Source organism: Alteromonas alvinellae (assembly GCF_902705805.1).
Map to the genome: position 1 here is coordinate 57,672 of NZ_CACSIH010000037.1, position 52,852 is coordinate 110,523.

A 52,852-nucleotide genomic window follows, 5' to 3' on the forward strand; every position below is an offset into this window, starting at 1 on the left:
TGTTAAGGAAGTCTAGGACAAAGGTAGGTTCTTACGATTACCAGTCCGCGAATTAACTATTTCGGAGTCTTAAATTGGAAACTACTAGTATCTTTAGTCCTTCGTCTGTTGATTGCCTAGTAGAAAAAGTGTCTAACATTTTCAATGAATCTGACCCTAGTAGCTTTTTTCTTGGTAAACAATGGATAACTTCTTGGCTTAGTGTTCTGGATGAACTTCCTGATATTTACATTTTCAAAAATGACGATGAAATTATTGGATTTGCCCTTCTTTCCAGAAAAAAAGCGCTAACGTTTCCACCGCTGTATGAAGGCTTTTTAAATCAAAAAGGTCAATCCCATTTTGACCAAGTATGGATCGAATATAATGGGATAATATGCAGGAAGGAAAAGACCTACGAATGCATTTCTGCACTGTTGACAGCTTTTTTCAAAAATAAGCGTAATCAACGCTTAACTGTTTCGATGACTACAGATTTCGAGTGTTGGCAAAATGCGATTTCAGAAGCAGGCTATACTTCTGAGAATACTGAAGTTTTAGGCTACAAATCTGATTTAACACTCTGGCAAAATGAGCTCGAAAAGTTTGAGTTTATTTCAAAGAACACTCATTCTCAATTAAAGCGTTCTATCAACACCATAGAGAAAAATTTAGGGAAAATTTCTTTTGCTTTTGCTTCAAAAGATAATATTTTGAATTACTTTTTCGAACTGGGGGCGCTTCACAAAAAACGTTGGAATGACTCTGAAGAGGGAAGCGGATTTGATAACCAGTTTTTTGTTCAACATCATGTAAACTTTTTGACAAGAAATAGCCAGAACATTGATCTTGTAAAAGTAAGCGCAGGCAAAGAAACTCTGGGCTATGTTTATAATATAAAGTTTGAGAAGACGGTATACTTCTACTGTTCAGGCCTTAACTATGACATCACTCATAAACACATTAAGCCAGGGTATACAATCCATCACGAATTAATGAAACACTATCGAAAATTGGGCTATCTCTGGTATGACTTTTTAGGAGGTTACGCACGCTATAAGGATAGTTTGAGTAGCGCCAAGTATCAGTTCAAAACACTTACCATTTATCGCTCTAGCAGGCAGTTAAAACTGACTAGAATTGCGAAAAAACTTATATCTTTTTTAACACTTTAGCAGGGTTCCCACCTACTATAACCCCCGCAGGCACATCATCAATAACTACAGAACCTGCTGCTACCACACTTCCTCTGCCAATATTGGCCATAACCAGTGCACCGTTGCCCAACCAACAGTTCTCTCCTACAGAGACTTTGGTAAAAACGCCGCCCTGATCTTTTATCGGCTTTTCTGGGTCAGAAAAATTATGTTGTCCTTTGCCACTCATAATGTGCACACCGCTTCCCAACAAAGTATTTTTCCCAATTGCGCATTTACCAATGTTACATTGCGGCCCTATGTACACCCCCTCGTCAATCTCAGTATCTTGTTGTGAAAACAACGTGGCAAAACCGATGAGAACGTTTGGCGCACACGAGGTCATGACAAACCGATAAAAGCCCGAACGTAAATAACACCCTAGTTTACCGGGTATAAGCGATAGCAGCTGGCTAAAAGAGGAAAGCAGCGAGTCTTTGTTTACCACAATAGACAGCATTAAATACATAAGCGTGAAAGGAAACATTACAAGTGCACAAAGGGCAAAAAAACTCTTCTTAATTATTGATTTCATATTCGTGCCATTGCCACTTTCAACGGGCTCAGTTGTTGTTCCCAGCTATATTCGCTAACTATTGCTTGATAGCTACGTTGTGCTTTATGTTGTGATAGCTCTAAGTTCTCAATACTTTCCACGCATGCAGCTACAAAGCTGTCTACATCATTTACTATCCACATGTTGTCAGCATTGGCAAACGAGATCCCTTCAGCTCCCATAGACGTGGTTATTATCGGTAGTTTACATGCTGCCGCTTGAAGGACTTTGTTCTGCACGCCCCTTGCCAACCTAAATGGCGCAACAAACGCATGAGCTTGGTGAAAATAAGGCAATATATCATCGACAAAGCCCGTGACATCTATACCATCGCGGCCTGACAACGCTTTTATTTCTTCAACAGGGTTCATACCACCGACAGTAAACTTTGCATTGGGCGCTTTTTCACGAATGAGTGGCCAGCAATTTTTAACAAACCAAAGTACCGCGTCTACATTAGGTTTGTAGTCCATCACGCCCGTGAACAAGAAATGCGGCGCAGTGCTTATTGTCGCCGCGCAAGGCTGTGCTTTCGCTGGATAAAACGCATCGAAGTCTAATCCGTTTCCAAGCACGGTTATCGCTTTCGATGCGTCTACTGAAGAATTAAATAGCTGCGCCTCTTCCCTTGCAATCAAAAAGCACTCATCAAACCGTTGGTTTGTTTTAGCCTCAAGCTTTTTTATACCCTTGCTTTCACGCCGGTATACGCAGCGCATTAAGAAGGAAGAAGAATCTGCGTATTGCGCCCACTTGTCTGAATCAACGTCCATGAAGTCCATAAACAAGCGACAATGGGTAGTGTTGTAATAAGGCGAGTTGAAGATGTAATAGCTTAAACTCGACGCGGTCAACAGCAGCGCATCCTTACCCTCTTTCAGTTTTTCATCAATAACATGTTGAAGTGCTTTTGAGTAAAACGCCCCAACACTTATGGGCAAACCTTGCAGTAAGGCCGAAGCATAACGCGTGAATTTACTACCTAACTGATAAGAGTTAACCGAAATTCCAAGATGCTTGGCTAACGCTTCGGCATTTTTCTTATCTTCTGCTGTTTCTATGAGAGAAAAAACTTCGACTTCGTACCCTAAGCGATTTAGAAATTCAATTTGATGATATGTTCTAAGTTTTTCGCCCTTATTTGGGGGATACGGTACTCGTTGCGACAACACGCAAACTTTCGACATCAGCGCCTTCCAAGCTATATTTAGTGTTTTTATTTGTCCTGTAGTCATACTACTTCGAAGCAAATATAAGGTCAAAGTAACAAATTAGTGATGAAGGCTACACAAGTGGCAATTCCATTGGCATACTAGAGTCATTATGCATATGTTCATCGAGAACATTGCTCACGGAAGAAATAAAGAAAGCAGTAATGACACAAACGGTTGGAACTATCCAGGTTGCCTCTTTAGCCAAAGAGACGTGCGGACATTTTAAAACAGGGTTGCCCTGCCCTAAGGGAATGTGGCCCGCCGTCACTCAATTTCGGCTTGCCGCAAACGGAATACTTCTAACTGATGCTTTTATCAAAACCTCGCAGCTATGGCCAGATGGTTCAATAAAGTGGTTGTTATGTGAAGGTTTGATTGATTTACAGCGCCATTCGGTAAGCGATGAAATAGTTCTGACGCTAGAAGTGGTGGAGAGCGACTCACCATCGATCAAGCTTATCTCACCTGTAAACAATAACGATGAGGCGCTTTCACTGTCTCTGGGCAGTGGCAAAACATTCACAATTAACAAAGCCAAGCCTTTTCAGTTTGTAACCGACAAGCACTTATCCAGCTCTTTCGATATTGTTGATATTACTCCTCAATCGATAACACCCATTGCGTTCTCTTATGCTCTTCATTGCAACAACAACGAATACAGCGCAATAACCGTTGAACAAAAATACGAGATTAGTCTTGGCAGCGATAAAAAGCTGATTGTTGAAGCAGAAGCGTCAATCTTCCTTAGTACCGGAACGGTTTGTGCTCACTTAACAATGCGAAATCCAAGCGCTGCGTTGCACCCTAATGGTAAGTGGGACTTGGGAGATCCAAACAGTCTTTATTTAAAAGAATGCTGTATCTCGTTCAAAGGTAGATCGCTAGAGCCTACGCTGAAGCTAGATTCTGATGTTTTTAGTTCATCTGAACATGAAGAGCTGACACTTCATCAGGCTTCCAGTGGTTTTGAAAACTGGCAAAGCCCTGTTCATGTAAATAAAGACAACGTTAATTCGCTTGCGTTTCGCGGTTTTAGGCTCTACGAACCAGAACAAATATTACTTTCAGGTGACCAAGCTCAGCCGCAAATTACCATCTCAGACAGCAGTAGCACTTTTAGAATTCATGTTTATAAGTTTTGGCAAAATTTTCCTTCTTCAGCACATTTAACAGCAGACAGTTTAAGCGTTAGCTTGTTAGGTTCAAGGCATAGTGAATGTACTGAACTTCAGCCTGGTGAACAAAAAACACGATGCATCTCAATCGCACCTTTTGACATACAATCACTGCAAGTAGTCATTGATAGCGCTTGGTTAAACAACGCATCTGTTTTGCCTTTTCTCCCTTCTAAATCATGCAAGTTTGACTCTCTTATAAAAAGTGGCATTGAAGGTCCGTCTTCTTTTTATGAAAAGCGGCTCGATATCGACGAATTTGGCTGGCGACATTTTGGTGAGCTGTATGCGGATCACGAAAAGGCACTCGCACCTGACGAGCCCTTTTTCGTGTCACATTACAACAATCAATACGACCCTATATTTGGAATGCTGATGCAGTGGTTATTAAGCGGCGATCCTCGTTGGTTTGAACTAGCCGATGATCTTGCCAAGCACGTTGCAGATATTGATGTTTATCACACCAGTGACGATAAGCCCGAGTATAGCGGCGGACTGTTTTGGCATACCGACCATTATGTTCAGGCATATACCGCTTCTCATAGAACGTACTCTAAACATCAGCCGTCTGGTGTTTACGATGATCATGCTGGAGGCGGCGGTCCGGGTGGGCAACATTGTTATACCAATGGTCTCACTTTGCATCATTTGCTTACTGGCTACACACCGTCTCGAGACGCCGCATTATCCATAACGCAATGGGTAACCAATTATTATGAAGGCGACGGTACGTTTGTAGGCGCCCTGCTTGCGTTTAAAAATAGCGATATTCCTGGTGTTAAAAATGTAAAAACAGGAAAATATCCTCTAGACAGAGGTACGGGTAACTACCTGCAAGCAAGGCTAGATAGATACGAACTACAAGGTTGTGATAGTGACATTGAAGCAGCGTCCTATATTATAGCGAATACGGTCTCCCCCACCGATGACTTCGACCAATTGCAATTGGATAATGTCGAAGCAACGTGGTTTTATACTGTATTCCTACAAGCAGTTTGCCGATTTATATCACTTAAAGAACAGCGCTGTGAATATGACTCGAGCTATCAATACGCAGTAGACTCACTTACTCACTATGCCAATTGGATGGCTGTGAACGAATATGCTTATCTGGACAAGCCTGACATTCTTGAGTTTCCGAATCAAACGTGGAGTGGGCAAGACCTAAGAAAACTATGCGTACTGCATTTTGCATCTAACTATTTAACTGAAGCCCAACGTACACTTGCTGAGCAAAAAGCCGAGCAACTAGCAGATACAATTTTTCAACGCCTTAGTACGAGTACAGAAACGAGTACCACGCGCGTACTTTGTTTAATGATGCAAAACGGTCATTACTCCGGTTTTAAGCAGGCTGCCCGCCCTCTTTCATCGACTTCTACACAAAAAGGTCAGGCATTAACAGAAAAATCCAATCCATTGAGTTTTCTTTTGTCCAACCTTATCGATTTATCTCCGTCAAGAGAGAGAAAACAGCTAGTGAAACGTTTTCCACAACTTCAAAAATGGTTAGGTAAACCATGAGTATTAATACGTCTTTTATCATTCCTCATAAGGGGCGTGAAGACATGCTCATTGAAACACTAACAAGTATTGCGGGCCTAACAACACCTAAAGAACAATACGAAGTTGTTTTGGTAAGTCAGAATAAAGAAATTTCAAATACGCTCAGCGCATTTATCGAAACAGTAAATTTGCGAGTTGTATATAACGACGAAAATAACACGATTTCACATTCTAGGAATCTGGGCGCCGGCTTGGCGACAGGTGAATACTTGGCATTTTTAGACGCAGATGTTGCACTTGCTTCGAATTGGCTAGACGTGATGATTGATACTCTCAAAACACGAGACAATACGGCTCTAGTCAGCGCCATGCAGGTAAACAGCCCTAACGCGCCGCCTTTAGAGATAATAAGAACGGCGTTAAGCAATGCTGAACTTGATGTGCCTGTCAGTTTTCTACCTGGCCGCAACTTATTTCTTTTAAAGGAAACATTTGAAGCGGCAGGTAAGTTTCCTGAACACCTTCTTACTTGTGAAGATTATTTCTTTACCGATAAGGTTAGTAAATTAGGTGAGTTGTTTTATACCTCACAAACCCAGTATATTCACATTGGCGAAGACAAAGCTTACGCACCGATGTATAAAAAAGAAATATGGCGAGGCCAGTCCAATATTGCATCTTTAAAAGGAAGGCGCATTCCGCTGAGAGAATGGCCAAGTTTTGTTGTTCCTTTTGCATTTACAGGTGGTCTTTTACTGGCTTTTCTCGCGATAATATTCTCGCAACCTATTGTCGCTATGGTTATGTTAGTAGGCGCTTTACTGCCTTTTACAGCGTATACGTGGCGACTAAAAAGGCTTGTTAAGCAGCAAGTAACTTGGTGGCATTGTTCACTTTTTTATCTGCTTTATTTTCCGGCTAGAGCACTTGGAACATTAATAGGAGTACGCGGCGCTGTTAGTACCAGCTCGCATAAATAACAATGAAAGTTTTACAGTTTATTTGTTCAACCGGTTTTTACGGTGCAGAAAGATGGGTTTTAGCTTTATCAAAGCATTTGCCAGATAGTGTTTCGAGTGAGCTTGTTGTTACCTTAGAGCCGGGTACAGAAGAGCTAGAGCTAGTAAAACAGTTCAAAGCGATAGGAAAAACTCACCACATTCCTATGCAGGGTCGTTTTGACCTGCGTGCCGTTTCGAAATTGGCGGATTTAATTCAGGAACAAGATATCGATATTATCCATACTCACGGCTATAAGTCAGATATTTTGGGCGTAATGGCGGCTAGAAAAGCAGGTATTCCATGTGTTGTAACACCCCACGGCTTTGAAAATGCTGCCGACTTGAAACTCCGTCTCTTTATTTGGTTAGGATGTCAGTCGATGCGCTTTGCCGACAAAGTTGTTCCACTTTCTAAACAACTAATGAGTGATGTGGAGAAGTTTAATATATCGCCTGACAAGCTTGAGTATATCCAAAATGGCGTAGACTTGTCTGAAGTAGAAGCCGTTAGACAAACAAAAAAAGACAAGCCGAAAGAAAAGAAGACCATTGGCTTTGTGGGCCAAATGATCAGCCGGAAAAATATAAAAGCCATTTTAGACTGCTTCGAGTCTTTATATAAAAAGCGTCAAGATATTGAATTAGTACTGCTGGGTGACGGCGAAGACCGCCCCAGTTTAGAGGCGTATTCAAAAACACTGGCTAGTGCCAGCGACATTCATTTTTTAGGCTTTAGAAATGACAGGCTACAGCTGCTGCGCGACTTTGACTTGTTCGTAATGACGTCGACGCTTGAAGGCATCCCTCGCTGCTTAATGGAAGCATGCGCCATGGAAATTCCGGTGTCTGCTTATGACATTGCGGGTATCGACCAGCTAATAACACACAACGAGTCTGGTTTATTGGCTCCTCTTCACAACAGCAAGCAGCTTGAGAAAGATTGGGAGAGACTGCTAGATGACAAAGCGCTCGCCACCTCACTAGCTCAAAACTCAAAGTCGTTTGTAGAAGCCAATTTCTCTGCTAAGAGAATGGCTGATGAATACCTTGAATTATTCGAAGGAATCCTGAAAGAGAGTGTAAATGCATAAACAGGACGTGTTATTTGTTTTAACTATTGATACTGAAGAAGAATGGCATTGGGACGAAGAATTTCCGCAGCATAACTGTTCAGTTGAAAACGTTGAAAAGCTTCCTACATTTCAAACTTTCTGTGAAAGTCTTGGTATCCGTCCTACGTATTTTGTTGATTACGCCGTTGCAAGCAATAATCTTGGCAGTCAAACTCTGCGAACCTTTGCTAAGTCTAACAGCGCGGAAATTGGAGCACACCTACACCCTTGGTGTAACCCTCCCTATTTCGGTAAGACAACCGAAGCGGAATCTCACGTAATAAACCTTCCTTTAGAGCAAGTAGAGCAAAAACTCGATGCACTAAACGCCCTTTTACACGACGAAATAGGCGTTCTCCCACAGTCCTTTAGAAGCGGGCGATGGGGCGTAAGTGCCAAAATGCTTAGATTACTTGCATCAAGAGGCTATGTAGTAGATTCAAGCGTTTATCCTTTTTACAGGAACGACTATTTTAGCTGCCTAGGTGCACCAGAATCGCCTTATTGGCCTTCGTTTGACAACGCACTGGCTCCTGGAGAGCAGCGTCAACTGCTTGAGGTCCCTGTTACCGCAGGGTTTAATATTCAAAACTTCTCTCTTGGTGAACGCATTCATAATCGACTATCTAAACCGCCCTTTAATTGGGTTAAATCTGTCGGTTTGCTTTGGCACAGTAAACTTTTAAGAAAGATTTATTTGAGTCCAGAGCTTACCGAAATCGAAGACATGCTTGCGTTAGTCGATCAAAGCATTCAGAAAAAACAACCCGTTATTCATATGTACTTACACAGCTCTAGTTTAATCGACGGAGCAACGGGCCTTTTAGATGGGCCAAATGCATTTGAAACAATATGCCAGCGCATTGAGGTTGTAACTCAACACTTAGCGGAAAACGCCAATGTGAAATTTTGCACTATCTCAGAAGCCAAGGTGCATTTAAGTAACCGCAGCGCTTTAACCGGTGTTCTCAAGGGTGAGCAACATTAATGACGGCACAACAAAATACAAAGTTACGAATAGCGTCAGCCAACGACAAACCTTTGTGGGATGCCTATGTATCACAACACAAAAATGCGTCCGCTTATCATAAGTTTGCGTGGCTTGAAGCGGTAGAGGCCGCTTACGGTCATTCAATGCTTGGCGTAATTGCCACATGTGATAGCACGAGGCAAGTTGTTGGTGTGTTCCCTGCTGTTTTAATGAATATACCTTTACTGGGAAAACGTATATGTTCTTTACCCTATTGCGATGTAGGCTATGGCTTAGCCGACAACGACAAGGTACTAAATGACATGCAGGCACTTCTTGCTGCGCAGATGCGAAAGGTTACAGGAAAAAAACTAGAAATTAGGGGTGTAGAGCAAACACCGTTAGACAAAAGGCAGTTTGAGAACAAAAAAGTGCGTATGCTTTTGCCTCTGCCTGAGTCTAGTGAAGCACTGTTATCAAGTTTCAAATCTAAATTACGTAGCCAAATAAGAAAGGCGGAAAAAAATGGGCTTACCTTTGAATTAGGCACATCGAACGTCCTGGTAAGCGACTTCTACAACGTATATGCTCAAAACATGAGAGATCTCGGCTCTCCTGTTCACGCTGAAAAATGGTTTAAGGCAATTGTAAAAAGTTACGGCCAAAGTAGTTTAATTAGCGTGGTTTATCACGATGGCCAGCCAATTGGTGGTGGCATTATCATTAAGTCAGGTGACAACGCTTCTATTCCATGGGCCTCAACACTTCGCGACTTCAATCGTCTTGCTCCCAATATGTTATTGTATTGGTCTTTACTTTCTCATTGCGCCGACAATGGCGTAAAAGTTTTTGACTTTGGCCGCTCAACCTTTGAAGAAGGCACATATAAATTTAAAAAACAATGGGGCGCAGAACCTCAACTGCTTAACTGGCAGAGTTTTGATAAAAATAATGAGTTGATAGACGCTAAAAGCGACGCTGAGTCAGGCTCAAGCAGGGTAAGAGAAATAGCCGAAAGCATTTGGCGTGAACTTCCCTTAAAATTTACCATTGTAACTGGGTCAATTCTTCGACCTTATATCAGTTTGTAGGGATAACCATTCATGTGTGGCATTGCAGGATTTAGCCTTTTTAATTTCAACGAAGGCGGTGAAACTTCATTAGAAGCTATGCACAAGGCTATTCATCACAGAGGCCCAGATGCCAGCGGCATGTATATCGATGAACATATCGGCCTTTGTCATAGGCGGCTGAGTATTCTTGATCTCTCAGAAGCAGGCAATCAGCCTATGTACTCGAAAGAGGGTGACTTGGTTATTGTTTTTAATGGCGAGATCTACAACTTCCTTGAATTGCGAGCCGAACTTGAAAACGACGGTGTTACATTTAAAAGTCATACAGATACCGAAGTTATATTAGAGCTATACGCACGCGAGGGCACCAAGTGTTTAGATAAACTAAACGGAATGTTTGCCTTTGCTCTGTGGGACAAAAACAAGCAAGAACTGTTTATTGCACGAGATCGATTGGGAAAAAAACCCCTCTATTACTTCAGTGATAATGGAAGATTTGCGTTTGGCTCTGAGATTAAAGCTATATTGGCATTGGAAAACATTCCAAGAGAAATTCGCTTAGACGCCGTATATGACTTCTTTGCATATCAATACGTTCCCGATCCGAAGAGTATTTTTAAGCACATTCACAAGTTACCACCTGCCCATTATTTAATTCTTAATAAAGACGGTTTCAGCATTCATGAATATTGGGATTTGAGCTTTAAAAACACCACAAGTGCCAGTGAAGATGCCAATAAAGCGCAGTTAAAGACCTTACTTGAAAAAGTCACTAAACAAAGAATGATCAGTGATGTTCCGCTTGGCGCTTTCTTAAGCGGCGGTGTGGATAGTTCGGGTGTTGTCGCTATGATGGCACAAGCCAGCGAAACTCCAGTAAAAACCTGTACCATAGGATTTGATGATAAAGCATTTAACGAAGCGGATTTCGCTCGTGAAATAGCTGAAAAATACGAAACAGAGCACCATGAATTTACCGTTCACCAAAACGTTAGCGACAGACTAGAACATATTGTCAGTTTTTTTGATGAGCCTTTTGCAGACCCTTCACTTGTGCCAACTTTCTTCGTTTCAGAATTGGCAAGAAAGGCTGTAACCGTTGCTCTCGCGGGAGACGGCGGCGATGAGATGTTTGCTGGCTACGAAAAGTACACAATAGATGATGTTGAGAACAAGCTAAGAAGCAAATTTCCCGAAGCGGTACGAAAATCCGTTTTTCCACATTTAGCCAAGTTAGCTGGGAAAGTGCCAGGCACAGTCGGGAAAAAAGCCAAATCTTTGCTTACGAGCTTGTCTCACGAACCGGCGATGGGCTTTTATATCACTAACAGCATGATGACAGATGAAATATGGCAAAGCCTAGTCAAAGCCGATGTAGCAAAAGAACTGGCTGGTTACCATCCCAGTCAATATACCCTAGACATGTATAACAAAGCCGACGGTCCAGACCATTTAAGCAAAATTCTTTACACTGATATTAAGACCTACATGACAGGCGATATCTTAGTAAAGGTTGACCGCATGAGTATGGCAAATTCGTTAGAGGTACGAGCGCCTATTCTGGATTACCAAGTTGCAGAGTTTGCCGCTACCCTACCCTCTTCACAGAAATATCGCGACGGTGAGAAAAAATACTTACTTAAAGAAGTCTTTAAGCCTTTTATCCCCGACTCACTGCTGTATAGAAAGAAAATGGGCTTCAGCACGCCGCTGGATGATTGGTTTAGAGGTGAATTGAAATCACTCTCTGAATCTCAAATCATTGATTCACAGCGTGGGCTTAACGACATATTCGATAGCGGTGTTATAAAGAAACTTTGGGAAGAACATCAAACGCGTAAAGCTGATCATGGCATAGTACTGTGGAGCATGTTGATGTATCAAATGTGGTTTAGACGTTACGCCCTAGCACAAGAGGTTACGCAGCAATGAGAGTTATGCACGTGACTTTTGACATGCGCATTGGTGGTACTGAAATGGTAATTAAAAACATCATTGAGGGAAATACTGATGCGAATATCGAAATGTCTATTTTTTGTATTGAAGCGCCTTTGGGACCATGGGGCGAGCAACTCAAAGACGAGGGCGTAGCTATTTCAACGAAAGCCCGCAAGCCCGGCTTTGACGTGAGTATTATTAAGGCATTAAGAGCGCACATTAAATACAAAAAAATAGATGTTATTCATTGTCACCAATACACGCCCTGGGTTTACGGAACGCTGGCAGCGTTATTTACGCCAGCTAAGGTCATCTTTACTGAACATGGCCGCTTTTACCCTGACTCCACCACTTGGAAACGCAAGCTTGTTAATCCCCTATTATCTCGTTTCACCCATGCCGTGACAGCCATCTCTGAGGCAACAAAACAGGCTGTCGCCACCTTTGAGCATATACCATCAAACAAAATCAAAACGATATATAACGGTATTAAACCTCTAAATTCGGATTCAGTTAACTCAGCAGCATTAAAATTAGAACTCAAACTCCCCCGTGCAGCGAAGGTATTGGGCACAGTAGCGCGCTTGGACCCTATTAAAAATCACGTCATGTTGATACGAGCATTTTCGATAATATGCAACCAAGTTCCAGAAACCTATTTAGTTATTGTCGGCGATGGAGAAATGCGCCAAACACTAGAATTGCTTAGTGAAGAATTGAATTTATGTGATCGCATTAGATTTACAGGGTACAAAACTAATCCTACGGACTACATCAACCTTTTCGATGTGTTTGTGCTATCTTCATTAAGTGAAGGGACATCCATGACACTGTTAGAGGCCATGTCATTATCAAAACCATGTGTGGTAACTGACGCGGGCGGAAACCCAGAAATAGTCAAACACAAGGTATCGGGCTTGGTGGTGGAAAATGACAACGCAAAAGCCTTTGCCGACGATACTATTCGCCTGCTTAATGCCCCCCACCAGCAAGCAATAATGGCAGCACACGCCAAGGAAATTTTTGACAAAGATTTTGATGTAAAATGCATGAACGCGGCATACAAGGAGCTCTATGAAAATGTTAGCCAGACTTAGTTTTTACGCCGCTCTTTTATTGATGTTTGTACCTGCAGTGGCTGCGGTTGATAGCGACAGTTCACCTTCGTTATATTGCCAAGACATGCTGTCAAAAGCATCCTTAGCCAGATTTAAGTCAGCTTTGAAGCGGCATGCCGCAAATGAAGAGCAACAATGTGATTGGGCTTTTACGCTCGATACTTTGATTAACTTACCACGAGTAACAACTGATGTTTTGTCTTATGAGGGCGGCTTTCGAATATCATTGGGCCAGTTTGGGGATTCACAGTACGCTTCGTTTAACTATTCATACGGTGTGTTTACCTATGATCCAAAGCGAAATTCCGTTTATGTTATCGGCAACCAGAAAACTAGTCCCATCGCCGAATTCCCCGTCCCTGAAATCGTAAGAACCTCGGATATCCGTAAATTTGTATTAGCTGAAAAGCCGCTCCAGTTATTTACTGAGTTTTATAAAACCAATCGAGTAGACACTGGAATTAGTAATAACTTCAGACCCACAGGACTGGCTAAAATTGACAACGCGCTAATGCTTAATTATATTAACTGGTATGATGCAAGTGGTAGTGAGACAGATACCACTATCATATTTTGGAATTCTAAAGATCTCTCTAATAGTAAAGCTTATGGTCCTTATCAGCTTCAAGGCGCAGCTCATGCAGCAGGCTGGATAAGTGAAATCCCCACGGAATTACAGTCGCTATTAGGGGGTACGCATATTGCTGGTTCTCAGCCGTTTGCATCTATCATCTCTCGTCTTTCTGTGGGCCCATCAGCATTCTCTTTTGATGCGAGAGAAAACGTAATTTATGCGCCTTCGGGTAAGATCCCCACTTCGCCACTCTTAGACTTCTCATTAAAACAAATATTACGGGATAAAAGCACATATCCAATCGTAACGGACGTAAATAGTATTTTATACAACCGCGATGGAAGAAATAAATTGTGGACTATTCTATCAAACGCTGCTTATGGCTTTATCATACCTAATACTCGTACCTACTTAACGATTGGCTTTTCAGGCGGCCATGAATCGGGCATTGGTTATAAAATTACGCAGAATAATGGCAACCAATGTGGAGGGCAATGTGCTAAGGACGCCAATGATACCTATCCATATTATTGGGCATGGGACGTAAGTGACCTTGTAAAAGTAAAACTAGGGCTGATGGCGCCCCATGACGTTGAACCATATGACTACGGTTTATTTCCATTGCCCGAAAGTATTAAAAGCATAGCGATTACAAGCGGTTCTTTTGACAAATACAATGATCGTCTTTTCATCTCAATAAGAAATGGAGATAACTTGCACGCGTATAACCGTGCCCCGCTGTTTTTGGTTTACAAAGTACACCAGTAATAGATTAGGCCAATAGGAAACGAGTACCTAGGGGCTATTTCCCTCGGACGACATTTTTAATCAAAAAAGTAAAATAGCTAAATAAAGCAAACTAGAAGTATAAAACATGCACGCCAAAATATATGAAATAAAAAGCAAGTTAACAGAGTTTGTTAAATATGATATTCCACTACTCCAATTTCCCATCGTTCTATTGCTGTCAGCTCAAATAGTTTTCCTTTCTCGAAGGAAAAAAATATTAGGTTCAATTGAGCTAGCTTCAAAAGTTCATAGAAGTGGGTGGTGGGGATCGGAAAAAACCATCCTAAATATTGTTCAAAATATCTTATTTAGAGGTAAAAATGCGATTAAAAATAGGGAACTATTTATTGAGCAATTGGTGGATTCATTAGAACCTAAGCCTAATACAACGAAATTCTTTAATAACCCGGAACTGCTTTTCGATGGCGTCTGTTTATTTTTGAAAAGCTATCAAAATGGTCAAAAAGGTGTGCTGCTTATAAAATACAGCTACTATTTCCCTCTTCTTTTCAAGTTTTATGACATGAAAGCAATGTCGGAGCGCTATCATATTGTACTGGAACCAAGTTGGGCTGGTACCTGTGAACCTGGAATTCTTGCGTATTCGACGCTCGATGCGCCTGTATTTGTTATGGCGTATGAAGCACGAGATACTAAGTTTCTAAACGATCTCAAAACAAATCTCAAACCTGTGCCGCTGAGCTCAAACTGGTGGGTCGACCATCGTAATTTCAAACCGGCAATAGAAAGTAAGAAAGACATAGATATCATAGTTATCTCTAGCTGGACTTACTTCAAACGCCACTATCGTATTTTTGATGCGCTTCGTAAGTTGAAGCAAAGCAACCCTCGTTTAAAAGTTGCACTTGTTGGCTATAGCGTTGATATGACGCTGGAGGATATCAAGGCATTGGCCAGCTATTATAACGTGGATGATTTGCTAGAATATCACGAAAAAATCCCCCCAAGCGAAGTTGGCGCACTCTTAAAGCGTTCAAAAATCAACTTGCTATGGTCACGTTTTGAAGGTTTAAATAGAAGTATTATAGAAGGGATGTTTAGTGACGTGCCTTGTATTATACGCAAAGGCTTTAACTATGGAATGAAGTACCCCTATATAAATGAAAAAACTGGGATATGGAGCGAAGAAAAAGCACTTGCGAGCAATATTAAATCAATGCTCGAAAATTACCATAATTACACACCCCGTGAGTATGTCATGCGGCATCATACATGTTTTATTGCTACTCAATTACTAACAGATACGATAAATGCGTTCTGCACGAATGAGAATGAGAGGATTGACAAATTGGCGGTAAAAGTAAACCTGCTTGATTGTATGACATATTTTGATGCTTCGCAGAATGATACTTTTAAGCATGATATTGATAATACCCGCAGTATGAGATTACCAATATGAGAAAAGTTGCATTTGGCCCAATGGTACATCTCCCTTCCACAGACTGGGTTGGAAAAGATGTAGCCGAATTCTTAAGGGACGCATACGATGATATACACGTAGAACTTTTCGACAATTTTGACGCCATCCCTGATGCAGAGGTCATTTTCATAATCAAGTTGATGCCCCCACTAAACTGGCTGCTGAATGCCCAAAAAAGAGGAATTAACGTACTCTATTTTCCTATCGATTACTTCCATCACCCAGCGTTGTTTGCTAAAGAAAGAGTAAAGCTAGCGCAGTTTGACTGTGTCTTACTGCACAATGAACGCTTGCGGCCTCATTTACCAAACGATGTGAAAAATGTTGTATGTGTAGATCACTATCTCAAATATCGTCTACCTGAAGCGAAAACATTTCAAGATGAAGGCTTTATTTTATGGATAGGGCATATTGAATACCTCCCCCCTCTTTTCAAAGCGTTATCTAAGCATAAACTACCTCACCCATTGAAGGTGTTGACGGATTTAGAAAATCTACCGGCCAAAGTAAATTTTCTCAGAGAAAAACTGCAACAAGCAGGAGTTAGTTATTCGCTTCAAGAAAGTGACCATCAAATGGTATTGAATGGGGTAGGACTTGAGCAATGGAGCGCGAATAAACAAGAAGAATATATGCTGTCCTGCAAAGCCGCATTTGATACCAAAAATGATGGCTTTGCACATAATTTAAAGCCACCAACGAAGGCCCAGAAGTATGTGTTTAATGGTATACCTTTCGCTATAAGCAAACATTCTTATGGATATGACTATTTTCTTAATAAAGGCTTTGAGTTGGCAACGTTAGAAAACCATGAGCGATGGTTATCAAAAGACTACTTCGATGAAATTAATGCCTTTAAGAATAAATATGCGCATACGCAAACGCTAGAATACATAAGTAGCCAATATCTCAGCGCAGCAGAAAGTACTCTCAACAAGTCAACACAAGGTCAACTAAACCACTATTTATGGCTATACCTGTTAGTCAAAGACTGTCTCAATAACGCTTTTTATATCGTACATAGAGTATCAGAAAAGATAAGAACCAAGGTAATGGGACGTGAACAATAAAAAATTAGCAATTATTGGCGCGGGTGGCCATGGTAGTGTTGTCTACGACTGTGCAAAAAATTCCTGCGAATATGAAAGCGTGTTTTTTTTAGATTCAAATTACCCGCGAAAAAAAAAGCACAAAGGTTTACCTGTTGTAGATACATTTGAAAACTTCATAAGTGCTCCTCCACCGGGAATTGATTATTTCGTTGCAATTGGCGATAACCAAGCAAGAAAGAAGTTGTGTGAAACAATTATCGCCCTACAATACCCGCTTGTTACATTAATCCACCCGCAGGCTGTTGTCAGCGGGGATGTAAAAATTGGTGCCGGCGCGCTAATCATGCCCGGCTCAGTTATAAATACAGGGTCAACATTAGGCACAGGTGTAATTGTTAATACCTGCGCTAGCGTTGATCACGATAACGAAATTAGTGACTTCGTGCACCTTGCTCCCGGCGCCAGACTCGCTGGAGGTGTGGTAGTTGATGACTGCAGCATGGTAGGTATTGGCGCGATTGTTGTGCAGAATATTCGTATTGGCAGTAACGCAATTGTGGGTGCAGGCGCAACTGTTATCCATGACGTGGAAGCGTCAGCAAAAGTTGTTGGCACGCCGGCTAAGAAAATAAAAAGTTAGACAATTAAGGAGCGGTAGTTGTCATTAGGTAAGAAAACCATTAACGGATCCTTGCTTCTATTATTTGGCAAAGTAATCCAAAAGTCGCTGGGCATAATAAGTATGTTGGTCTTAGCCCGTTTTCTGACCCCCGAAGATTTCGGCATAGTTGCAATGGCAACGATTACAGCGTTTTTTTTTGATGTTATCGGCGAAACAGGAACCCCACAATATATAGCGCAAAAAGACACGATAACCTCTGAAGACGTCAATACTGCTTGGACGCTAAACCTCATCTTTAAAGCTGCTTGTTTTGTTTGCTTTATCTTGGCTATTCCGCTTATTTCTGCTTACTCCGAGAATGAATTGATAGAGCCTGTTCTTTATTGTATTTCTCTTGTTATTCCGTTAGGAGCATTAATTAGCCCCGGTCTTATTGTCCAAAGCCGAAACTTAAATTACAAACCCATAACCAAACTTTCAATAATAGAAAAACTCGTCAGTATCTGTGTCACTATTCCTTTAGCTATATTATTAGAAAGCTACTGGGCAATGGTCATAGGTATGATTGCCTCATATGCCCTTAAATTTTTCATCTCATATCTTGTCGCCCCATGGTCAGTGCGCCTTTGTTTTCAAAATATTAATGCTCAATGGAAATTTTCCAAATGGGTATTAGGCCAGGGTATTATCGGTTTTTCACGCTCTGAAGCGGATTCTTTCCTAACAACGCGACTATTTGGTATTGATATTCTCGGTGGGTTTAATTTGATGAAAAATATATCAACGCTACCTGCGAATGAGATAATAAGGCCAATCGTTAACCCCTTGCTGCCAGCCTTTTCTAGACTTAAAAACGAGCCCGAAAGGCTTGCTTATCAGTTTACAAACTGCCTCGTTATAATCATGCTTATGTCATCGGTAATAGTCGGGTATATTTACTTTTTTCATGACATCTTGATCCGGCTGGCATTCGATGAGAAATGGTGGGGGTTTTCGCCTCTATTGGGTACGCTTTCTCTAATCATTGTAACATTCTCAATATCTGAAGTCGTTGTGAGGCTGCTTTTATCTAAGGGTCTGACAAAAGTGAGTTTTGTATTCAGTACCATTACGTTGGCTGTACTTTTATTGGCGTTATTGGGTGTTGAATATTCTTCTATTGTTGATTTTGCAAAAGCACGGGTGGCTATTGCTTATTTAAGCTGCCTGGTACTGCTTGGATACGCATACTACCTACTTAAAACGTCTGGGCTGTTTTTTATTGTGTCCTCTTCAATAATTTCTTTGTGTGCATTTATTGCAGGGATAATTACACGCGAGCTTATTGACGCGGTTTCCTTAAATATTGTCTTAGAATTTTTCGGCTCGGGCATACTCTACGTTGTTATCTATATAGCGCTTTTACTCCTCGTACTCGTAGCCCTTTGGAAGATTCCTTCGGTTCAACAAAGAGTTCTATATCTAATCTCTCTTTTTCAACAACTAATAAAAAAGGAGAAGGTTTCTCACGATTGAAATTACGTCTTATTTTTCCATTCAAATGAATCTCGCTTTGGCTTCTTGCCGAGAAAATCTGTCATTTTTTTATAGGCTGTTTCGTCTGCGGTGTTTAGCACCAAAAAATCGTCGGCTCTATTCTTAAAATGCGCTTTAGCTGCTTCAATGTGTTCTTCATATACTTTTTTGTACTTTTGAGGTTCATAACTTACCTCACCAAATACACATTTATTAAAGTCAGAGCCATAGTTTTTATATACTGCTTTTGCTTTATTAATGTTTTCTTCATTTAATGCTTCGCCATTTGTCCACACTTTTTTGTGGAAGTTAAGCAATGAAAGAAACCATTGGTCAGAATCATTTCTAACTGACAGAATAAATTTGCTACCTTTAAAGTTAGAATCTAGCACTTTGTAAACACCGGGAATAGAAAAAGGTACGTCCTGAAAAGCCTCACCTTCACAACAATAATCCAACAGTGGCTTGTAGTTATTTTGCATCACATCTTTTAATAGGCGCTCAGCCGAAGCTTGATCACCAAGGATATAACCCAATTCTCCAAGCGCAGCTTGAATCGATGTTGTTCCCGTTTTATTAAATCCTATAACGAAGACTTTTTGCTTGTTTCTAAAGCGAACAATTAACCTCTTAACCTTTTTAAGAATCCACTTAGCAATATTAGTAAAAATAATAGCAACCTCCACTTTGGTTATTTAAAAAAGCGATCTACTTCATCTAAAAATAACTTAACGTTATTAAAAGACTGTTCATCCTCTTGTCTCAATTTGTTTTTCAAGTCTGATACTGTGCCCCTAGCCCATGCAAGCTCTTCTTCATTAAAACCAAAAGCTATACCGTAATGTTGCTCTTCACGAGGGTACCAGGCCAGCTTTGACACATTTTTTGCAGGAACCACGATAGACTCACAACCGCAAAGCGCAGCAAACGTTGAATATGCCGTGTAATCATCATAAGAAATAAAGCGTTCACTTCGCCTAAATATTTTTGATATTTCATTGTGGGATAACCCATCAACTTGGATTGAATCTGCTGGATGTACTTTCTCTTTAAACCCGCCCTTTCTAACCAAATGACACGTTCCCTTTTTAGGCGGTAAATTTTCGTCGTTATATTTATCGAGGGGGTAATATACGATACGCAATTCATTTTCAGACATTGTTGAATAGCAGTATTCAAATGGTTTTATATTTGATGCATAACGAAAGTATAATTCGCCTCTGCCAAAGTGAAATGCATTTAAGATGTGCCCCGGTTGATGCAAAAACCATCGAACCACATGCTTTGCTCTTAGCGGATTTCCAAACGCCATTTCTGAGTAAACCACGATTGAATCGTCATCGATAGAAGCACGGTAATCAACAGGCGTATCCCAATCAGTGTTACATTTAAGCTTAACCAGCCTTCGTTTTACGATGTTACTTAGAAGACTTTTACAACTAACTATAAACGCTTTTAAACTATAGAACTCAAATCGCTCGAATTTTCTTGGCGTTAAAAAAGCCCGGTGTGTATCTGTTTGGTTAATAAGATGGCATAGCCGGTGAAGGACCACTGCGCCACCACTATTTTCGTCAAAATCTGGGGCATAGATGTATATCTTTTTCAATTATTGAGCCTCTAAATTAATTGACAATTTTCACAACTTCACTGGCGATGAACGAAACAACATCAACACCCAACGAACCGTAAAAAGGTAAACAGAGGACTTCTTTAGCCGCTTGCTCTGCCACCGGTAAGTTAGATGATTCAGCGCTTTTTAAATTCTTATAGCAAGGGTAGCTACTTATCAGCGGGTAGAAATATTTTCTACTAAAAATGTTGAGTGTTTTTAGTTGTTCGTATACATAATCACGATTTATGCCATTGTCTTTTGCTTTAATTCTAATGCAAAAATACTGTTCACTATTTACTACGTTATCGCCAGGATCAATCACGACAATATTTTCATTAGGGCTAAATATTTCTTTGTAGACGGCTCTTAACTGTGCTCTTTTCGCTCTTTCTTCTTCCACAAGTGGTAAAACGGTTCGTCCCAAGGACGCCTGCACTTCACTCATTTTCCCATTTATACCAGGTAAAATAACCTCTTCTTCATTCTTAATACCGAAGTTTTTTAAATATTCTATCCGTTGCTTTAAATTGCCGTCATTGTAAACTAGTGCGCCCCCCTCTCCGGTATGAAATAACTTGGTAGGATGAAAGCTAAACATAGATATATCACCGAATGAAGCGATAGGATGGCCGCCTATCTGGGTGCCAAATGCGTGAGCTGCATCATAAATCACCCTTAGACCATGACGATCGGCAATTTGTTGGATTTCTTTAACATGGCAAGGTACGCCATAGACATGAACCCCTAATATTGCAGACGTCTTTGATGTAATTAAAGACTCAATTTTCATCGGATCTATCGTTAACCTATGCTCATCTAAATCACAAAATACAGGAGTAATATTATTCCACTGGAGAGCATGGGTTGTGGCTGGGAACGAGAATGGTGTAGTTATCACTTCACCTTGCAATCTCAAACTTTGTATAGCGGTAAGTAGCGCGATAGTTCCATTATTAAATAGTGATATATTTGGGGCCCGCATATGCGCTTGTAATTCTTTTTCTAAAAGCTGGTGCTGCTTGCCTCCATTTGATAACCATTGACTCTCCCACACATCTTCAAGGTTACCAACGTAGTCCTTTAATCTTGGAAATAGCGGCCTAGTTACTTGTATTGGTTTGCTGAATTTCTTCATAACATCTACTCTTTTTAATTCCTAAACAATCAAATAGATTGCTGGTGGTAACTTCGCCAATAAAATTGGATATATCGCAACTCACGTTTATTTTTTAATACGCTTTTCCCTAATAGTTTTGGTGATTTAGGTAGCGAATTACGAGGTTAAATTATCACTGTCAGATTGCGCATTTTTATACAATAGCATTCGGTTTACGTTTAATATAGTGTCGGCCTATTAAACGTAACCAATGAGTTATCTGAAGAGGTGTGATAAGAGCTAGCCATACTTCGACTTTGCGTAACGCGCCGTCATCGGAAATACCTATACTTATGTTAAGATAGGCTATAGTTTTAAAAATAGGTAAAAATATTGAGATAGCGTCTTAATTTTTTAACAAAAGCGCCGCTATTGGATGGTCAAATTAAATGTTTCACTGACTCAAGTCAATACGCTGTTTGCGTTTCGTTGAATCCGAGTAAAACGCCTATTTAATCGCTTCTAGACATTTTTTACCTAAAAAGCGATGCCAATTTTGCTTGACCGTTATATCTGAGACTAAGTAGACTGATTCATCGCTACACCTCATCACAGTGAAGAAGTGAATTTAAAATTATGGAGTCAGTAAGCGTAATTATACCTTGCTTTAATAGTCAATCTACCATTGGCGATGCTATTCAGTCGGTGATCAATCAGACTTATCCAGTCCATGAAATTATTGTCGTCGATGACGGCTCAACCGACAATTCCGCTCAATTTGTGTCAGAACACTTCCCTATGGTTACGCTTATTAAACAAGTCAATATGGGCGTATCAAAAGCACGAAATGTAGGTATACAAAGTGCTACAGGGAAATGGGTCGCTTTTGTAGATGCTGATGACATTTGGCTACCCGAAAAATTGCACCTTCAATTTGAAGAGTTGAAAGGCTGTAAATGGTCTCATACAAACTCCTATTATTTTGGCTTCAACCAGTCTGGCAATACAAAAAGAAGTGACTTGTCTTCGTTAAAAGGGGGCAAGATATTTGACGCCTTATTGACAGAGAATTTTTTAGGAACCTCTACAATATTAGTTCAGCGTGATGTGCTTTTAAAAAGCGGCGGGTTTGATGAGAATATGCGCGCCCTAGAAGACTGGAAGTTATGGTTGGATATTGCAGCTGACTTCCCCATCTCGTATATATCCGCCCCCCTTGTAAAGTACCGAGTAACACCAGGCTCAGCGTCAAGAAATGCGCGAGAGGTTTATCCTTACCACCGTCAACTTATTAATTATGCAGTCACAAAGATTAAGGGAGAGTATCTACGCCAATTTATGCTAAAAAGAAAAGCGTTAAGTAAATCTAATCTAATTTGTTCTTATATTGCCGAAGACGGAAAAGATTATAACTACGCCATAATCTGCGCTTTGAGAAGCCTTTACTTCCAACCACTAAAAATAAGTTTATATAAGCGTCTTGTATCGCTTCTACTATTAAGGGTAAAAAAATAAATGCCTGTTTATTATTTTAAGGATAGCAGAGGTAATGTGGGTGACGATTTAAATGCACTTATTCTACGTCACTTCTTTGATTTCGATAAGTGTAGCAAAGCCTCTTATACTCTTGTAGGAATAGGAACCTTAATAAATAACCGTCTTCCATTAAGCAGAGAGTTTATTTTCTTTACTACTGGATATGGGTATCAAAAACCACCCAATTTCAACGATACACGTGTTAGCGCTATTGGCTTAAGAGGCCCTATGACACTGGCTAAACTACGTCCCTTTTTACAAGAAAACGAGAGTAATATACCGTTGATAGATGGGGCATATTTAACGCCGGATTTAATACCTAAAAATGCTACCCCAGAGCCTAACAGAGTAGGCTTGATTCCCCATGTCGATAGTATGCAAATTGGTAGATGGGAAGAAATAGCAAAGCGAGGCCAGTTTCGCTTAATTGACCCTAGATGGGAACCTTCAAAATTTATCGGCGCCTTAACATCCTGTAGCACTGTAATAACCGAAGCCATGCACGGTGCTATTTTAGCAGATGCCTATCGCGTTCCTTGGGCAGGTTTCGCTGCGCACAGTCATATCAATACTGATAAGTGGCATGATTGGTCTGAGAGTCTATCAATTCCCCTTCACATAAATAGCGTCTCCCCTGTATTTAAAGGTGATGAAGGACTGCCATTTATGTCAAGGGTCAAGAATATTATCAAGCGTACGGCTCAGAAAACAAAACTATATAACAACAATTGGACGTTACCACCAGTTGCACGTTCAAATAATAAAGATATGGAAAGAACCCTTGATGAACTTAAACAAATTGCTGCCAGAGAGAAATATCAACTATCAGACTATGCTATAGTTCAAGAAAAATTGGTGCACCTTAGGGCTCGCATCGACGAGTTTAATGCGAGCAAAGGCTAACTAACACCGGTAGGTAGCGTTTTGATTAAGGTTATCTAGGTAGTAGGTACAAACAGCAATGTTAACCATAGCGACATTTTTTCTCACGCAACTGTATTGTTTATTTCGGGGAATTTTTCACACCCCTGCATTTCTCTTTGTTGGCTACATTGTAATCTATTTTATGTATCACGAGCAGCGATGGTGGTCGAGTTCAATTCCATCTATCGGTTATTCATTTTTTTTCTCGTTGGTGATAATAATTTGCGCACTAATTCCTAAGAATCGAACACCTACATCAATTTTTCAACTAACACCTTTAAAATGGTTTCTCGCTGTCCTTGCTTACTTTGCAGTCGTGCAATTTTGGGCGGTTTTACCTGGGGCTCATAGTTATGCTTTAGAAAATTTTATAAAAGTAAGTGTAGTTTTTTTAGCGGCATTCAAGCTGTGTAAATCCCCATGTGACCTCGATAAGTACCTACTCGCATTTACGGCTGGTTGCGCCTACATCGGCTTTTACGTTATGGAAACAGGTCGAAATGGTATGGGTAGGGTGGAAGGCGTAGGTACGGTGGACTCGCCAGATGTAAATGATATGGCAGCGGTACTCGCGGTTGGTGCTATCTTTTGCTTGCACTACTTTTGGCATGCTAAGAACAACAAGCAACGAATACTTATATTAGTGGCTGGGGGACTTATCGTTAATGCTTTAGTGCTAATGAATAGTCGAGGTTCCTTTGTTGGTGTTGTAGCAGGATCTTGTTTTTATCTTATCGGGGTGATGGCACCGAAAGTTTCAATGAAATATAAAAAAACCAAGGTAACTGGCTTAATCCTTTTTGGTTTGATAGGGCTAGTTAGCGTACTAGATGAACAAGCTATTAACCGCTTTTTATCAATAAAATCCACCACCACTCTCACAGAAGAGCAAGAATCAGGTTCTACCCGGGTTTTCTTTTGGTTAGCCGCCGCTGATATGGCTCAAGACTATCCACTAGGTGCGGGCACTTATTCGTTTAACCTATTATCCCCTCAATACATTCCTGAGTCTATCGCAACAGGAGAAACGCGAAATAGAGCCGTGCACTCTATTTGGTTTCAATCACTGGCTGAAGTTGGCTATATCGGTAGTTTCTTTTTTGTCATGATGCTTATTTCTGCCTACATACTTACCCGTAATATAAAAAAACAAGCGCTGATAGATCAGGATGTTAATATTTATTTTGTAGGAAATGCTCTTCAGGCGGCCTGTGTTAGTTACTTAGCTGCCGCGACATTCTTAGACAGATTTAGAGCAGTTGCACTTTACATGTTATTGATCTTCGTATGTTGCGCCTACAATGTATATGTGATTAGAAAAGACACCGCAGAGGTATCTAACAAGACTGTTTAAAACCGTAACTGTACTGTTTGTTGTAGTGCTTTTTTCGTTTATCCTTCATTACCGTTGTGATGTTCCACTTTGGATAGGTTTATGATTAACTCAATAGATACGTTTAAAGTGTTTCTGCTACTGACTTGTTTAGCGGTTACGTTTTTCTGCGAAGGCTCAGTAACCACTTACCGTGTGAGTTCAGTCAAAGAACTTAAAGAAGCCGTTCATCAAATCAACCTTCTGCCTACCTCACTGCCCGTAGAAGTCATACTAGCAGATGGCGATTATGAGAATGCCACTAATATTCGTATCACTCATGCCAACACTACATTACGCTCTCAAGCAAATGATCCAGAAAAAGTATTTTTAAGCGGCTCAGGGATGCAAAACGCCCCCTACGTGGAGGTTATTTTTGACATAAGCGCTAGCAATGTAACTGTCTCTGGAATGACATTAAAAAATGTGGCCAATCATCTAATACAGGTTAGAGCTGAACGCGACGCTGACTTTTTCACACTAACCAACTGTATTTTGCAAGATAGCTATCAACAACTCCTAAAGGTATCGGCTGCAAATGAGCACTTCGCCGACTTTGGCATTATTAAAAATAATCGATTCGAGTATACCGCGGGGGTTGGGCCTAGTTATTATATTGGAGGAATCGATGCGCATCGGGCGCGGGGGTGGACAGTAGCAGATAATACATTTATTAATATAGCAAGCCCGGCGGAGCGTGTTGCAGAGTATGCCATTCATTTTTGGAATAAATCAGGCAATGTGAGAATCACAGATAATACTATCATAAATTCGGATCGCGGGATCGGACTTGGTATGGGTAACAATGGCGATGTAATTGGTGAAAATGAGGTCATTAACAACCGTATCGTGCACACTAACAAGGAGCATCTTTTCGCTGATGTGGGCATCTCTCTTGAAAGCGTGTCAGATACTCTGGTGATAGATAATATTATTTATATGACAACCTCTTATCCGAATGCCATAGAGTATAGGTTTCCTAACACTCAAAATAATATTATCATGAATAACGTTACCAACCGCGCAATAGTGTCTCGCGATAACGGAGCAGCGCTGTTAAGTAATAATAAACAAGCTACTACCGGAGACCGACTCTGGTTGCAATTCAAGCACTACTTCAATCAGCTTTGATTACGCCAGCGTCAAATAACCTTGTTAAAGATGGCCTCAAGTCAGACTGACGTGTTCCTATCACCCAAATTCTCCCAGTACTTTTTTCACGTGCCATTTTAAGCGCTATTTGATAGAACTTTGCTCTTGCCGCACTGGTAAATAGCGTGTCATTTATTACATACCAATGGGTAACCAACACTTTCTCATCATTGGGTGTTGTCAGATATATCGTAGGGAACGTATGCTCGTTTACTTTAACACTATCAAAAGTTTCAACGGAAAAACGCCCTTTATTGAAGAGACGATTTGAATCACTAATCAACTCGTTTCCATTTTCGCTAAACCACGCAGTATATACGCTTGTTTTACAATTGGTGCCTTGTAACGAAAATTGCTTTTCTTGATCAGGGTTAAGCATTTCGGGAGCCCATATAAACGATGCACAGTTAGCGTTTTGTATCGATGCGATATGTAAACTCGGTGGTGCCACTAACGGAGATGACTGCGTAAGTAAACTGCCCCATAAAAAACCTAGTAGGAGCAATGACGACATTACTATGCTAGGGAAATACCTTTTCTCCACAGGTAAGTGAACCTGTTTGGGAGGTGTACGACCTGTTTTTTTCTCTCTAAACAACTCCCCCGTGCCCAATAGCAAAATAAGCACAAAGGCAAAGAAAAACCAACCATAAATTAGATGGTCTGCACCCGCCGCATATTCCATATCAGTGTAGTAGGCGATAGTGATAATACCGAACACGCGAATAATATTAGCTGCTATAGGCAGTACCATGGAAAATAAAAAAAACGTGCCGCGCTTGTAGCCGCTCTGAAAATTCAGATACGCATAGGCGCTTCCCATCACAATACTGGCAATAAAAAAACTTACGCCTGAGCAGGCTTCCGCTACCAAAAATCGTCCCTGAGGAATTTCAATATATAACCCAGTTCTGTAGTTAGGTATATTTGTTAACTTCAATAAAAACACCGAACCGTCTGCAGTGATTTGCTGCAAATACGGAATAAGTTGTTCACCTACTGGAATACTAAACAAAATAAAACACAGCGGGAAAAGTAAACGCTTGGCGATATGGTGTCCTACCAATCCCCAAATTATTACGGGTAACATAGCAAAGGTAGCAACATGTAAAAATAACCTGATATCCCCTGCTAGCCCCACTATGTATAAAAGTATTAAACCCAAAATGACAACTGCAGGAAAAAGGGAAGGAGTAATGGTTAAATTGCGCAGATTTGCGCGATTTACCCAGATTAAGTAAAAGGATACTGGGATAATTAAAAAGCCGTGGTTGAATATTTCGTTATTCCACCAAATATCTACCGCTGTACTTAGCCCTTTAAATGTAAAAATAATCCACAACACAATTAGCGCTGCAAACTGTGCCAAGATTGTTCGATAACCTAAAAATAGCGGTATATTCATTTACTTCGTCCTTTCCTCTAAACTAATCAGAGGCCTGAATATCGTATGTTTGAGCCATGGTGGTCCAACGATAATCTTTCAGTAATTGCACGACTTTATCTTCCATGCTTGACAGGTTAATGTAGTGGCGAACCTTAGATTTCCATGGAGCCGATGAAAACTTCGGTTGATCTGGGTCTATCTCCCATGGATGAAAATAGAAACTATATGGCGCACTTTCAGATTGCATGAACTCAGTAATACGGCGTTTAGATAACCAATAAGGATAAAGACGAAAATAACCTCCACCACCAATTCCAACATTTGTTCCTTTCTTGCGAACTGTTGGTATTGGAATCTCTATCAGACCATTCTCACGTTTGTATTTGAAGCGCGGCCAATCTGGTACACCATAGAGATCGTGGTTGATTGGATAAGTACTAGAAGAATAAACAAAGCCGAGCTCCTTTAGGATATCGTAAACCCATATATTCGAATCGTTAATTGAAAAACTCGGAGCTCTATAGCCTTTTAACGCCACACCGCCTATATCTTCAAGAATCTCTTTGCTTTGCTTAATATCATCGAAAAGCTCTTGCTTGGTCATCGTTGTAGCGCGTTGATGCGCTAGTCCGTGGCTCGCAAGCTCATGACCTTCACTTACTATCCGTTTAATTACGTCCGGACAGCGCTGCGCCACCCAGCCTAACGTAAAAAATGTCGATTTGACGTTATTTTGAGCAAACAAATCTAGAAGGCGATGGGTATTATCTCCCACTCTCAAGCCGATCGAATCCCAATCACTTTTGTTTACTACGCCTTCAAAAGCAGAAACTTGAAAGTAGTCTTCCACATCTACTGTCATGGCATTGAGTCGATTATCTAGCTTCATGATTATCGCCCTTTGCCAAACAGTACAATTTCAACCGTACGGATAAGTATCAAAATATCTAACAACAAACTTTGGTGTTTTACGTAATAAAGATCGAACTTAAGCTTTTCCATAGAGTCTTCTACGCTGGCGCCATAAGGGTAATTGAGCTGTGCCCAGCCAGCTAAACCTGGTTTAACGTTATGACGCTGATTGTAATAGGGCACTTCGCGTACAAGCTGCTCTACAAACTGAGGTCTCTCTGGACGAGGTCCGATAAATGCCATTTCACCTTTAAACACATTTAAAAGCTGTGGTAATTCGTCTACGCGGTACTTTCTAATAAAGTGGCCAATACGAGTAACGCGATCATCATTCTTGCTTGCCCATTTAGCGCCATCTTTTTCTGCATCAGGTCGCATACTTCTGAATTTAATTATTTTGAATAGCTTTCCGTTTAACCCCACTCGCTCTTGTTTATAGAAAACGGACACACCTGTACGTCTGCCATCATCGCAATAAATAATGAACGCGGTAATCAGCATAATTGGCCAAACAAAGAGGAATATGATGAACGCTAGGAACGCGTTGAGGGTGTAATCTAGCGCGTCTCGCAAATAATTCTGGCTCTGGAATCCATTGGAATAAATGACCCAACTCGGGTACATCAGGTTTACCACTATTTGCCCTGTTTCTCGCTCCATGAAATCTAAGAGCTCGGTAACTTCAATCCCTCTCAGCCTGCAGTCAAAAAGCACTTCTACAGGAAGCGTTCCACGACGTTGGTCGCAAGCAATGACTATTTCTTCTATTTCATTGTCTGCAATGAACTGCTGAAAACTCTCGTCTACCTTAAGATGAATAATCTTCTCTTTTCGAATTCCGTCTTCGCGATTGTCTCCTGGAATTGGGATGAACCCTACAAGCTCAAACCCAATTCTATCCACATCTCTGCGCATACGCTTTTCAATAATTGAAGCTCTCTCCCCTGCCCCAAGGACTAATATGCGCACTTTCCCTAGGCCTAACAAGCCGAGACGGTTTGTGAAATACCTGAAAACAACTAAGGTTATAATAATTGAACAAACTGATGCCGGCAGGAAATAAGAATCCATGACCAAGTCATCAAAAAATGCTCGACTTAGCACTTCGACTAAAAAATAACTCAGTCCCACGCTTACGAATATGCGACGGATAATACCTCGGAAAGTTTCTCTTAACTTCGCTTCATACAACCCAACGGATAACGAACATAACAATATTGAAACTGTAAGCATTCCTACGTTGATAATCAGTTTTTCCACCGCCACATTCGGCGACATTCCAATTTGCGTAAGGATAAAATGAGAAATATAGCCCATGTAAGCAATGAGCAACGCTTCTGTTATTACTAGTATATTTGAGCGTTTATTTTGATTGCGCTTGTTTACTGCCACCCCTGGCCCCCTAAAACTGCGGCGTTTTTCCCATCATAAAGGGATTTATTCCAATAGACTACAATTGTTATTGGCATTATAGTGACATTTACCGTAGGGTAAACGGCAAAAGCCATAAATTAACCATAATGAGTGTAGGATGATCTCTTATGTTCCGCTTTAAAAAACTAATAACGTGCTGTGCTCCACTTTTACTTATCGGTCTTAATGGTTGCAGTAACACTGGCACTCTGCCCGAAGCAACTACCCGACCTTCACTAACTACCAATGTTAACGATTACCAATATCTAATTGGCCCAGGTGATTCCCTAACTATTTTTGTATGGAGAAATCCAGAGGTTTCTGGCAATTTTATTGTTCGACCGGACGGAAAAGTGACCACTTCTCTAGTGGAAGATATTGATGTAGCTGGTAGAACGCCAACAATGCTTGCCAGGGAAATAGAAGAACAGCTTTCTACCTACATAAACAACCCGAGAGTGACGGTAAGTGTGAACAATTTCACTGGCCCTTTGAGTGAACAGGTTCGCGTGATTGGTGAAGCCACAAATCCGAGTGCGGTAAGTTACTCCGAGCACATGACGTTACTGGATTTAATGATAGCCGTAGGTGGCTTAACGGAATTTGCAGACGGCAATAACGCGAAACTGGTTCGAGTAATCGCCGGAAAACAAAAAACGTTCGAAATAAACATTGACGATTTGATTAGAGATGGTGATATCTCAAAAAATGTCGATATGCTACCTGGTGATATTGTAATTATTCCAGAAGCTTGGTTCTAGTTGTAAAGCAGTAAACGGAACAAATAATAAAATGCAGGACTTACAACAAACGCTAATCCAAATTCTTGATTACATTAAAGGGGTTTGGATTAAAAAGCGTTACGTGATTATTTTTTCATGGCTTATCTGCCCTATTGGCTTTCTATATGTTGCCAGCCTTCCCGATGTCTACTCTTCAAAAGCCCAAGTGTTCGTAGATACTCGCTCGGTTTTACAGCCATTACTTCGCGGGTTAGCGATTCAAACAAATCCCGACCAAGAAATTCAGATGATGGCTAAAACATTACTCAGTAGAAGTAATGTTGAGAAAATTGCCAGAGAAAGCGACCTAGACATTACTACTACTACAGAAAACGAATTTGAATCTCTTGTAACTTCATTAACAAAGGACATCAAATTATCTTCAACTGGAAGAGATAACATCTACAACATTTCATTTTCGAATGAAGCTCCTGCTGTGGCGCAAAGAGTAGTTCAGGAAACTTTAGATCTGTTTGTAGAAGGTGCGCTTGGAAACAACAGAAAAGATACAGATACCGCGGGACGCTTTTTAGATGAGCAGATCGCCGAGTATGAATCTCGCCTTAGTGAAGCGGAGCAAAGGTTAGCCAATTTTAAACGTCAGTATAATGACATTTTACCACTTGCAGGCTCTTACTATTCCAGCTTACAGAACTTGAATGACGAGCTTGAAGCTACCCGCTTACAAATAAGACAAACCCAACAACAAGCAGAAACACTTAAAAAGCAAATTAGTAGTGCAAAGCAAAATGATAGTTTTGGAGTAACCAACCAAGATGCACCGGTGCTCCGAACCCGTTATGACGAGCGCATCAAAGCGCTAGAAGAAGAGCTCGACCGATTAAGCCTTCGCTTTACAGATTTACACCCCGACGTTATTGAAACAAAAGCGCTCTTAGATAGCTTAGAAAAGTCTCGTGACCAAGAAATTAAAGCGTTTCTAAGTGCTGATGGCGACGGGCAAAATCAACCACTTTCTGAATTAAATCGAGAGATAAAACTCGAAGCTAGTCGCCTAGAGAGTCAAATTGCTTCACTTCAGGTAAAAGAAACCGATTTACTACGTAAGATCTCTGAACTAGAAAGCAAAGTAGACTTAATTCCTCAAATTGAAGCAGAATCATCTTCGCTCAACCGAGAGTATGGTGTTACAAAGCAAAAATACGAAGAGTTGCTCTCTCGTAGAGAGTCAGCTGATCTTTCAAGAAGAGCAGATGTATCAGCAGAAGACCTTCAATTTAGAATAATAGAGCCTCCGTTGTTACCTAAACGCCCATCAGGCCCTAATCGCCTTATTTTTTATACCGCGGTGCTAGTGATAGGGTTTGGCTCTGGAATTGCCGTCGCATTTCTAATTAGCCAACTTAATCCAATTTTAATACGACCTAAGCAGTTGCTCAATGTGTCAGATTATCCAATCTGGGGCACAGTTACTCATTTAAACATTGAGCAAATTAACAAAACTAACAGAACTCGACTTATCGTGTTTTTACTCTCGAGCGGCACTATTTTGGCAATGTATGGCGCATTAGTTGCGGCTGAAATTATGAACATAGACTTATTTGGAGGGCTTCTTTAATGAAAAATACTATTGAGAAAGCTCTTCAAAAACAAAAAGAAGCGAAAGCAGCAAAGCAAAGTGAAATAATTGAAGAAAAACTGGAAGACACTGCACAGTCGAATTTATCTGAAGACTCTAAGGTCACGATTGATAAACCTGCGCCTGCTGAACTTGCGCCGCCGGCTGAAACAGTTGTTGCTGAAGAGAGGGAATTTACTAATAAGAAATCTCCAGTCGACGAATTTGTTATCGATTTCGCACGCCTTGATAAGAATGGGCATATCTCACTAAACGGTGAAAGAAAGCAAATTAACGAAGAGTACCGCGAAATAAAGCGTAAGCTTTTAGCAAATGCTTTTGGTTCATTAGCGAAAACCCTTCACAACCCGAACATTATTATGGTTACCAGTAGTCGCCCTTCTGAAGGGAAGACATTCACTGCAACCAACCTGGCAATGAGTATCGCATCAGAGCAGGATAAAACAGTACTGCTAGTGGATGCTGATGTACTTAAGCCTAACGTATTAAATACTTTAGGGTTAGAGCGTCGTAAAGGGCTGATGGAATACTTGACCGGGGACGTTGACGATATTTCAGATGTGCTGTACCCAACCAACATCGATAAGCTGAAAATTATTCCTGCAGGAAAGTCGCACCATTTATCTACCGAATTGCTAGCAAGTCAAAAAATGCATGACACTGTGAATGAATTTGCTAACAGATACCCAGATCGAATAGTTATTTTTGATACGCCTCCTCTCATTGGTATAAACGAGAGTGCTATTCTCGCTAATTTTGCAGGACAAGCGGTTGTTGTCGTTGAAGAGGGCAAAGCAAAAATAGGCGATATTAAAATGTCTGTGGAGCGATTGAACCCAGAAATGGCCATAGGATTTGTAGTGAACAAGTCTGTACATAACGACACCGATGGAAGCGGATATTATGGGTATTATTACTCAGAGCGCAGCGAATAGGCGCGATACAATGCGTAAAAGTAGAATAATAAAGCCGACAATTGTTGCCGCAGCCGTTGCAACCAGTCTACCGGCTTTTGCAAAGCTTAATGTTAATGCTATTGCAACAGCTGAAACAATCTATCAAAGTGTCGATACTAAGGAAAATGGCAACCGTTCACTAACAACAGTGACTGTGGCGCCAAGAGTAAACGCAACTTATCAAACAAGAACATTTCAAGGGTTGTGGTCTGGTACCTATACCCATCTTGAGCGCGATAACAACGATGCTAGCCAGCGACAAGATTACGCAGAGTACAGCTATTCTGCTCAGTGGGAACCTCTTGAAAATTTATTATCTTTTCAAGCCGCTGGGGCATTAAGTTATCAAAACACTAATGCTTCAAATTTTCTAGTCACAGATTTCATTGCAAATTCTGACAGCTTAGCAAAAACACGCTCAAACAGACTCTCATCAACGCTTACGCTTGACCAAGGCGACTGGATAAGAGGTCAAGGCACAGCGTCGTATTCAGATACCGCATCTGAACGCTCTTTAACTAACAATAACGCTCTAGACAATGACAGCTATCAACTGGCTGGTAATTTAATTAATGGCGATGAAGCTAAGTATTTTATCTGGTCAGTGACCGGTACTTATCAAAATACCGAGCGGGGGCAAGCAAACAGTGGTGATTTTGAGTCTCGAACCGGTGATGGGTATATAGACACTAGAATTTATGGCGACTGGGCGTTTCGTTTAACCGCTAGGCACGAAGCAAACCAAATATCTGACAGAGACGATACCAATAGCTTAGTTAGAGAGTTTAATTCCTACGGAGTAGGTTTAACTTACCGCCAAGCTGAAAACCGCTACATTTCCGTCACGGCTAATACCAGTGATTCTGACTTAGAGGAAGATGATAACGAGACCTTCATCGGCTTGGACATGCAATGGGCATTAAGCACCCGCACTCGTATAGCTGCCACATACGGACGTCGTTTCTATGGTGAATCGGCATCAGCAAATATCAGCTACAACTCAAAATATTTACGAACATCATTTGGCTATTCAGAGGACGTAACAAACACCTCTCGACTACTTGCCAACCCAGAGAACTTAGGCGTATTCGTTTGCCCCACGGCCATAACATCCATCGCCGATTGCTTCCAACCTAACAGTTTAAGCTATAGACCCAATGCAGGTGAGCAACTGGTTCAGCTTACGTCTCAAAACGTAGAGTTCGACGATAATATCATCTTAAGAAAAAGCTCTAACTTCCAGGCGGGTTACGACTTTTCTCGCGTTACCCTCGCTTTTTCTTGGCGTTATTCTGAAGATGACTACCTAGATGAAGATAGGCTAAGACGCACCTACTCGTTTGGTACCAACCTAGCCTATAAAATTGGTAGTTATACAAACCTAACAAGCAGTATAACTTACGCCAACATTACAGGTCAGGGTGCAGAAGAAGTATTTAGAGGCGAAAGCGACAACTGGAATGCATCCATTGGTTTAGAAAGAGAGTTCGGTCGCCGGTTAAAAGCAAGCATTGATGCTAGATACCTTAAGCAAGAGGGAGATTTGAATGCGGGCATATCTCAGTTTGGTAACAACTACACTGACCGTCGTATAAGTGCATCCATCACCTATACATACGATTGATTGTTTGAAGCGCTACCACCCGTCTAACACTACTAGAGCCTCCTCAATCACATGCTGGAAGCTCTTCAAAGGCGTTGGCTGAGAGAAAGTTCAGCAGCCCCCCTATCTAGGGCGTTTTTAAAATGACTTGGCTGAATAAACTTGGCTTTAGCGATTCAGTTACGTCGGTATGGTTACAAATATTCTCTAGTAGCTATGCTACCCCTCACTCTTTCTTATCATCACTCTTAAGCCGCACATACGTCTTAAACTTCTTCTTCATAAGTTTATCTACGTACTGCGTCATTTTCACTTTTTGTGAAATGGCGTCATCTAAGGCATCGACTAATTCAGCCAGCATATCCAAATAATATTTGGTGTCGCGAATAACATTACCTTTCGGCGTCATAATCGTTTGGCTTTCGGGGTGGTCGGCAAAGCCCATATGTTCAGTCACTTCCGCGCCCGTTTTATCTGGCTCGAACATTTCGGCTTTTACTTCTTCAATAACCTCGTTTACCGCATCAGCATCGAAGCTCTCTAGTTCTTCTAAAAAGCCATAAAGCATTACCCTGTCCATCAGGGTATTAATTTTACGAGGTATGCCGCGGGAGAACATATGAATGCGTTCTAACGCTTCATCACTAAATAGTGCAGACCCGTTCCAACCAGCGTGATGCAAACGGTATTCGATATACTCTTTACACTCTTCTAAAGAAAGTGGTGCCAAATGACACGACGCCACAATACGCTGCCTAAACTGCTCCATATTCGGCGCACGCAGAATAGGCTGTAGTTCCTCCTGACCAAGTAAAAAGCTTTGGATAAGCGGCTTGCCGTTTAGCTGAAAATTGCTCAGCATTCTGAGCTCTTCGATAGTCTCAAGCGGCAGATTTTGGGCTTCATCTACAAGTAATAAAGCACGGCGCCCCGCTTTATTTAAGTCGTACAAGAAAATTTCTAGCGCTTTAAGAATGTCCGCTTTTGAACGCCCCTCAGTAGGGATATCAAATTTTGACGCGACCATTTTCACCAGTTCGTCTGGAGAAAGCTTTGGCGTAACTATTTGCGCTGCCGCAATATCGTCTTCAATTTCTTCAAGCAGACTGTTTGCAACAGTGGTTTTACCCGTTCCAATTCCACCGGTAATAACAATAAACCCCTCGGCCTGTGACAGGCCATATTGCAGATACGACATGGCGCGCTTGTGCCATTTACTTGCAAAGAAAAATTCTGGGTCTGGGGTTAACTGAAACGGTTTCGAGTTAAGTCCATAGTAACTTTCGTACATGCTATTTACCGTTATTCCATTAGAAATGTGTATTTACAACCAGCGCTTAGAGTTGGTTAAGAAGAGCGCGTTACGTTTTACCTATTCTTTTAATCTGTATGGTAACCAACAACGCGCCGTTATCGAAGTATTATCTTTATAGCTCCCACTAAAGGCTTATCGCAGTTTGTTTTCAGTAATGCGCTCGATGATGCCAGTAGTCGATACGCCATCTTCAAACGTTAGTACTTTTACCTCACCACCATTTGCCTGCACTTCAGTGCCACCTGCAATCTCTTCAATTTTGTAGTCACCGCCTTTTACCAATACATCTGGGAGTAATCGGGCAATAACTCGCTGAGGCGTATCTTCTTCAAAGGGTACAACCCAATCGACTGCGCTTAACCCTGCTAATACTGCCATACGTCGGCTAACGTTATTCACTGGGCGACCTGGGCCTTTTAGCTTGGTTACAGACGCATCAGTGTTAACTGCAACGATTAAGCGGTCACCAAGCTGTGCCGCTTCTTCAAGATAGGCAACGTGACCAGAGTGCAAAATATCAAAACAACCATTGGTCATAACTATCCGCTCTCCTCGGGCTTTGGCAGCTTGAAGCGCTATCTCTAGCTGGTCTTCATTCATCACGCCGCCATCTAAATGCACCGACTGTTCACCTAACGCCAATGCTAGCTCTGTATTGGTCACAGTTGAGGTACCCAGTTTTCCAACAACAACGCTTGCTGCTAAATTAGCGAGCACGCAAGCTGCTTGAAGTGGCAAATTACAGGCTATAGCAACCGCTAAAGTTGATACTACGGTATCCCCTGCCCCGGTTACGTCATAGACCTCCTTTGCTTTTGCTGGCAAATGAAATTCGGTGTTGTCGCCGTCAAACAATGTCATGCCGTCTTCTGAACGCGTAACAAGAAGAGCACTTAAATTCAGCGATGCTTTTAATGACAGCGCTTTTTCTACCAGCACTTGTTCACTACCTATCTCGCCCACAATACCGCGAAGCTCATCCATATTAGGTGTAACTAATGTGGCACCAGCGTATTTACCAAAATCACTGCCCTTTGGATCTACTACCACACGCTTATCCTTGCTTCGTGCTTTCTCTATAAGAGCTTGTGGGTTGCTTAAACAACCTTTTGCGTAGTCGCTTAAAATAACAACGTCAGCATTGTCTAGCGCTCTATCGAAAGCTAATTCCAATGCCGATTTGTCTGCCTCCTCAAAACTCTTTTCAAAATCTAAGCGCAAAAGCTGCTGATTTCTGCTCATTACTCGAAGCTTTGTAATGGTATCGAAGCCATCCACTTCGAAGAACTCACAGCGAATGTCGTGAGTTTCCAATCGCTCTTTTAATATGTTGGCATTTTCGTCTTTACCGCACATTCCCAGCAAAGTTACCTCAGCCCCAAGAGTTGCTACGTTTACTGCAACGTTTGCGGCGCCACCAGCTCGGTCTTCTGAACTATTAACGTTCACCACTGGCACGGGTGCCTCAGGTGATATACGCCCCGTACCACCGCTCCAATAACGGTCTAACATTAGGTCGCCAACAATAAGCACTTTTGCTTTACTAAAATCTGGTAATATCATGCTAGGAGTAACTTTTTAGACATTGAGTACATTGGCACAGAGTATAACAGCCAAGACAGGCAATACCCACCAACCAAACGTAAATCCCCCTTGGTATCTTTATATGGTGGAGAACAAACTCGGACAGATTTATACGGGTATTACTACCGACCCTAAACGTCGAATAGCTCAGCACAGGGGGCTACTAAAAGGCGGCGCAAAGGCGCTTAAAGGTAAGTCTCCGTTAATCTTAAGGGCTGTATTTGAAGTTGCCGACAAAGCTCAGGCAGCAAAACTTGAACATGCAGTTAAACAAATGAGCCGCCCTCAAAAAAACGGCATCATTCAAAAAAAGCAGTTCAATGGATTGTCATGTATAAAATCAGCGTTTGAAGAATAAGAGTTTGGCTACAGAATTGTCGCCAAACTCCATCTAATTAGAGCGCTAAAGATTTAACATTGTGAAAGCCAGGTTTGTGGAAAAACCACAAGTTGCTTAATTAGCCACCTAGAACTCCATTAATGATCATCGCATTACCAATGCTTAACGTAAAACCTAAAGCAGCTACACCTACATTGTGTTGATGGTCCACTTCTTGTCGAAAATTCATACCAAAAAGAATGATTTTTTTATTCGCTAGAACCAATAAATGAAGCGCGATAGCCAAGCACACACTCACAATCAACCACCCCGTTACGTTACTCACATAGCCAGATGGATTGTAGATAAGTAAGTTCTTTGCCGCTGAAACAATCATAGCAGTACCAAGCAGGTTGCCACTATGCTCGATAGCGAGCGCTAACTGTCCTTTCTCAAGCGCTCCTTGAAATGAGTCATTTTGATTATCACGCGCATACCTAAACTCTAAAATTCGTGTCATCACTAGTAGCATAGTCAGAACTACGGTAAAGCCCGTGACTATGGCAATCAACGCATTCATGTCGCTACCATCAACCCATATCATAATATTGCGCAGCACTATTGCGCTTGCTACTAAGCTTGCAGCATCAACGAGCGCCACACTTACGCTTCGTTCGGCAATCATTGTGTGGGTGTCTAGTTTGTTAAGCACTAGCTTGTCGTGAGCAAAGCGCCCAAATTTCACTAAAATAATACCCACTATGCCAAAGGTAACCATACCAATGGCTGCTTCTCGGTAGCCTACGCCTATATGCCGGCCAACGACTGAACTTAATACAATGCACAGAGACAACATGCCTCCAGCAATGCTAATCCCAAATGCAAAGTTATCTTTAACACCAAGTTCTTCAGTTACTGAATACTTTCTAAATGCGCCAGTCAGCCATTTCATAATCATCAGTAGCACTAACGCTATTGCCACATCTATGGCAAGGTAAATCAATAGTTCCTGCGTTAGAGGTACTAGTTTTAATAAGGCTTCCACGTTATCTTTGCTCCTTGAACATACAAAGTTCCTTGCTGATTGCCCTTCTGTAATCATTGTTGTCGTAGTAATAACAATTGGGGCAGCAGCATCCATCCTTGCTAAATTGTTACAAGGATGACAGCGAACTTGTTCAGATTTATTTTAATAAATGCCCGAAGCAGTCACCGTCATTGTCCAAGACGGTAAAACTCAGCAGGCTATGAATACCCTCAATAAAAATGAGAGTATTCATTATTTTATACGATCGATTTCTCTTAAGACGCGAGCATTATGCCAATAGACAACGAAAATAGCATGACAAACCTAGAGCAAGCCGAAAAATTATGGGCGCAGTTGCTAGATTCACCGGCGCTAACCGAAACCGATCAACTCATTGCAGAGAACCATCGCGAAGCACTTTTAGTCGCTTTTGCTCGCTCTGCTTTCCTAGCCGAAACACTGGTACAAAAGCCTGCGTTTATCTCCAGAGTTGTTGAGCTTGTGTCTGACTCAAACGCTACTTGCTTCAGCACTGAATTAAAAGCAAAGCTCGAATCACTAAAGAGCGAAGACGAGTTTTTGAAGGTACTTCGCGAATACCGCAATCAAGAAATGGCGCGTATCACTTTCTTAGATGTGCTCAACAAACAGCATATAGAAACTTCGCTTGCACAAGTCTCGGCATTGGCAGATGCGCTGATAACAAGCGCTTATCATTGGATTTACCAGCACATAGCTCACCGATATGGAACGCCAAAGAGTAACAACCAAGATATGCACATGTACATTCTTGGTATGGGCAAGCTGGGTGGGCGAGAACTCAACTTTTCATCAGACATTGACTTGATATTCGCTTACCCAGAAAAAGGCGAAACTAGCGGCGGCAAGAAAGCCTTGGAGCATCAGCAGTTTTTTACCAAACTGGCTCAAAAGCTTATTCAAGCACTAAATAAAGTTACTAACGATGGGCAAGTATATCGCGTTGATATGCGCTTACGTCCGTTTGGAGATTCCGGTCCCCTTGTAATGCATTTCGCTGCCTTAGAGGACTATTACCAAGACCAAGGCAGGCACTGGGAACGCTTTGCCATGATCAAAGCGCGGGTTATCAATGATGACCACTCAGACGATGTAAAATGGCTGAACAGTATTTTGCAGCCATTCACGTTTAGACGTTACCTAGATTTCACTACTCTTGATGCGCTGCGCAATATGAAAAAGCTCATAGCTACCGAAATTCGCAGGCGACGCTTAAGCAACAACATCAAACTGGGTGCTGGCGGTATTCGAGAAGTCGAGTTTTTTGCGCAAAGTTTTCAACTAATCCACGGCGGTCGTGAGCCCGCATTACAAAGTAAGTCTTTACTTCGCACTTTAGATGCTTTGAGCGAATTGGATATAGTAGAAAGCGACGTAACAAAGCAGCTTAAGCAAGACTATTTGTTCTTGCGAAAAGTAGAGCACACGTTACAACAAAGCCAAGACCGCCAAACTCAAACACTGCCTGACGAGCCGTGGCAACAAAATGCGCTGATTGATGTGATGGGTTTTGCTAGCTATAGCGACTTTTTAACCCATTTAGACAGCACTATGGCGCGTATTCATAGTCACTTTAATGAGCTAGTTGAAGAGTCTCATGATACGCACTCGGAAGAAGATCAGTTGTTTATTGCTTGTCAGGATGCATGGCGTCTTTCGTTACAAGAAGATGAGTTTACTGAAACCTTCAGTGCTTACCTATCATCCAAGGACATTAATGACATCTTCTCAATCCTTGTAGCTTTCAAAGAAAAACAACGAAATTATCGTATAGGTCAAAAAGGCGAGGACACGCTGAATAAGTTGCTGCCTGAAATTTTGTATGTGCTAATTAATCAGCACCCCAATCACACGGCGCAAGTATTAAGCCGTTTGCTCGGCGTGATCGAAGCCATTACGGGGCGCACAACCTATTTGGATTTATTGTTAGAAAACCCAGATGTACTCAAACAGCTGGTAAGACTTTGCGAGAGAAGTGACTGGATTGCCCAAGAAATTAGACGATTTCCTCTCTTACTGGATGAGCTACTCACCCCACTCTATCTAGGGCAGCAAAACACTGACATTCAAACCAGTAAGCAGGAATATCAGCTCGAGCTGCGCGAGACTATGCTGCGTATTGAGCAAGATGACGTTGAAATGTTGATGGATGGACTGAGGCAGTTCAAGCTTTGCCAGCAGCTTCGTATCGCGGCCAGTGACATCAGTGAATCCCTGCCTATTAATAACGTAAGCGATAAACTTACCGTATTAGCGGAAGTTATTTTAGAACACGTTTTACATGCAGCATGGATGCAAATGCGACAGCGCTTTGGCGTTCCTTCGCATCTTGAGGGTAATGACAAAGGCTTTGCCGTTATCGGTTACGGTAAATTGGGCGGCTATGAGTTGGGGTATGGATCGGATTTAGATTTGGTTTTTATACACAACGCGCCCCGTTCAAGTAGTACAGACGGTAAAAAATCGATTGAGGCTCAACAGTTTTATATTAAGTTGGCCCAACGGATTATGCACTTGCTTAATACGAAAACACTGTTTGGACAGCTATACGAAACCGACTTGCGTTTGCGCCCTTCTGGCAACGCTGGGCTATTGTGCTGTCATATAAACGGTTTCGAGAAATACCAAGTAGAGGAAGCCTGGACATGGGAGCACCAGGCGCTGGTGAGAGCAAGAGCTATCTGCGGCGACGCATCGCTTTTGGAAGACTTTACACAGGTAAGACATTCCATTCTCAGTCAATCTAGAGATCCCCAGACACTGTCGCAAGATGTCTGCAAAATGCGCATTAAAATGCGAGAACACCTGCTGGCTAAAGATAATGAAAAAGTGGACTTAAAACAATGTGAAGGAGGCATTACAGACATTGAGTTTATGGCGCAATATCTTGTATTAGCCTATGCCTGGAAAGTAAAAGGAATGACCGAATATCCAGATAACCTGAGAATTTTTGACGTGGCTGCCAACGCGAACATTATTGATACGCCCACAGCACAAAAACTTCAAAAGGCGTACCTGCGGCTTCGAGAGCAATATCATCACCTAACGCTAGCAGACACAAAATATGCTGATCAAAGTGAAGAGCTAGATGTTATACGCGAGCAAGTAACACAACACTGGAACGCATTATTTGGCAAGTTCGATGAGTGAGCCTATAAACGCGCTACCCGCGAACTCGACGACATTGATTTTTAAGAAAATCTGTTTCTTCTGCCGTTACAACTAAAGAGCGCTGCTCAGCACACAGGTAAGCTGTGACTTCACCTTCAAAACTGCTGTCAATGGCGCTTGCAATTTTAGCTAATGAGCCCGCTACCGTGTTATCCAGTTGAAATTGATGTTTAATGACGAAGTCCTGTTCAAGGTTCCAAATTAACTGCATCCCTTCTGCCTGTGCATACTGTGAAATTGCCTCGCGAAGCGTATTACCTTCTGCGAAGGTGCGATATTTGTGCTCACCGGTCCAGTTTTTTTCAACTGGACGAGTTTGACTGGACATTTTCGCTAACTTACTATCGAGGTTAGGGTCTACACCGGCAATATCCAGCACAAAATCGCCCTGCTCATCTTCTAATGGATCCGTTGAGGACATACGAAAATCACGATAAAACTCGCTAAGGCCTTTTGATACAGACTTCTCTTCTTTCTGTGATGCGGGTGTGGGTGACTCTTCATGTGTCTGAAGTATATAAATCAAAACACCCGCAGCAATAACAAGTACCACAGCGATAGCAATTTGCTTTGCCCAAAATGAAGAGCTTGAATAACTCGTCTGTCCCATAACCTACCAATCTGTAATCACGCTAGAAGTCGAGCGGAGTTACTATCTCTGCTCGAGTTCGTCCCAATATTCGTATTTTAGCCGAAGCGGCTATATTACGCCTTTATCCTATTTATCTATTTTTACAGGAGCAACTGCTTACGGCGAGATTTAGCGTAAATAATGTTTTTACTTACGCTTGCCCTATATGACTGAGGCATTTTCACCCGCCTTTTTAACAAGGCTTCCTTATCGATGACAGCCAATCGCTGCAATAACGCAGTTTTATAAAGAGGAACTTAGAAAAAACGCTACAATGACTTATAAAGCGATTCTGGATTAGTCTCAGGGCGCGTCTTGAAACGCTTATGCATCCATAAGTAGCTCTCTGGCTGCTCTTTCACGGCGCTGTCAATGTGCTGATTTAAAAGTGTTAAAGCCTCAACATCTTCCATTGCGCCCAGTTCAGAAAGCGGCGGGTATATTTTTATCTTATATCCACGCTTAGTATATTGAGAGGTGATAATCATTGGCTCCGAATTGGTGCGCCTAATAAACATTAGCGTTGCTGTGGTGGTTGCTGTTTCTTCCACGCCACCAAATGGCACGAAAATGCTTTGTCTTGGGCCGTAGTCTTGGTCGGGCAAGTACAAACATAGCTCTTTATCATCAAGTGCTGCGATAAGTGCCTTAGCATTGCGTTTATCAATCATGTACTTATTAGAGCGATTGCGCCCGTGATACTGAAGATAATCAACCAGCGGGTTGTTGTGTTTTCTGTAAAAGGCAATACTTGGATGGTAAAAGCCAATGCCGCGACACGCAAACTCTAGGTTCATATTGTGTAACGCCATACCAAAAACACCTTTGCCTTTAGCAAGGGCTGCTTCTACGTGCTCAGTACCTTCAATTTCAATAGCGCGCTTTACTCGCCAATCAGGCCACCACCACCCCATGGCGGTTTCAAACAGTGCCATACCCGTTCGCCTAATGTTTTCCTTGTAAAGTGCGTTCACTTCATTTTCTGACAATGATGGGTTCCAAAGTTCTAGATTACGCTTCGCAACTTTCGCACGTTTTGGCACCGCTAACGCGATCAGTTTTCCTGCACCACCACCAATAAATCGAATAACAGGTAAAGGTAGCCAGGTTATAGTGTAAAGAATGAAAACGCCTAACCAAACGGGCCAGAACTTAGGGCCGAGGAATGCCAATTTAAACTTAGGAGCTTTAATTGCCGCCGCCAATGTATCTTTCCTATGAAGTGAAGTGGAAGGCATTGTATCAGAAGGTTTTTGGCGGGGCTAATTGGGCTAGTTGATCACTACAGAGTGTACAATAAACGAAGTGACGCCAAGCATAACGCAAGCGGTGACAGAGTTATATTATTCGCTAAATACCACCACTTGGTCTTTACATTTATTTTATCATCATCTGTCAACTGATGAAGCAAGAATAAATGAAACTGTAACTCAATATTCTTTATCGATTTGCTTTAGTTTCTTTTCAAAAGACTCATACTGTTCTTTAGAATCATAATCAAAGCGATACTGGTTATGAAAGCCAAACTGAAGCTTCACGTTAACGTCTTCGATGTACAGCGTGTATCCGTCGTGGTCAGTAAACGCAGTTATCCCGTTAAGCTTATACTGCTCGTTTTCTTTCGCGCCATGTTGGCGAATCTTATCGAAAACCTGAAGTAAGAACTTGCTGTCTAATTCGTTTTTCATTGTAAATCCATAGTTGTGAATTTACTTATTTTTACATCTGCAAACGGGTTTTGGATTTAAATATATCTCTAGTTCTTTTCTATCCGTTGAAAAAACATCCAAGTAATCATGCTATATAGAAAAGCATTTCATGCATTAAGGGGCGGCAAAGAACAGCCTAAACGTAACTTACCGGTCTCAAGCTCATTGCCTATTTAGAAGTTGTAGCGAAACCCAAGGTTGACGATGTGAGCTGAGAAATCATCTTTACCACCAAAATAGGTATATTCCACACGAACCATTGACTGCAGGCCAAGATAATAGTCAAAGCCCAAACCGGCAAGCCCAGCGATAATAGTGTCATCATAACCGCAAATGACAGCATCACTACCACAAGCAGAACTTTCTATAGACGCATGTTCGATGTCAACGCTTGCTAAACCTACTTTGTAATAAAGTTCGCCCTTTTGACTACTTGCTTTTCCTAGTAGCGCCAAATATGGGCCTTTCGATGAAATTGATTGTTCATCATTGTCCGTATCAATTAGAGAGATGTATCCCCCTTCCACATACCACTGACGATGGAACTGGTATCCTAGCGCAGCGGAGTAGCTGACGTCGGCTTCACTATCTACTTCAGTATCTACATTTCCATATCCAATATTCGCCACTGCGTACCCATTTGCTACGGCTAGCCCAGAGAAAACTAAGCTCGCTATGGCCGCACTACCAATAACAGTTTTGGCGAAAGATTGTGAAAGACTACGCATTTTTTACTTCTCCTTGTTAAAGAGCGCTAACTATAAAAGACAATGAGGATAAATAAAACGCGCTTCGCGAAAATTAAGGTTCGATAACGGTCACTTATCGGTTTATCTGTCCCGAACGACCAACCTTGTACATTTTTCGACCATTAAATTTGAGTAATGTTAAACGTTTGTTTCAAAATTTCGTACAAAAAAGGCGTAGTAGTAAATATTAATTACAGATAAATCAGCATGTTGTCACAAAATTTGATCTTTTCAAAATAAGGTGTAGTATTAACTAAAACAACTGGTCAGATGAGCGGATGAGTTATTATGAGTATTAGAACTAGCTTAAAGAAAGTATTACCCCCAATTTCAATCACAGAACAAGAAGCCCTTGATGCGGGTGACGTATGGATTGAATCTTCTATCTATCAGGGTAAGCCTGACATGCAAGCGCTACGCGACATCCCTCAGGCGAAACTGAGCGCGGATGAGCAAGCATTCATGGATGGTCCAGTAACTGAATTGCTGAACATGATCGATGATTTCGAGCTTGGCAACGGCAAACACATTCCTCAAGAAGTGTTAGACTTCCTTGGTAAGAATCGTTTCTTCTCAATGATCATTCCAAAGAAATTTGGCGGTCTTGAGTTTAGTCCGTATGCAAACTCAACTATCGTAGCAACCATTGCAGCTAAAAGTGGTGCAATCGCGGTAACAGTTATGGTACCTAACTCGTTAGGCCCAGGTGAGCTTCTAATGCACTATGGTACGAACGAGCAGCAAGACTACTGGCTACCTCGCCTAGCGGACGGTCGCGACATCCCTTGTTTCGCGCTAACAAGCCCAGAAGCAGGTTCAGACGCAGGTGCTATTCCTGACGCGGCCATCGTTACCAAAGGCGAATATAACGGCGAAGAAGTGCTTGGTTTACGCGTTAGCTGGGACAAGCGTTATATTACGCTTGCGCCTATTGCAACTGTACTTGGTCTAGCATTTAAAGTATTCGATCCAGACCAACTACTTGGCGACAAGTTAGAGCTAGGCATCACTTGTGCCCTTCTTCCTAAGTCGCACCCAGGTGTTGAGCTTGGTAATCGTCATGACCCAATGGGCGTTCGTTTCTACAACGGTACTACTCGTGGTCAAGACGTATTCATCCCAATGGACTTCATCATTGGTGGTCAAAAGAACATCGGTCGTGGCTGGCAGATGCTTGTTAGCTGTCTAGGTGCAGGACGTGGTATTTCACTTCCGGCAATGGGTGTAGCTACAGCGCAATCTGCGTTTAAAGGCACAGTTGAATATTCTTTCGTACGTGAGCAGTTTGGTCTTCCAATAGGTCGCTTCGAAGGCATTCAAGAGAAAATGGCAGACATCGCAGGCAAGACATTCTTACTTGAAGCGATGCGTGTTCTAACAACTGAAGGTCTAGGCCTTGGCGTGAAGCCGTCAGTTGTAACGGCAATTGCGAAGTATCACATGACCGAACTTGGTCGTGACGTTATGAACTCTGCGATGGATATCCAGGCAGGTAAAGCGATTCAGCGCGGTCCTCAGAACACATTAGCAGGCGGTTATGCTGCACTTCCTATCGCAATCACGGTAGAGGGCGCGAATATTCTTACTCGTAACCTAATGATTTTTGGTCAAGGTGCAATGCGTTGTCACCCTTACCTAAAAGATATGGTTGATTTAATCCACAGTAACGAAAGTTCTGCGGATGCAGAATTCAACAAGGTACTTCGTAAGACCGTTGGTTTCAGCGTTAAAAATGCGTTCCGCAGCTTAGGTAAAGGCTACCTTCCTTTCTTACGTGAAAGCGAGTCTGCATTACCTGAAGTTCGTAAATACGAGAAGCGTGTAAACAGCATCTCAGCAAAACTAGCGCCACTGGCCGACCTTTCTCTCGCGGTACTAGGCGGTGACCTTAAGAAAGCTGAGCTTCTATCAGCGCGTCTAGGTGACGTAATGAGCTACCTGTACGGTGCGATGGCAGCAATTCGTTTCTACGAGCAGCGTATCGAAGATAGAAAGCTTGCGCTTCCGTACTTTGAATACGCAATGCAGTGGTCTTTACAGCAAGCTGACCAGGCAATTGTTAACTTTATCAACAATTTCCCGAACACGGCGACACGTGGCTTAATGCGTCTTCTTACAAATACCTACACCAACAGTGTTGCGGGTATCAGCGATGACCTAGTGCGTGAGCTTTCTATCGCGTCTATGCAAGATAACAGCGTGAAAGAGCAGCTTACTCACCTTGTTCGCGTTACGCCTGGAGATGGCAACGACATCAACGAGCAAGCGTTTAAAGCGAAGCACGCGGTAGCGCATCTTCTTGGTAAAGTGCAAAAAGCACTTCGCAAAGAGCCTGTTGTACCGTTTATTTCTTTCGAGCACGCACTTAACAAGCTACAAGAGAAAGGCGTTGTAACTGCTGATGAAGCCGCTAAGCTTCACGACTACAACGAGAAGCGTAAGCTAGCAGTTCGCGTAGACGAGTACACATTTGATATGGAACTTGTTCCTGCGTCACAAACGCTCAAAGCTATTGATGGCGGTCAAAACGCCGCATAAGCATTTAGCTGAAAGCTTAATGAATATAAAGCCCCGTCAGTAGACGGGGCTTTTTTTATGTTACTTGCCATTTCTTTTCATTGTTCGTTTTGTGCTCTACCATTAAGGGATTAGGTTAGTCGCTGAAAGGATCGCGCGGTGAAAAGAAAGTGTAAGTTTCCTGCTTTAACCGCTAAGAAACTTTTTCCTCTTTTTATTACACTTCTAGTCTCATCGCTCAACGTCGTTGCGGAACACGAGGGTTCACATTTTGTCATTGGTGAGTTAAATCATCCGCGCGTAAATAATTTTTATAAACCTCTGATTGAACGGGCTTATCGCAGTATTGGAGTTGAAGTCACTTTCGAAAAAGTTGGAGGGGAGCGCGGCCTGCGGCTTCTAGCTCAAGGTATGACGGATGCAGACGTCGTTCGTTTTGATGTTGTTGCTCAGCATGATAACAATATCGTAATTGTTCCTCCCGCGCTTTCTCATGGCGCATCTTTTCTGCTTTGTATCAGGGGAGCGAAATGTAGTAAGGATGTTATTGAAAACCCTGACAACGCCATAGCAGCTACCACACGTTTTTTCGTTAATATGGGTAAGCAATCCCGTGCGTTAAAAGCCAATATATTTGAATTTGATGACTTCCACCATGTTATCGATCTGCTGCTCAGCGGGCGCTTTGATTACGCGATAATGCCAAGTGATCACACTGAAGAAGACATTTTCAGACAGTTAGGAATAGAGTTTATTCCCCTCGTCGAACATGAGATTGTGCATGTAATACACAAAAAACATAGTCACTTAATTGACGATTTATCAGAAGCTATTGCAAGGGAGCTCGCACTTTCAAGCCAACAACAAAACTAAAAAAAACGCCCACTTCGAGAAGTGGGCGTTTCACTATTGTGTATACGCTAACGTGCTTTCCCGTTAAAACACGTGTTATTAGTCAAACATATACTTTAGAGAAAGCACTGTTGTACGACCGTTAAGAGGACGCGCTCGAACATAACTACCCACTGCCGCAGAACCTTCTTCTGACTCAGTAATGATGAACTCATCAGTTGCATTGTTCATGTTAAGTGACACTGAGAACTGATCGTTAACCCAGTAGGTAGCAAATAAGTTTACAAGCGTGTAGCCATCTTGCTTCAGGTCATTATTGTCTTGCACGAAGTACTCAGTAGAGCCTTGTAGTGAAGCGCCAACAGACCAAGTGTCAGTTACGTACTCAGGGGTAATTGTCCAAATCCAATCCGCTTGACGGCGAGGCGTGTTACCAACCAATGCAGGGTTATTAACGTCGTCACTAATCTCAGCGTCAGTCCATGTTAAGTTACCTGACATCACAAAGTTGTCAGTTGCATTCCAACGACCTTCTAGCTCAAGACCAGTTGCTTCGTATTCACGCATGAAAGTTAGACCACTTGTTACTTCTGCTTGCGTATCTTCAGTAACAGTATCAAACAAAGTAGCGTTAACCATTAGGTCTTTAGTACCGTACTTATAACCAATTTCGAACTGCTTGGTAGTGTCGTAACCAGAAGTTGTGCTTGTTAGGCTACCATCCGCGTTCAACGTACCGCCAATTTGAAGTAGGCGGTCAGCAATGGCACGGCCACCTTTAGAGTAACGAGCGAAGAACGTTTGGCTATCGCTCAGTAGGTATGAGCCACCAATTGAGTAAGACGTGTTGTTTGCACTGTAATCTACGATTTGAGACGCCGCACCAGCACGGTTTAGGTTGATTACACCACCGCGGATAAAGCCGCTATTAGTTGCAGAAGCATCTTCAATTTGCTCAATTACACCGTTACCGTTTAGGTCGAAGTCAGCATTACCACCACAGCAAGAGCTAATAAGCTCGCCAGAAGCTTCTGTGGTATCGTGACGTACCGACGCATCAATTAAAATGTTGTCCGATAACTCAAAGCCAACGTTCATATAAGGTGCTTTGGTCACGTAGTTAAGGTCCCATTCCCAAGAAAGGAAGCTTGCTGATAGAAGACCATCAGACACTAGCTCAACACCGTCTGCATCTGTAATAGTAAGCAACTGAGAGTTGTCACCATCAAGTGTTTGAATAAACGTCTGCCAGCTTGACCAGCTTGTAGCGATGTCTTGATTTGAGTAGTAGTAACCTACTGTTAGGTCGATACCGTTATCAAACTCTTTACGCAAGCTGAAATCGTTGATCATGTTGCCAAGGTCGTTAATTCGCGTGTCAAACTGAAGATTTGTAAATGCTTGACCCGTATACACTTCACCTGCGCCAGGGCCGTTGGCTAATACTACGCTTGTGCTGTCACAATTTAGCGCATTGCCATCACCGTCGGTTGCACCTGCGCAAAGTGCTGAAGCAAAGTTTGAAACATCACCTGGGCCTGCAGGGAAACCATCAGTGAACGGTGCGATGAAGCCACCAGAAATGTCTGAAATACGGAATTTGTTTAATAAGAACAAGTTCTCAGCCACTTCCAAGTCTACTTCTACACCAAATGAGTTTACTTTTGACTCGATGCCGTCGCGAACGTCACGGTTTTCCGGATTACCGAAGCTGTCGAAAGTAGAAATATTCGTATTGTACGCTGAATTCAATGCTTGCGAGCTTGCATCGTAGCCTGGAACTGGGCCATATTCGCCATCACCTTTAACTAGTACTGGTGAAGGTAGGTACGTCGACACTTTGTCATCTAAGTTCTTGTAGAAGAAACGAATGTGACCGTTGTCTAGCATCTTCGTGATATTAAATTTAACCTGACCGCCTTGGTCACCATTGTAACCAGTTTCACGAGGACCTTCACCGCCACGAGCGAAACCTGCAATATGGTAATATAGGTCATCAGTGATTTCGCCACCGTAGCGGAAATCTAAACGAAACTCTTCATAGTCAACACCGAACGATGTACCGATAGCACCACCAGCTACTTCACCAGTGTTGCTAATCATGTTGATTACGCCGCCAGGCGAGTTACTTGCAAACGTTGACGCTGAACCACCACGTACAGCTTCTACATTAGCTACAGACCAGTCGTAGCGTAAGAAGTTGTCTGCATTACCGAAGTTGATGTCACCGTATTCCAACACAGGTAGGCCATCTTCATGTAGTTGCAGGAACTTTGAGCCACCTGTAGCAAGTGGAATACCGCGAATAGTTATGTTTGCATTACCGCCACCACCAGATGATTCAGCACGAATACCAGGCAGCGCACGGAAAACCTCAGCGGTAGAACGTGGTGCAAGTTTAACAATGTCTTCCTCGTCAAACGCGCTTACAGAAACACTTGCTTCTTGCATAGTTGCGCCACCAGGTGCAGCAGTCACAACGATTTGTTCAAACTTTTCTTTCGACTTTTTGTCAGCGTCCGATGTCGCAGCTTCTTGAGCGACAGCCGCTCCAGAAAGCGCGGTGCAAACGGCAAGAGTCAGTGCGTTGAGTGTGTGATGTTTTTTCATGTTTTTCTCCGGCAATGTGTTGGAGTTGTTAAATCCTAAGTAACCTATTTCCCTAGACTACTAGGGTGGATGGCAACACAACAAGCTTAATCGATTAAGAATCTATAACAAAAAAACAACATTGTAAACATCCTGTGAAATAATTTTTTATAGACTTTAGTGCGAATACTCCAGATGTTAACAATTTTAAGGGAATGAAGAGCCAAGGACTTTTTTCGATGATTTGGCTGAGTAAAAAATATCGATTAAGTTAATTTAATCGTAGTGAAATATAATTTATAAAGTGCAAAATTAGCTATTAATTTACCGGCAACGTTTATCGTATGAACTTTAGTTTTATTTAAAGCTATATGACGAAAGGCATACTATATTGCTATGGTTAACTACTGTGGTGTTGAGACCTTTTGGTCTTTGATGTACATTTTTTAGGCTGCCCACATGCAGTTTAAAAAAAAGAGAAATTATAACCCATTGTTTCTAAAGTTAAATTTTTAACGCTGTAAAAAAGGCACGCTAGTGTTCCATAAAGGAGCCAAGTTTGTAGGCTAAATATCATTAGGCCCAAATAGAAGATAGTTAATAATTGTACTGAAGGGGTATCTACATTCTCTGACCCGCATTATGTGCACCATACGCATTACTTATAGGTTTCAACAGGTTGAGTATACAAAACGACTTTATCTCGAAGATTGAAATAGAGAGAGACACAACTGACATGCTGATAGGCAACAGCTTTATCGGCTTTTTAATGACTGTTTTCGCCTTTTCGGGGCTCGTTTTCTTCTTTGATAACGTTGACCCATCGACGTTCACACACAAGCTACAAGTGTGGGCTGCTATGGTTAGCGTTTGTGTAGCCCGCCTGATGGACTCTCTTTACTGGCGCGTCAAGTTAGCCGGAAAGCCCTATAATCCTCGCCCCGCGTTAATACGATTTTCCGTTGGTCTCTATGTTACTGGAACGATTTGGGCGCTTTATTCTGTCCTTTTTTATCAGACCATGGCCACCATTGAGCTTGCGGCAACTATGGTGGTACTTGCAGCCATGGCTGGAGGCGCAGGAACAGTGCTATCACCAGATAAAAACCTTGCAGGGTTTTATTCAACAGCGCTTTTAGTGCCAGGGTGAGAGCATGAATGCTTAATTTTT

Annotated in this window: 42 protein-coding genes; 26 read left to right on the forward strand and 16 right to left on the reverse strand. The window is 41.9% G+C overall.

Translation table 11 applies throughout. The annotated features are described in order from the left end of the window. The first annotated feature begins 74 nt into the window (after nt 1-74). Nucleotides 75-1,154, forward strand: coding sequence for a GNAT family N-acetyltransferase (locus ACX5KA_RS02680; protein WP_150140914.1), 1,080 nt, complete (start codon nt 75-77; stop codon nt 1,152-1,154). On the opposite strand, the gene ACX5KA_RS02685 is transcribed toward ACX5KA_RS02680, so the two are convergent. Together ACX5KA_RS02685 and ACX5KA_RS02690 are read right to left on the reverse strand one after the other, a co-directional pair. Further along, a complete protein-coding gene (locus ACX5KA_RS02685) occupies nt 1,132-1,710 on the reverse strand; it encodes an acyltransferase (RefSeq protein WP_150140912.1) in 579 nt (192 codons plus the stop codon). The genes ACX5KA_RS02680 and ACX5KA_RS02685 overlap by 23 nt on opposite strands. Continuing rightward, nucleotides 1,707-2,918 (reverse strand): TIGR03087 family PEP-CTERM/XrtA system glycosyltransferase, encoded by a 1,212-nt coding sequence (locus ACX5KA_RS02690; protein WP_458730338.1) that lies wholly within the window; start codon nt 2,916-2,918, stop codon nt 1,707-1,709. Before ACX5KA_RS02690 ends, ACX5KA_RS02685 begins: the two co-directional genes overlap by 4 nt. A 188-nt stretch (nt 2,919-3,106) precedes the next feature. Here ACX5KA_RS02690 and ACX5KA_RS02695 point away from each other — a divergent pair, with 188 nt between their 5' ends. The 12 genes from ACX5KA_RS02695 (at nt 3,107) to ACX5KA_RS02750 (ending at nt 18,831) form a co-directional block, all read left to right on the forward strand. Continuing rightward, a complete protein-coding gene (locus tag ACX5KA_RS02695; protein ID WP_458730339.1) occupies nt 3,107-5,644 on the forward strand; it encodes a hypothetical protein in 2,538 nt (845 codons plus the stop codon). Beyond that, entirely contained in the window at nt 5,641-6,606 is a 966-nt protein-coding gene (locus ACX5KA_RS02700; RefSeq protein ID WP_458730340.1) for a glycosyltransferase family 2 protein, read from the forward strand. Before ACX5KA_RS02695 ends, ACX5KA_RS02700 begins: the two co-directional genes overlap by 4 nt. Nucleotides 6,607-6,608: 2 nt before the next feature. Continuing rightward, nucleotides 6,609-7,718 (forward strand): glycosyltransferase, encoded by a 1,110-nt coding sequence (locus tag ACX5KA_RS02705; RefSeq protein WP_458730341.1) that lies wholly within the window; start codon nt 6,609-6,611, stop codon nt 7,716-7,718. Next, entirely contained in the window at nt 7,711-8,727 is a 1,017-nt protein-coding gene (locus ACX5KA_RS02710; protein WP_458730342.1) for a polysaccharide deacetylase family protein, read from the forward strand. The genes ACX5KA_RS02705 and ACX5KA_RS02710 overlap by 8 nt, the downstream gene beginning before the upstream one ends. Beyond that, nucleotides 8,727-9,800, forward strand: a complete 1,074-nt coding sequence (locus tag ACX5KA_RS02715) for a GNAT family N-acetyltransferase (RefSeq protein WP_458730343.1) — start codon at nt 8,727-8,729, stop codon at nt 9,798-9,800. The genes ACX5KA_RS02710 and ACX5KA_RS02715 overlap by 1 nt, the downstream gene beginning before the upstream one ends. 12 nt (nt 9,801-9,812) lie before the next feature. Beyond that, on the forward strand, nt 9,813-11,714 hold the full coding sequence (gene asnB, locus ACX5KA_RS02720) for an asparagine synthase (glutamine-hydrolyzing) (RefSeq protein ID WP_150140642.1): 1,902 nt from the start codon (nt 9,813-9,815) through the stop codon (nt 11,712-11,714). After that, nucleotides 11,711-12,817 (forward strand): glycosyltransferase, encoded by a 1,107-nt coding sequence (locus tag ACX5KA_RS02725; RefSeq protein WP_014977080.1) that lies wholly within the window; start codon nt 11,711-11,713, stop codon nt 12,815-12,817. The genes asnB and ACX5KA_RS02725 overlap by 4 nt, the downstream gene beginning before the upstream one ends. Next, entirely contained in the window at nt 12,795-14,180 is a 1,386-nt protein-coding gene (locus ACX5KA_RS02730) for a hypothetical protein (protein WP_150140640.1), read from the forward strand. The genes ACX5KA_RS02725 and ACX5KA_RS02730 overlap by 23 nt, the downstream gene beginning before the upstream one ends. Nucleotides 14,181-14,286: 106 nt before the next feature. Beyond that, nucleotides 14,287-15,621, forward strand: coding sequence for a glycosyltransferase (locus ACX5KA_RS02735; RefSeq protein ID WP_014977082.1), 1,335 nt, complete (start codon nt 14,287-14,289; stop codon nt 15,619-15,621). Then, nucleotides 15,618-16,712, forward strand: coding sequence for a hypothetical protein (locus tag ACX5KA_RS02740; RefSeq protein WP_014977083.1), 1,095 nt, complete (start codon nt 15,618-15,620; stop codon nt 16,710-16,712). Before ACX5KA_RS02735 ends, ACX5KA_RS02740 begins: the two co-directional genes overlap by 4 nt. Beyond that, nucleotides 16,702-17,334 (forward strand): acetyltransferase, encoded by a 633-nt coding sequence (locus ACX5KA_RS02745; protein ID WP_014977084.1) that lies wholly within the window; start codon nt 16,702-16,704, stop codon nt 17,332-17,334. Before ACX5KA_RS02740 ends, ACX5KA_RS02745 begins: the two co-directional genes overlap by 11 nt. An 18-nt stretch (nt 17,335-17,352) precedes the next feature. Then, complete coding sequence (locus tag ACX5KA_RS02750; protein WP_150140638.1) at nt 17,353-18,831, forward strand: oligosaccharide flippase family protein; 1,479 nt, start codon at nt 17,353-17,355, stop codon at nt 18,829-18,831. A 2-nt stretch (nt 18,832-18,833) separates the two neighbouring features. Here ACX5KA_RS02750 and ACX5KA_RS02755 read toward each other — a convergent pair whose 3' ends face one another. The 3 genes from ACX5KA_RS02755 to ACX5KA_RS02765 form a co-directional block, all read right to left on the reverse strand. Then, the gene (locus ACX5KA_RS02755) at nt 18,834-19,517 is read right to left on the reverse strand and encodes a sulfotransferase (protein ID WP_014977086.1); all 684 of its coding nucleotides are present in this window, start codon (nt 19,515-19,517) and stop codon (nt 18,834-18,836) included. 5 nt (nt 19,518-19,522) lie between these two features. Beyond that, nucleotides 19,523-20,158, reverse strand: coding sequence for a hypothetical protein (locus ACX5KA_RS02760; RefSeq protein WP_458730344.1), 636 nt, complete (start codon nt 20,156-20,158; stop codon nt 19,523-19,525). Nucleotides 20,159-20,456: 298 nt separating this feature from the next. Further along, nucleotides 20,457-21,581: a DegT/DnrJ/EryC1/StrS family aminotransferase gene (locus ACX5KA_RS02765; protein WP_020743987.1), complete on the reverse strand. Its 1,125-nt coding sequence runs from the start codon at nt 21,579-21,581 to the stop codon at nt 20,457-20,459. A 597-nt stretch (nt 21,582-22,178) separates the two neighbouring features. On the opposite strand from ACX5KA_RS02765, the gene ACX5KA_RS02770 reads away from it, so the two are divergent. The 4 genes from ACX5KA_RS02770 (at nt 22,179) to ACX5KA_RS02785 (ending at nt 26,505) form a co-directional block, all read left to right on the forward strand. Beyond that, the gene (locus ACX5KA_RS02770) at nt 22,179-23,057 is read left to right on the forward strand and encodes a glycosyltransferase family 2 protein (RefSeq protein ID WP_458730345.1); all 879 of its coding nucleotides are present in this window, start codon (nt 22,179-22,181) and stop codon (nt 23,055-23,057) included. After that, entirely contained in the window at nt 23,058-23,981 is a 924-nt protein-coding gene (locus ACX5KA_RS02775; RefSeq protein WP_020743989.1) for a polysaccharide pyruvyl transferase family protein, read from the forward strand. 58 nt (nt 23,982-24,039) lie between these two features. Continuing rightward, the gene (locus tag ACX5KA_RS02780; protein ID WP_020743990.1) at nt 24,040-25,356 is read left to right on the forward strand and encodes an O-antigen ligase family protein; all 1,317 of its coding nucleotides are present in this window, start codon (nt 24,040-24,042) and stop codon (nt 25,354-25,356) included. An 81-nt stretch (nt 25,357-25,437) separates the two neighbouring features. Beyond that, complete coding sequence (locus ACX5KA_RS02785) at nt 25,438-26,505, forward strand: right-handed parallel beta-helix repeat-containing protein (RefSeq protein WP_014977092.1); 1,068 nt, start codon at nt 25,438-25,440, stop codon at nt 26,503-26,505. Here the strand turns inward: ACX5KA_RS02785 and xrtA are convergent. Genes xrtA through ACX5KA_RS02800 form a run of 3 tightly spaced genes read right to left on the reverse strand, consistent with a single transcriptional unit; the run spans nt 26,492 to nt 30,217 of the window. Next, a complete protein-coding gene (gene xrtA / locus ACX5KA_RS02790; RefSeq protein ID WP_014977093.1) occupies nt 26,492-27,931 on the reverse strand; it encodes an exosortase A in 1,440 nt (479 codons plus the stop codon). The genes ACX5KA_RS02785 and xrtA overlap by 14 nt on opposite strands. Before the next feature lie 22 nt (nt 27,932-27,953). Next, entirely contained in the window at nt 27,954-28,802 is an 849-nt protein-coding gene (locus ACX5KA_RS02795; protein ID WP_458730346.1) for an XrtA system polysaccharide deacetylase, read from the reverse strand. A gap of 2 nt (nt 28,803-28,804) precedes the next feature. After that, entirely contained in the window at nt 28,805-30,217 is a 1,413-nt protein-coding gene (locus ACX5KA_RS02800) for a TIGR03013 family XrtA/PEP-CTERM system glycosyltransferase (RefSeq protein ID WP_014977095.1), read from the reverse strand. Nucleotides 30,218-30,366: 149 nt separating this feature from the next. Between ACX5KA_RS02800 and ACX5KA_RS02805 the strand changes: the two genes are divergently transcribed. From ACX5KA_RS02805 to ACX5KA_RS02820, 4 genes are read left to right on the forward strand one after another with little or no spacing between them, the layout of a single operon-like run. Next, nucleotides 30,367-30,999: an XrtA/PEP-CTERM system exopolysaccharide export protein gene (locus ACX5KA_RS02805; protein WP_014977096.1), complete on the forward strand. Its 633-nt coding sequence runs from the start codon at nt 30,367-30,369 to the stop codon at nt 30,997-30,999. Between the two features lie 31 nt (nt 31,000-31,030). Further along, nucleotides 31,031-32,599, forward strand: coding sequence for an XrtA system polysaccharide chain length determinant (locus ACX5KA_RS02810; RefSeq protein ID WP_458730347.1), 1,569 nt, complete (start codon nt 31,031-31,033; stop codon nt 32,597-32,599). Next, nucleotides 32,599-33,555, forward strand: a complete 957-nt coding sequence (locus tag ACX5KA_RS02815; protein WP_458730348.1) for an XrtA-associated tyrosine autokinase — start codon at nt 32,599-32,601, stop codon at nt 33,553-33,555. Before ACX5KA_RS02810 ends, ACX5KA_RS02815 begins: the two co-directional genes overlap by 1 nt. Next, nucleotides 33,524-35,200 carry a porin family protein gene (locus ACX5KA_RS02820; RefSeq protein WP_458730349.1) on the forward strand — a complete coding sequence of 559 codons (1,677 nt, stop codon included), beginning with the start codon at nt 33,524-33,526 and terminating at the stop codon, nt 35,198-35,200. Before ACX5KA_RS02815 ends, ACX5KA_RS02820 begins: the two co-directional genes overlap by 32 nt. A 205-nt stretch (nt 35,201-35,405) precedes the next feature. On the opposite strand, the gene ACX5KA_RS02825 is transcribed toward ACX5KA_RS02820, so the two are convergent. Next, the gene (locus ACX5KA_RS02825; RefSeq protein WP_458730350.1) at nt 35,406-36,470 is read right to left on the reverse strand and encodes an XrtA/PEP-CTERM system-associated ATPase; all 1,065 of its coding nucleotides are present in this window, start codon (nt 36,468-36,470) and stop codon (nt 35,406-35,408) included. A gap of 156 nt (nt 36,471-36,626) precedes the next feature. Then, nucleotides 36,627-38,057 carry a bifunctional D-glycero-beta-D-manno-heptose-7-phosphate kinase/D-glycero-beta-D-manno-heptose 1-phosphate adenylyltransferase HldE gene (gene hldE, locus ACX5KA_RS02830; RefSeq protein ID WP_458730351.1) on the reverse strand — a complete coding sequence of 477 codons (1,431 nt, stop codon included), beginning with the start codon at nt 38,055-38,057 and terminating at the stop codon, nt 36,627-36,629. A 22-nt stretch (nt 38,058-38,079) separates the two neighbouring features. Between hldE and ACX5KA_RS02835 the strand changes: the two genes are divergently transcribed. Next, nucleotides 38,080-38,436: a GIY-YIG nuclease family protein gene (locus ACX5KA_RS02835; protein WP_458730352.1), complete on the forward strand. Its 357-nt coding sequence runs from the start codon at nt 38,080-38,082 to the stop codon at nt 38,434-38,436. A 100-nt stretch (nt 38,437-38,536) separates the two neighbouring features. Here the strand turns inward: ACX5KA_RS02835 and ACX5KA_RS02840 are convergent, their stop codons facing one another. After that, on the reverse strand, nt 38,537-39,442 hold the full coding sequence (locus ACX5KA_RS02840) for a DUF350 domain-containing protein (RefSeq protein WP_458730353.1): 906 nt from the start codon (nt 39,440-39,442) through the stop codon (nt 38,537-38,539). Between the two features lie 273 nt (nt 39,443-39,715). On the opposite strand from ACX5KA_RS02840, the gene glnE reads away from it, so the two are divergent. After that, nucleotides 39,716-42,613: a bifunctional [glutamate--ammonia ligase]-adenylyl-L-tyrosine phosphorylase/[glutamate--ammonia-ligase] adenylyltransferase gene (glnE, locus tag ACX5KA_RS02845; RefSeq protein WP_458730354.1), complete on the forward strand. Its 2,898-nt coding sequence runs from the start codon at nt 39,716-39,718 to the stop codon at nt 42,611-42,613. A gap of 13 nt (nt 42,614-42,626) precedes the next feature. On the opposite strand, the gene ACX5KA_RS02850 is transcribed toward glnE, so the two are convergent. From ACX5KA_RS02850 to ACX5KA_RS02865, 4 genes are all read right to left on the reverse strand, one after another. Beyond that, on the reverse strand, nt 42,627-43,244 hold the full coding sequence (locus ACX5KA_RS02850; RefSeq protein ID WP_039218307.1) for a TcpQ domain-containing protein: 618 nt from the start codon (nt 43,242-43,244) through the stop codon (nt 42,627-42,629). 290 nt (nt 43,245-43,534) lie between these two features. Continuing rightward, complete coding sequence (gene lpxL, locus ACX5KA_RS02855; RefSeq protein WP_458730355.1) at nt 43,535-44,470, reverse strand: LpxL/LpxP family Kdo(2)-lipid IV(A) lauroyl/palmitoleoyl acyltransferase; 936 nt, start codon at nt 44,468-44,470, stop codon at nt 43,535-43,537. Nucleotides 44,471-44,695: 225 nt separating this feature from the next. After that, nucleotides 44,696-44,953: a DUF3081 family protein gene (locus ACX5KA_RS02860; protein ID WP_039218312.1), complete on the reverse strand. Its 258-nt coding sequence runs from the start codon at nt 44,951-44,953 to the stop codon at nt 44,696-44,698. A gap of 194 nt (nt 44,954-45,147) precedes the next feature. Next, nucleotides 45,148-45,702 (reverse strand): outer membrane protein, encoded by a 555-nt coding sequence (locus tag ACX5KA_RS02865; protein WP_458730356.1) that lies wholly within the window; start codon nt 45,700-45,702, stop codon nt 45,148-45,150. Between the two features lie 309 nt (nt 45,703-46,011). Here ACX5KA_RS02865 and ACX5KA_RS02870 point away from each other — a divergent pair, with 309 nt between their 5' ends. Then, nucleotides 46,012-48,261 carry an acyl-CoA dehydrogenase gene (locus ACX5KA_RS02870; RefSeq protein WP_039218318.1) on the forward strand — a complete coding sequence of 750 codons (2,250 nt, stop codon included), beginning with the start codon at nt 46,012-46,014 and terminating at the stop codon, nt 48,259-48,261. A gap of 138 nt (nt 48,262-48,399) precedes the next feature. Further along, nucleotides 48,400-49,113 (forward strand): hypothetical protein, encoded by a 714-nt coding sequence (locus ACX5KA_RS02875; RefSeq protein ID WP_458730357.1) that lies wholly within the window; start codon nt 48,400-48,402, stop codon nt 49,111-49,113. 78 nt (nt 49,114-49,191) lie between these two features. Here the strand turns inward: ACX5KA_RS02875 and ACX5KA_RS02880 are convergent, their stop codons facing one another. Next, nucleotides 49,192-51,702 carry a TonB-dependent receptor gene (locus ACX5KA_RS02880; RefSeq protein ID WP_039218321.1) on the reverse strand — a complete coding sequence of 837 codons (2,511 nt, stop codon included), beginning with the start codon at nt 51,700-51,702 and terminating at the stop codon, nt 49,192-49,194. Nucleotides 51,703-52,360: 658 nt separating this feature from the next. Here ACX5KA_RS02880 and ACX5KA_RS02885 point away from each other — a divergent pair. After that, nucleotides 52,361-52,831 (forward strand): hypothetical protein, encoded by a 471-nt coding sequence (locus tag ACX5KA_RS02885; protein WP_458730358.1) that lies wholly within the window; start codon nt 52,361-52,363, stop codon nt 52,829-52,831. Nucleotides 52,832-52,852: the final 21 nt, after the last annotated feature.

What these genes read in the sequence shown, in the direction of transcription:
- ACX5KA_RS02700 (WP_458730340.1), top strand. Translation starts at nt 5,641, where the DNA reads ATGAGTATTAATACGTCTTTTATCATTCCTCATAAGGGGCGTGAAGAC.
- ACX5KA_RS02870 (WP_039218318.1), top strand. Translation starts at nt 46,012, where the DNA reads ATGAGTATTAGAACTAGCTTAAAGAAAGTATTACCCCCAATTTCAATC.
- ACX5KA_RS02735 (WP_014977082.1), top strand. Translation starts at nt 14,287, where the DNA reads ATGCACGCCAAAATATATGAAATAAAAAGCAAGTTAACAGAGTTTGTT.
- ACX5KA_RS02765 (WP_020743987.1), bottom strand. Translation starts at nt 21,581, where the DNA reads ATGAAGAAATTCAGCAAACCAATACAAGTAACTAGGCCGCTATTTCCA.
- ACX5KA_RS02810 (WP_458730347.1), top strand. Translation starts at nt 31,031, where the DNA reads ATGCAGGACTTACAACAAACGCTAATCCAAATTCTTGATTACATTAAA.
- ACX5KA_RS02815 (WP_458730348.1), top strand. Translation starts at nt 32,599, where the DNA reads ATGAAAAATACTATTGAGAAAGCTCTTCAAAAACAAAAAGAAGCGAAA.
- hldE (WP_458730351.1), bottom strand. Translation starts at nt 38,057, where the DNA reads ATGATATTACCAGATTTTAGTAAAGCAAAAGTGCTTATTGTTGGCGAC.
- ACX5KA_RS02865 (WP_458730356.1), bottom strand. Translation starts at nt 45,702, where the DNA reads ATGCGTAGTCTTTCACAATCTTTCGCCAAAACTGTTATTGGTAGTGCG.
- ACX5KA_RS02775 (WP_020743989.1), top strand. Translation starts at nt 23,058, where the DNA reads ATGCCTGTTTATTATTTTAAGGATAGCAGAGGTAATGTGGGTGACGAT.
- ACX5KA_RS02770 (WP_458730345.1), top strand. Translation starts at nt 22,179, where the DNA reads ATGGAGTCAGTAAGCGTAATTATACCTTGCTTTAATAGTCAATCTACC.
- ACX5KA_RS02850 (WP_039218307.1), bottom strand. Translation starts at nt 43,244, where the DNA reads ATGGGACAGACGAGTTATTCAAGCTCTTCATTTTGGGCAAAGCAAATT.
- ACX5KA_RS02780 (WP_020743990.1), top strand. Translation starts at nt 24,040, where the DNA reads ATGTTAACCATAGCGACATTTTTTCTCACGCAACTGTATTGTTTATTT.
- ACX5KA_RS02710 (WP_458730342.1), top strand. Translation starts at nt 7,711, where the DNA reads ATGCATAAACAGGACGTGTTATTTGTTTTAACTATTGATACTGAAGAA.
- ACX5KA_RS02880 (WP_039218321.1), bottom strand. Translation starts at nt 51,702, where the DNA reads ATGAAAAAACATCACACACTCAACGCACTGACTCTTGCCGTTTGCACC.
- ACX5KA_RS02695 (WP_458730339.1), top strand. Translation starts at nt 3,107, where the DNA reads ATGACACAAACGGTTGGAACTATCCAGGTTGCCTCTTTAGCCAAAGAG.
- ACX5KA_RS02690 (WP_458730338.1), bottom strand. Translation starts at nt 2,918, where the DNA reads ATGTCGAAAGTTTGCGTGTTGTCGCAACGAGTACCGTATCCCCCAAAT.
- xrtA (WP_014977093.1), bottom strand. Translation starts at nt 27,931, where the DNA reads ATGAATATACCGCTATTTTTAGGTTATCGAACAATCTTGGCACAGTTT.
- ACX5KA_RS02685 (WP_150140912.1), bottom strand. Translation starts at nt 1,710, where the DNA reads ATGAAATCAATAATTAAGAAGAGTTTTTTTGCCCTTTGTGCACTTGTA.
- ACX5KA_RS02860 (WP_039218312.1), bottom strand. Translation starts at nt 44,953, where the DNA reads ATGAAAAACGAATTAGACAGCAAGTTCTTACTTCAGGTTTTCGATAAG.
- glnE (WP_458730354.1), top strand. Translation starts at nt 39,716, where the DNA reads ATGCCAATAGACAACGAAAATAGCATGACAAACCTAGAGCAAGCCGAA.
- ACX5KA_RS02705 (WP_458730341.1), top strand. Translation starts at nt 6,609, where the DNA reads ATGAAAGTTTTACAGTTTATTTGTTCAACCGGTTTTTACGGTGCAGAA.
- ACX5KA_RS02825 (WP_458730350.1), bottom strand. Translation starts at nt 36,470, where the DNA reads ATGTACGAAAGTTACTATGGACTTAACTCGAAACCGTTTCAGTTAACC.
- ACX5KA_RS02805 (WP_014977096.1), top strand. Translation starts at nt 30,367, where the DNA reads ATGTTCCGCTTTAAAAAACTAATAACGTGCTGTGCTCCACTTTTACTT.
- ACX5KA_RS02725 (WP_014977080.1), top strand. Translation starts at nt 11,711, where the DNA reads ATGAGAGTTATGCACGTGACTTTTGACATGCGCATTGGTGGTACTGAA.
- ACX5KA_RS02795 (WP_458730346.1), bottom strand. Translation starts at nt 28,802, where the DNA reads ATGAAGCTAGATAATCGACTCAATGCCATGACAGTAGATGTGGAAGAC.
- ACX5KA_RS02730 (WP_150140640.1), top strand. Translation starts at nt 12,795, where the DNA reads ATGAAAATGTTAGCCAGACTTAGTTTTTACGCCGCTCTTTTATTGATG.
- ACX5KA_RS02715 (WP_458730343.1), top strand. Translation starts at nt 8,727, where the DNA reads ATGACGGCACAACAAAATACAAAGTTACGAATAGCGTCAGCCAACGAC.
- ACX5KA_RS02785 (WP_014977092.1), top strand. Translation starts at nt 25,438, where the DNA reads ATGATTAACTCAATAGATACGTTTAAAGTGTTTCTGCTACTGACTTGT.
- ACX5KA_RS02740 (WP_014977083.1), top strand. Translation starts at nt 15,618, where the DNA reads ATGAGAAAAGTTGCATTTGGCCCAATGGTACATCTCCCTTCCACAGAC.
- ACX5KA_RS02820 (WP_458730349.1), top strand. Translation starts at nt 33,524, where the DNA reads ATGGGTATTATTACTCAGAGCGCAGCGAATAGGCGCGATACAATGCGT.
- asnB (WP_150140642.1), top strand. Translation starts at nt 9,813, where the DNA reads ATGTGTGGCATTGCAGGATTTAGCCTTTTTAATTTCAACGAAGGCGGT.